We start from the raw sequence: 56,700 nt of genomic DNA on the forward strand, positions 1-56,700 counted from the left end.
CCGGACGGCAGCACCGAGATCAGCATGGTGGAGGGCGGACCGCCGCTCGGCGTCGTCATGCGGGCCGACTTCCCGATGAGCCCGCTGCGCCTGGTCCCCGGCACGCTGCTGGCCCTCACCACGGACGGCCTGGTCGAGTCCGCCGACGTCGATGTCGAGGACGGCCTCGACCACCTCGCCGCCGAACTGTCCGCCGCCGACCCCGCCCACCTCGGCACGGTCGCCGACACCCTGCTGGGCGGCGCCAACCGCGACGACGACGTGGCCCTGCTGCTCGTGCGCTACGACGGCATGGCCCTGCGCCCCCAGCGCGAGAACTGGAGCGTGTGGCGCGTCCCGCAGGCGGTCGGACAGGCCCGCCGCTACACCCGGCGCGTCCTGCGCCGCTGGGGCGTCGAGTCCATGGCCGACACCGTGCTCCTCGTCGTCTCCGAACTCGTCACCAACGCCCTCGTCCACACCGACGGCCGGGTCCGCCTCGACCTCACCCTGCTGGCGGACCGCCTGCGCGTCGCGGTGGCCGACTCCTCACCCCGTACGCCGATGAAACCCACCGTCATCGGCTGGGAGGCCACCGGCGGCCGCGGCATCCTCCTCGTCGAGGCCGTGTCCTCCGCGTGGGGCAGCGTCCCGGTCAGCGGCGGCAAACAGGTGTGGGCGGAGATCCCGATCGAGTGAGCCGACGGGCCGGGGCGAGCTGTCCGCCTGCCGCGGATGGCCGCGAGGCCGGCGGTTCAGCGTGTTTGCGGGTGTGTTTGCGGGTGCGGGTGCGGTGCGGGTGGTGCGTGGTTGCTCGCGCGGTTCCCCGCGCCCCTGGAGCCCGCGCCCCTGAAACCCACGCTTCTGCGGGCCGGTGGAAGAGCAGGGGCGCGGCCCCTGCTCTTCCAGGGGCGCGGGGAACCGCGCGGCCCGCCCCCGCCCCCGCTCACCCCCACCCCGTGGGTCGTCGTACGGCCGCGTCCTCCGGCAGGCGTGGCGCCGTACCTCCCCCGCGTGCGGCGCTTCGCCGGATGGGACCCTGGTCCCGTGCGCCTGCTTCTCATGTCCGACACCCACCTGCCCAAGCGCGCGAAGGCGCTCCCCGAGCCGCTCCTCGCCGAGGTCGCGGAGGCCGACGTGGTCGTCCACGCCGGCGACTGGGTCGACGAGGCCACCCTCGACCTCCTCGAAGCCCGGTCCCGCCGGCTGATCGCCGTGTACGGCAACAACGACGGCCCCGCCCTGCGCACCCGACTCCCCGAGGTGGCCCACGCCGAACTGGCCGGCCTGCGCCTGGCCGTCGTCCACGAGACCGGCCCCGCCCGGGGCCGCGAGCCCCGCTGCGCCGCCCGCTTCCCCGACACCGACGTCCTCGTCTTCGGCCACAGCCACATCCCCTGGGACACGACCACGGCCACCGGCCTGCGCCTGCTCAACCCCGGCTCCCCGACCGACCGCCGCCGCCAGCCGCACTGCACCTACATGACCGCGACGGTGGCGGACGAGCGGCTCACGGACGTACGCCTGCACCGCCTGCCGCCCCGGACCTGAGCCCGGACCTGAGCCCGGCCCTCGCCCACCCGGTCACCGGGACGGGTCCGGCGGATGGATCACCCCGGTCGTCGCCGTCAGCGGCACCCCGCTGCCGCCCCACCTGAGCGCGACGATCTCCGCCGCGACCGACACGGCCACCTCCTCCGGCGTACGGGCGCCGAGGTCCAGGCCGACCGGGGAGCGCAGCCGGGACAGCTCGGCCGCGTCGAGCCCGGCTTCCCGCAGCCGCCGCAGCCGCTCGTCGTGCGTAAGGCGGCTGCCCATCGCCCCGATGTACGCGGCCGGGCGGCGCAACGCCTCCTCCAGGAGCGGCACGTCGAACTTGGGGTCGTGGGTGAGGACGCAGAGGACCGTGCGGTCGTCGGTGGGGGTGTCGCGCAGATATCGGTGCGGCCAGTCGACGATCACCTCGACGGCGGCGGGAAAGCGTTTCGGGGTGGCGAAGACCGGGCGGGCGTCGCACACCGTGACGCGGTAGCCGAGGAAGTCACCGATACGGGCCACCGCCGCCGCGTAGTCGATCGCGCCGAACACCAGCATGCGGGGCGGCGGCGCGAAGGAGTGCAGGAAGACGGTGACCGCGTCCTCGCGCCGCTCGCCGTCCGGCCCGTAGTGCCGCTGCCCGGTGGCGCCCTGCGCCGGCTCCCCGCGCGCGTCGGCGGCGACCGCCGCGTCCAGCCCGGTCGAGCCGAGCGTGCCGGACGCCGTGTCCGGCCACACGGCGAGCGTGGCGCCGCGCGGTGCCGGGCCGTCGATCACGGTCGCCGAGGTCACCGGGCGCCCGGCACCCACCGACTCCACGACCGGCCCGAACGACGGGTCCTCGGCCGCCGTCACCCGCCGTACGAGCAGAGTGATCTCACCCCCGCAGGTGAGCCCCACGGCGAACGCGTCCTCGTCGCTGTACCCGAAGGTCGCGAGCCGCGCCTCGCCGGACGCCACGACCTCCTGGGCCAGCTCGAACACCGCGCCCTCCACACAGCCGCCGGACACACTGCCCACGACTTCGTCACCGGGCCCGACCGCCAGGGCGGCCCCGGGCCCGCGCGGCGCACTGCGGCTGACCGCGACGACGGTGGCGAGTCCGAAGGGGGCGCCCGCCGCGTACCACTCGCCGAGCGCCGGGAGGATCTCACGCATGCCTTCCGCTCCTCTCACCACCACCGCCCCCACCCGTCCCATCCTGCGGCTCCGCCCCGGACCCCGCGCGGCAGCGACGCCCGGCCCGTCCGGCGTCCGGGGACCACGGTTAATCCCGTTGCGGCCGCTCACCGCCCTCTGATGCACTGCGGGAGAAGCCCCACCGAGCGACCAAGGAGCCCCGATGCGCGCCGCGTTCATGTCCACCCAGGAAGGAACCACCCCCATCTCGAAGGACATGACGCTTGTCACGCACACTCAACCTGGGCATCCTCGCGCACGTCGACGCAGGTAAGACCAGCCTCACCGAACGCCTGCTGCACACCGTCGGAGTCATCGACGAGATCGGCAGCGTCGACGACGGCAGCACGCGTACGGACTCCCTCGCGCTGGAACGACAGCGCGGCATCACCATCAAGTCCGCCGTCGTCTCGTTCGAGATCGACGACATCACCGTCAACCTCATCGACACGCCCGGCCACCCCGACTTCATCGCCGAGGTGGAGCGCGTCCTGAACGTGCTCGACGGGGCCGTTCTCGTCGTCTCGGCCGTCGAAGGCGTCCAGGCACAGACCCGCGTCCTCATGCGCGCCCTGCGACGCCTGCGCATCCCCACGCTGATCTTCGTGAACAAGATCGACCGCCGGGGCGCGCGCCACGAGGACCTGCTGAAGAGCGTCGCGGCACGTCTCACCCCGGCGATCGTGCCCATGGGTGAGGTCGGTGAACTCGGCACACCGCGGGCTCACTTCACCCCGTACGACCCCCTTCCGTCCCGGCTCCTCGAACTCCTCGCCGAGCACGACGACGGTCTGCTCGCCGCCTACGTCGACGACGGGACGGCCGTCCCCGTCGCCCGGCTGCGCGCGGCACTCGCCGCCCAGACCGGCGGGGCCCTGGTCCACCCGGTCCTCCACGGTTCCGCGATCACCGGCGCGGGCATCGGCGAACTCATCGACGGCATCCGGGAGTTGCTGCCCGCGACGGACGCAGAAGCCGACGCCCCGGTATCCGGCACGGTCTTCAAGGTCGAACGAGGCCCGGCGGGCGAGAAGATCGCCTACGTGCGCATGTTCGACGGGACGGTGCGCACCCGGGACCGGCTGACCTTCCGTGACGGCGGGCGCGAGGGCAAGGTCACCGCGATCAGCGTCTTCGAAGGCGGAACGGCCGTTCGCGGGGCGGCCGTCCCGGCCGGCCGGATCGCACAGCTGTGGGGCCTCGCCGACATCCGGATCGGCGACACCGTCGGCGTACCGCGCGAGCAGGCGCCGGCCGGGCACCACTTCGCTCCGCCCACCCTCGAAACGGTCGTCCTCCCCGCCCGCGCCGAGGACAGGGGAGCCCTCCACCTCGCCCTCACCCAACTCGCCGAGCAGGACCCGCTGATCGGCCTCCGGCACGACGACCTCCGGCAGGAGACGTCCGTGTCGCTGTACGGGGAGGTGCAGAAGGAGGTCGTGCAGGCGACGCTCGCCGACGAGTACGGCATCGACGTCGCCTTCCGCGAGACGACGACGATCTGCGTCGAGCGCCTCGTCGGCGCCGGCGCGGCCGTCGAGTTCAACAAGAAGGACGGCAACCCGTTCCTCGCGACGGTCGGGCTGCGGGTGGACCCGGCGCCGGTCGGCTCCGGAGTCGACTTCCGGCTGGAGGTGGAGCTCGGATCCATGCCGTACGCGTTCTTCAAGGCCGTCGAGGACACCGTGCGGGAGGGCCTGGAGCAGGGCGTCCACGGCTGGCGGGTCCCCGACTGCGCGGTGGCGATGACGCACTCCGGTTACTCGCCCCGGCAGAGCCACGCCCACCAGGGCTTCGACAAGAGCATGTCGAGCACGGGCGCGGACTTCCGCGGACTGACCCCGCTGGTGCTGATGGACGCGCTGCGGCGGGCCGGTACCCGCGTGCACGAGCCGATGCACCGCTTCCGTCTCGACGCCCCGGCGGACACCCTGGGCGCCGTCCTGCCGGTGCTGGCCGCGCTGCGCGCCGTACCGCAGGACACGCGGACGACCGGGACGGCCGTACGGCTGGAGGGACTGGTGCCGGCCGCCCGGGTGCACGCGCTGGAGCAGCGGCTGCCCGGAGTGACCGGGGGCGAGGGCGAGTTGGAGACCGCCTTCGACCACTACGCGCCGGTCGGCGGCCCGACGGTCCCCGAACGGCCGCGCACCGACCACAATCCCCTCGACCGCAAGGAGTACCTGCTGCACCTGACCCGGCGGGTGGGCGCCTGAGGGGCGCCGGAGGATCACGAGGGGCCTTTATCGGGTCCGCGCGCGGGCGTGCAAGGCCCCACCGGGTCGCGCAGAGCAAAGAATCGGCCGTGACAGGTGAACTCTCTTGCTAAAACGGGTACTTACTCGTGCGTCAGTTGCTATTGACGGCCAGCCTGCCTATTGGGACGGTAGTGCACATGTCGAATGTGGCGGACATGTCAAGATTGCGCACTCGTCTGCTCGGTGTCCTGGTACTCGTCACCGGCTTCCTGACCACGGCGGGCCCCACCCAGCCCGCCTCCGCTCTCACGGACGAACTCTGGTTCGACTCGCAGGCCGCGGCCACCCTCACCGTCGAGGGCGGCCGCTTCAAGGACGGACTCGGCCGCGAGGTCGTCCTGCGCGGCTACAACGTCTCGGGGGAGACGAAACTCAAGGAGAACAACGGTCTGCCCTTCGCCTCGGTCGCCGACGCGAAGAAGTCGGCGACCGCGCTCAGGGCGCTCGGCGGCGGCAACTCCGTCCGCTTCCTGCTGTCCTGGGCGTACGCCGAACCGGTGCGCGGGCAGGTGAGCACCTCCTACCTGGCGGCGGCCACCGCGCAGATGGGAGCGTTCCTGGACGCCGGGATCCGTGTCTACCCCGACTTCCACCAGGACCTCTACTCCCGCTGGCTGTTCGACTCCGACAGCTGGTACACCGGCGACGGCGCCCCCAAGTGGGCCGTCGACCTCGGCGACTATCCCGACGAGTACTGCGGGATCTGCCCGTTCTGGGGCCAGAACATCACGTCCAACGCGGCCGTGACGGAGTCCACGTACGACTTCTGGCACAACGCCTACGGGCTCCAGGACTCCTTCCTGGACACCGCCCAGAAGACGATGACGTACGTGAAGTCCAACCTCACGTCCGCCCAGTTCCAGGGCGTCGTCGGCTTCGACCCGTGGAACGAGCCGCATCCCGGCATCCTCGACTCGGGACAGACCAGCAGGACGTGGGAGAAGGACGTCCTGTGGCCGTTCTACGTCAAGTTCCGCTCCCGGATGGACGCGGCGGGCTGGCAGTCCAAGCCGGCCTTCGTCGAGCCGAACCTCTTCTGGAACGCCAACATCGACTTCCAGAAGCAGGAGGGCGGACTCCTCGACGCGGGCACGATCGGACCGCGCTACGTCTTCAACACCCACTTCTACGACCAGAAGGCGATCTCCGGTGTCTTCATGTGGGGCAAGGCGGAGAACGGCCAGTACGTGAACGACTTCGGTACCGTGCGTGACCGGGCCACCGCCGGCGGCACCACGGCGATCATCAGCGAGTTCGGCCACCCGCTCAGCGGCTCGGTCTCCGACAAGGCGCCCACGGTCTACAAGGCCATGTACCAGGCGCTGGACTCCCGGGTGAAGGGCGTCAACTGGTGGTCGGACCCGGCCTCCTCGGGCCCGGTCCTCTCCGGCTCCCAGTGGCAGTGGGACATCTACTGGGGCCGCCACCACGAGCTGATGAACGACAACCCCGACGAGGTGAAGGTCGAGGGAGACGCCTGGAACGACGAGGACCTCTCCGCCGTACGTCTCGACGACTCCGGTACGGCCGTGCTCCGCCAGGACGCCCGGATGCTGGACCGGATCTACCCGAGCGCCACGGCGGGCAGCACGGTCGCCTTCACCTACGAGGACCGCTCGCGCGACGGCTCCACGACGCTGACGTGGAACCCGGTGCCCAGCTCCCTGCCGAACGTCTCCTCGCTCGTCGGCTCCGGCCAGTACTCCCTGCTGGTCTGGCGCTCGGACGGCAGCACCGAACCGACCGAGCTGCACCTCCCGGCGTCCTTCCCCACCGCGTCCACCACGGTGGTGTCCGACCTGGGGGTGACCGCCGCGCCCCCGGCGTACACCACGTCCACACCGATCGCCGCCGCCAAGGAGCCGGGCGGCACCGGCAGTCGCCGTCTGCTCCTCACCGCCGCCGACACGGGCAAGCTCCACTACGCCCTGGTCACCAACGGCGCGACAGCCCCGTCCGCCACGCAACTGAGCGCGGCACGGACGGAGCTGTCGAACTGGCTGACCTCTGAGTTCAGTTAGCCGAGGGTCCGGTCCAGTTGGCGGGCACCTGCGCGAGACGCACTCGCTGCGGGTGGTCGCCGACTGCGACGGACACGGTCTTCCTCCCGGTGGCGAAGTCGATCACCGTGACCTGGTCGGCACCGCTCTCGGAGACCACACAGGACTTGCCGTCACCGCTGACGGTGGACCAGTACGGCTTGGAGACGGGGACGAGCGGTCCCTCCTGGAGGGTCGCGCGGTCCACGACGGTCGCGTAGTCGTCCATGGTGCCGGCGATGCACAGCTTGGTGCCGTCCGGCTTCATCGTGAGGCCATGGTGGCGCGAGTCGTTGACGAAGGTGGTGCGGTCGTCGCTGACCCCCGCGGACTTCGGCAGGGTCTTGGTGCGGGTGATCTTGTCGGTGGCGATGTCGTACTCGAAGAAGCCGTTGAAGAACGACACCTGGAAGTACAGCTTCGTCTCGTCGGGCGAGAACGCGGCGGGCCGGACCGCGTCCGAGTAGTCGGACAGCCCGATGGCGTTGAGCCGCTCCCGCATGTCGATCACCTTGACCTGCTGGAAGGTGCTCGTGTCGACGACCGTGATCTTCCGGTCACCCTTCGTCCAGTCCAGCCAGGGCGCGTCGGTCTGGGTGTTCACATCGCCGATCGCCATGTTCCAGATGTACTTGCCGTCGCTGGTGAAGATGTTCTCGTGCGGCTTGTCGCCGGTCTTGAACGAACCGAGCTGCTTGCCGGTGACGATGTCCAGCACATGCACCGTGTTCGACGTCGAGGCGGAGACGGCGACCCGCTTGCCGTCGGGGGAGACCGCCATATGGTCCGAGCGGTAACCCGCCACCGGGAAGCGCCAGTTGATGGCGCCGGTCGTGAGGTTGATGGAGACCACGTCGGCGAAGCTCGGGCGGGAGACGACCATCGACGCGCCGTCCGGGGTGGAGTACATGTCGTCCACGAACTGGTCGTGGCCCTCGCCGACGCTGTTCCGGATCGTCATGAAGGCGATCCACCGGATCGGATCGGCGTTGATCTCCGCCATCCGCGCGTCCTTGTCGGGGATGACGTTGACCCGGCCGACCTTCGCGAAGTCGCCGGAGGACTTGATGACGTCGGCGGTGCCCTCCCAGTTGTTGCCCACGAACATCACCTCCCGCAGATCGGCCGCGGCACTCGCCGGGGTGGCGGTCACGGCGGCTGAGGCCGTCAGGGCGAGTGCGGCGGCGACGGCGCCGAGGTGGCGGTTTCCGCGGCGGCGGGGAGTGCGGGTGTCGGACATGGTCGGTTCCTCCTGCTTGCTCAGGGCATGACAACGAGCTCAAGGGGCGTGGGGGAAGAAAAGGGAAGCGGGAAGTCTGAATACCTTGGCTTTCAAATGTACTTACTGGAAAGTAAGGAACGGTCCCGCTTCACCACAAGACCAGGGACACGACAAAATCGGGCGACGGCCGATCCGGCCGTCGCGTCGAGTGGCGATCCGTCGGGAGGAGAAGCGTGTCGGGCAGGCTCAAACAGCCCACCGGCCGTTACGGGGGCAGGTCCGCGGCGGAGCGCCGTGCCGAGCGCCGAGGCCGCTTCCTCGACGCGGGCCTCCAGCTCTTCGGCGACAGCCCCGGCTTCCGGGGCACCACGATCGCCGCGCTGAGCGAGGCCGCCGGACTGTCGACCCGTCAGTTCTACGAGGAGTTCCACACCCTGGAGGACGTGCTGGCCGCCCTCCACCTCCAGGTCAACGACTGGGCCGAGGAGGCCGCGCTCACGGGTCTCGCCACGGCGGACGGCCGGCCGGTCGCCGAGCGCGCCACCGCCGCGTTCCGCGCCTACGCCGCCAATGTCACCGGCGACCCGCGCCGACTGCGCATCACCTTCACCGAGATCATCGGCGTCAGCCCCCGCATGGAGCGCCAGCGCCTCGAACGCCGCTCCCGCTGGATCGACTTCATCTGCGCCGAGGCCACCGCGGCCGCCGAGCGCGGCGAGGCCGCCCACCGCGACTACCGCATCGCCGCCGCAGCCTTCATCGGCGGCGTCAACGGTCTCCTCCACGACTGGCAGGCCGGCTGGGTCGACGCCCCCCTCGACGAGGTCGTCGACGAACTGGTCCGACTGCTGCTGGGGATACTGCGGCCGGCGGAGTGGCGCCCGGAGGAGGGCTGAGGCGGAAGACCGGCGCTTTTCGGGGAGCCGGTCACCGGTCCCACGCGAGCCGGTTCACCGCCGCCAGGACCGGCTGCACCCCGTCCTCCGCGCGCAGTTCCCCGGCCAGGGCCCGGGCGCGACGGCCGTACGACGGGTCGCCGGTCGCCCGTCGCAGCGCGGCCTCCAGCGCGGTGGCCGTGAAGCCGCGCAGGGGTACGGCCGCGGGGGACACCCCGAGGGCGACGAGGCGGGCGGCCCAGAAGCCCTCGTCGAACTGGACGGGCACCGGCACCGCCGGGACCCCGGCGCGCAGGCCGGCCGCCGTGGTGCCCGCGCCCGCGTGGTGGACGACGGCCGCCGTCCTCGGGAAGAGCAGGGAGTGCGGCACCTCGCCCACGGTGACCATGTCGTCGCCCTCGCCCCGCAGTCCGCCCCAGCCGCGCTGGATCACCCCGCGCAGCCCGGCCGCCCGCAGGGCCCGCACGACCTCGTCGCTCATCCGCTCGGGATCGGGCACGGTCGCGCTGCCCAGGCCGACGAAGACCGGGGGCGGCCCGGCGTCGAGGAAGTCCAGCAGCGGGGCGGGCAGCCGGTCCTCGCGGTCGTACGGCCACCAGTAACCGGTGACGTCCAACCCCGCCCGCCAGTCCCCGGGGCGGGGCACCACCCGGGGGCTGAAGCCGTGGAACACCGGCCGGCCCGGCCGGTCCCGGGTGCGCCGCGCGGCCACCCGGCCGGTGTGTGGCAGCCCGTACTCGGTGCGCAGCCTGCGCACCTCCTCCGCGAAGATCCACTCGACGGCGGCGTTCACCGCGTGCCCGGCCGCCCGGTTGACGACCGGGCCCCAGGAGCGGACCCCGGTCATCGGCGGGGCGAACTCCCGTGTGGGCGCCAGGGGTTGGAGGTTCACGCCGAGGCTCGGGAGCGACAGCCCCTGGCCGATGGTGTGGCCGAGGGGCGCGAGGGTGCCGGCCAGCAGCAGGACGTCACTGCCACGGGCGGCGGCCACCAGATCGCCGGCCATCCGCCCCACCACGCTCCGGGCCATCTCCACCGCCCGGTACAGCTTCCCGGCCCCGGTGGAACTCCGGTGCAGCCCCTGCCCGCGCTCCGACTCCAGCTCCTCCCGCGGATCCACGGGCATGGAGTGGAAGGCGACCCCCGAACCCGCCACCAGCGGCTCGAACCGGGCATGCGTCACCAGCGTGACCTCGTGCCCGGCCCGCACCAGCCCGTGTCCCAGCCCGGTGTAGGGGGCCACGTCACCCCGGGAACCCGCCGTCATGATCGCTACACGCACGCCCGTCAGTATGGCGTCGCGACCCCGTCGAGACAGGGGGACCGTACCGCGATGACCCGAAAGCGCCCCTGACGGAGAGCGCCCCTGACCGAAAGTGCCCCTACCGGCCGGGGGAGCCGATCGGCGGCCCTCACCACCCCGGTCGGTGCTCCGCCGCGGTCACCGTCCGCTCCGGCGAGCGCGGTGATCGTCGGGTACGACGGTCGCCCGGGCGCGCGGCAGTGCGGCGGGTACGGCGGGCCGCTCGCCGGTGGCCCCGCGCGCCTGTGTGGCCTCCGCCCACCGCCGACTGCGCCGGAGCGCCGCCACCCACCCGGCGCTCCCGGCCGACTCGTCGAACTGCTCGCTCAGGACGAGGACTTCGTGGTCCGGCTGATGATCTGCGAGAACCAGCCGGACGCACCGGCGGACACGCTGCCGCGGACGGTCCTGGAGTGGCACGGCTACTCCACCTACGACATGGTGCGCATGCCGCGGTTCCCGAGGAAGGGCCTCGCCCGGTACGCGGACGACCCGACCCGGCCCTACGACGGCTCGCCGTGCACGACCCCGACGCCGCGGCGGAGTTGATCGAACGCCACTGCCATGACGAGGCCCCTGGGTACAGAAGGCCGCGGTGGTGGATCCCCGGCTCCCGGCCGCCCGGATCGACGAGTTGCCGCGGCAGTGGGACACGGCCCAACAGGCGGCGTCCGACCCCGCGCTCCCGTGGCGGAGATGCACCGGCTCCTGGACGAACTGGGCATCCCCACCTGACCGGTGACTCGTCCTACTCGTCCCAGGCCTGGATCATGGTGTGGTCGATGATCTTGCCGTCGCGCAGGGAGATCATCGAGCTCGCCAGGACCCGCACCCCGTCGGGGTACTCGCAGGACTCGGTGAAGGCGACCTGATCGCCCTGGACGACACACTGCTCGACCTTGTGCGTCATCTCCCGGCTGCACACGTCGTCGTACATCGCGCCGATCTCGGACCGGCCGTGCATGACCTTGGGGTGGCTGGGCTGGGTGTTGCGGTCCACGACGCGCAGTTCGGCGTCGTCCGCGTAGAGCGACGTCAGTGTCGCCGCGTTCGCTTCCTCCGTGCCCCGGCGCAGCGCCTCGGTGTCGAAGGCGGGGCTTGTCGAGGTGCCCATGGGTGACCTCCTTCGAAGGCCGTGGCCCGGCAGGGGGGAGCGGGCCGAGAAAGGCCTCTCCCTGAAAGGCTCCTCCGTCGCGCGGCACCCGGCAAGCGCAGCCGGGGACGTGCGCCTCGCAGTCGGGGTGTGCGCCGCGCGGCCGGAGGCATGCGCCTCACGGGTGAGCGGCCGTGACCGTCCGGGGCCGGCGGCCGTTGCTGAGGGCATGATCTCAACTCGACGTATCGTCGCCGCCGTGGGTCTCGCCGTCGGTGTCACGGGCCTGGCCGCACCGATGGCGAACGCGGACGCCACCGCGGACGCGACCACGTTCAGCCCGATGGCCGCGCTGGACTCGCTCGCCGCCAGTGATCTCCCGGAGGAGCAGAAGGAGACCCTGCCGCGTCCCTCGCAGCAGCTCAAGAGCCTCAACCAGGTCCACGAGCTGAACCGGCTGAACGAGCTGCACCAGGTCACCGACATGGCCGCGCCCGCCCTCGGCCTGCTGGGCGCCATCGAGTAGCGAAGCCGGTCGTACCGGACCGGGAGCCCCGCCGCGTGGACACCGCGGTGGGGCTCTTGACATTCCCGGGGGCCGGGCAGAGCATCACGGAAAAGTAAAGTAATTGAATTTCGCACTACGAGCGGTCATGAGCGATCATGCTCGATCGCGTACCGTCGTCGCTACGTACCCCGAGGAAGCCGCACCATGGCCATGACCCGTGACCTGTTGATCGGCGGCAAGGACGTGCCCGCCACGTCCGGCCGCACCGCCGAGGACCTCGACCCGTACACCGGGGAGGTGTACGCGACCGTCGCGGCGGCCGGGCCGGAGGACGTCCGGCGGGCCGTGGACGCCGCCGACGCCGCGTTCGAGGACTGGGCCGCGCTCACCCCCTTCGCCCGGCGGGCCATCTTCTTCAAGGCCGCCGATCTGCTGGAGGGCCGGGGCGACCAGGTCGCCGACATCATGGCCCGGGAGGCGGGCGGCACCCGGCCGTGGGCGTACTTCAACGTGGCACTCGCGGCGAGCATCCTGCGCGAGGCGGCGGCCGCGATCACCGCTCCGCGCGGCGAGGTCCTCAGCAGCCAGAAGGAGGGCGCGCTCAGCCTCGCGGTACGCGAACCCCTGGGCGTGGTGGCCGCGTTCGCGCCGTGGAACGCGCCGGTCATCCTCGGCGTACGGGCCGTGGCGGCACCGCTGGCCGCCGGCAACACCGTCGTCGTCAAGCCCAGCGAGGACGCGCCGATCGCCTGCGGGCTGCTGGTCGCGGACGTGTTCCGGGAGGCGGGGCTGCCCGACGGCGTGCTGAACGTCGTCACCAACGCGCCCGAGGACGCCGCGGAGATCGCCGAGGCCCTGATCTCCGACGAGCGGGTGCGCGCGGTGAACTTCACCGGCTCCACCGGCGTCGGCCGCATCATCGGCGAGCACGCGGCCCGTCATCTCAAGCCCGCCGTACTGGAACTGGGCGGCAAGAACTCCGTCATCGTGCTCGACGACGCCGACGTGGACTACGCGGTCGACGCCGTCACCTTCAGCGTCTTCATGAACGCCGGGCAGATCTGCATGTCCGGTGACCGCATCCTCGTCCACGAGTCGCTGGCCGAGGAGTTCGCGCAGAAATTCACCGCCAAGGTCGGCACCCTCCAGGCCGGTGACCCGAACCACCCCCACACGGTGGTCGGTCCGCTGGTCAGCGCCGACGCCGCCCAGCGGATCGCGGCGCTGGTGAAGGACGCCGTCGCCAAGGGCGCCACGGTGCTCACCGGGGGCGGGCAGCCGGAGGGCGCGGTGCACCCGGCGACCGTGCTCACCGACGTCCCCAAGGACGCCGACCTCTACTACCAGGAGTCCTTCGGCCCGCTCTGCGTGCTGGAGACGTTCGCCTCCGACGCCGCCGCCGTGGCCGTCGCCAACGACACCGACAACGGCCTCAGCTGCGGCATCATCACCGAGAACGCCACCCACGGACTGGCCGTCGCGCGCCGGATCCGCACCGGCATCGTGCACGTCAACGACCAGTCGGTGGCCGACGAGCCGATGGCCCCCTTCGGCGGTGTGAAGGCCTCCGGCTACGGGCGCTTCGGCGGCCGCTGGGGCATCGAGGCGTTCTCCAACACCCGCTGGGTGACCATCGCCACCCAGCAGGCGCACTTCCCCTTCTGAGCCGTCTTCTGAGCCGTCCGGCGCCCCGGCTACCCGGCCGTCGCGAGGAACTGAGTGGCCGCCAACTCCGCGTACAGCGGGTCGGCGGCCACGAGTTCCCGGTGGGTGCCGACCGCGCGGACCCGGCCCGCGTCCATGACCACGATGCGGTCGGCCATCGTCACCGTCGACAGCCGGTGGGCCACGACCAGCACCGTCGTCGTACGGGCCACATCGGCGACCGTGTCGCGCAGCGCCGCCTCGTTCACCGCGTCCAGCTGGCTCGTCGCCTCGTCGAGCAGCAGCAGCCGGGGGCGGCGCAGCAGGGCCCGGGCGATGGCGACCCGCTGGCGCTCACCGCCGGACAGCTTGGTGCCCCGGTGGCCGACCAGGGTCTCCAGGCCCTGCGGGAGCCCCGCGACCAGACCGTCCAGCCGGGTCGTCTTCAGCACCCGCCGGAGGGCCGCCTCGTCGGCCTGCGGATTGCCGAGCAGCAGGTTGTCCCGCAGGGTCCCGGACAGCACGGGCGCGTCCTGCTCGACGTAACCGATCGCTGACCGCAGCCGGGACAGCTCCCACTCGGCGACATCGCGGCCGTCGACCGTGATGAGGCCCGCCTCGGGGTCGTAGAACCGCTCGATGAGCGAGAAGACCGTCGTCTTGCCCGCGCCCGACGGGCCCACGAACGCCGTCATGCCCTGCGCCGGGACCTCGAAGGTCACCCCGTGGTGGACGTACGGCAGATCGTCGGCGTACCGGAAACGGACCTCGTCGAAGGCGAGCGCGGCGGGTGCCGCGTCCGGGGCCGGCAGCGGTGCCGGACGGGCGGCCGGTTCGGCGGGCAGCCGCAGCGCCTCCTGGATGCGGGAGAGCGCGGCGGCACCGGTCTGGTACTGGGTGATCGCGCCCACGACCTGCTGTATCGGCGACATCAGATAGAACACGTACAGCAGGAACGCCACCAGGGTGCCCACGTCGATGGCGCCGGTGGCGACCCGGGCGCCGCCCACCGCCAGTACGGTGATGAAGGCGATCTGCATGGCCAGCCCGGCCGTGTTCCCGGCGGCGGCAGACCACTTGGCGGCCCGGACGCTCTGCCGCCACGACTCCTCGGCCGCCGCGTGGATCGTCTCCTCCTCGCGGTGCTCGGCACCGGACGCCTTCACCGTGCGCAGCGCGCCGAGAATCCGCTCCAGGGACGCGCCCATGGCACCGACCGCGTCCTGCGCAGCCCGGCTGGCCTTGTTGATGCGCGGCACGATCACCCCGAACACCAGGCCCGCGCCCACGATCACGCCCAGGGTCACGGCCAGCAGCACCGGGTCCACCAGACCCATCAGCACCACCGTCGCGACCAGCGTCAGCCCGCCCGTGCCCAGGCCCACCAGGGTGTCGGTGGTCACCTCGCGCAGCAGGGTGGTGTCGGAGGTGATCCGCGCCATCAGATCGCCCGGCTCGCTGCGGTCCACCGCGGTGATCCGCAGCCGCAGCAGATACGACGACAGGGCGCGCCGCGCGCCGAGCACCACGGACTCGGCGGTGCGCCGCAGGACGTACGAACCGACCGCGCCCACCGCCGCGTTGGTGACCACCAGCACGGACATCAGGACCAGCGCCCAGGTGATGGTCCGGTCGTGCGACAGGTCGTCGATCAGCTCCCGGGCCACCAGCGGCAGGGCGAGGCCGGTGGCGCCGGTGACGAGGGACAGCAGCGCGCCCAGCAGCAGCGCCCAACGGTGGGGCCTTACATAGCCGAGCAGCAGCCGCCAGGTGGGCGGCTGCCGCTCGGCCGTGGTCTCAGGGGTGCTCACAGGGCTCCTCGGCAGGTCGGTCGGGGAGTGGGGACGGGGCGCGGAGCTTCAGCCTACGTCGGTGGCGTGAGGCACCGGGAACGACTTTCGACCGCCCGGCGGTGCCCCCCGGTCCCGGGCCCGGCGCGTACGGCCGGCGCCTCGTCGCCGCCGTCGTCGACGGGCGGCCCGCTCGCCGATCATCCGCGCCGAGACCTCGCCCGGCCCGGTTCGAGGTACGTCCCCACCCCGGCCCGGCGGAACCGGCCGACCGCGCCCGCGAAGCGCGCGGGATCACGCGACGGGTCCTCGCCGTGGGCGCCGCCCCGGACCCCGTGCTGCGCGCCACCGCCGGACCGGACAGCCTGCCGGCCGTGGGCAGACGCGGACGGCCTGGACGAGAGCGGGATCGCCCAGGCCGTACGGGACCTCATGCGCTGACGGGGCCGGCTATCGCCCCCCGGGCGCGGCGAGCGCGGTGAGCGTGGCGGCGAGATCCGCGGGGCGCGGGCGGTTGTGCGGCAGCTTGCTCAGGAGCGACGCCATGCCGCAGGTGTCGGTGAGCGCCGAGACGACGAGGCCGCCCGCGACCCCGGCCGACAGCGACAGCCAGGCCGGGTGCAGCAGTCCGAGGCCCAGCCCGGCGAGGACGAGCGCACCGGCGGTGAACCGCACCTGACGCTCCATGGCCCAGGAGGCTCGCGCTCCGCCGGACGGGCGGTGCAGCGCGTGGCCTCCGGCTGCCCAGGCGTTCGTACCGCCGGTGAGATCGGCGGCCGTGACGCCGTGTTCGGCGAGGAGGGCGCACGGGTGTCGCGGGCCACCTTTTCGGCCACGGCTCCGCCCGCCCCGGAGGCCCTACTCGCTGGTCAGTCCGTAGGGTGACCATGGGCGGGCGACCGCCCGATCTCGGAACGACGGAAGGGTTCACCATGGCGCAGGAAGTACGCGGCGTGATCGCACCGGGCAAGAACGAACCGGTGCGGATCGAGACGATCGTCGTGCCCGACCCGGGGCCGGGGGAGGCCGTGGTGAAGGTGCAGGCGTGCGGGGTGTGCCACACCGACCTGCACTACAAGCAGGGCGGCATCAACGACGACTTCCCCTTCCTGCTCGGCCATGAGGCCGCCGGTGTGGTGGAGTCGGTCGGAGCGGGTGTCACCGATGTCGCCCCCGGTGACTTCGTCATCCTCAACTGGCGTGCGGTGTGCGGCAATTGCCGGGCCTGTCGGCGCGGGCGCCCCTGGTACTGCTTCAACACCCACAACGCCACCCAGAAGATGACCCTCGCCTCGACCGGCCAGGAACTGTCGCCCGCGCTCGGTATCGGCGCCTTCGCGGACAAGACGCTCGTCGCCGCCGGGCAGTGCACCAAGGTCGACCCGGCCGCCGCACCGGCGGTCGCCGGACTGCTGGGCTGCGGTGTGATGGCCGGCATCGGCGCCGCGATCAACACCGGCAACGTCGGCCGGGGCGACACGGTCGCCGTCATCGGCTGCGGCGGCGTCGGGGACGCGGCCATCGCCGGGTCCCGGCTGGCCGGCGCCGAGAAGATCATCGCCGTCGACATCGACGACCGGAAGCTGACCACCGCCAAGAGCATCGGCGCCACCCACACGGTCAACTCCAAGGACACCGACCCCATCGAGGCGATCCGCGAGCTGACCGGCGGCTTCGGCGCCGACGTCGTCATCGAGGCGGTCGGCCGCCCGGAGACGTACAAGCAGGCGTTCTACGCCCGCGACCTGGCCGGCACGGTCGTCCTCGTCGGCGTCCCGACCCCGGAGATGAAGCTCGAACTCCCGCTCCTCGACGTCTTCGGCCGCGGCGGCGCCCTGAAGTCCTCCTGGTACGGCGACTGCCTGCCCGACCGCGACTTCCCCATGCTGATCAACCTCTACCTCCAGGGCCGCCTGGACCTGGAGGCGTTCGTCACCGAGACCATCGGACTCGACGACGTGGAGAAGGCCTTCGAGCGGATGCACGGCGGCGACGTCCTGCGCTCGGTGGTGACGCTCTGATGGCCGCCCGTATCGAACACCTCGTCACCTCGGGGACGTTCTCGCTGGACGGCGGCACCTGGGACGTCGACAACAACGTGTGGATCGTCGGCGACGACCACGAGGTCGTCGTGATCGACGCCGCCCACGACGCCGACGCCATCGCCGAGGCGATCGGCGACCGAAGGCTGTCGGCCATCATCTGCACCCACGCCCACAACGACCACATCGACGCCGCCCCCGCCCTCGCCGAGCGCACCGGCGCGCAGATCTGGCTCCACCCGGACGACCTGCCGCTCTGGAAGCAGACCCACCCCGACCGGCTGCCCGACCACTGGCTGGCCGACGGCCAGGTCATCGAGGCCGCCGGCGCCGACCTGACCGTCCTGCACACCCCCGGCCACGCACCGGGCGCCGTCTGCCTGTACGACCCGGGCCTCGGCACCGTCTTCACCGGCGACACCCTCTTCGCCGGCGGCCCGGGCGCCACCGGCCGCTCCTACTCCCACTTCCCGACGATCATCGACTCCCTCCGCGGCCGTCTCCTGGCCCTCCCGCCCGACACGGTCGTCCACACCGGCCACGGCGACAGCACGACGATCGGGGCCGAGGCCCCGCATCTGGAGGAGTGGATCGCGCGCGGTCACTGACCGCTGACGACCTCGTCGGGGCCCGGCTGCCGGGAAGGCATGGCAGCCGGGCCCCGACCCTCAAGGGGTCCGGGGAACGGCGCGACGGCCACGGACAAACCCGCAGTCGCCCGACGACCCGTGCGACCGATTTCCCGGGCGCCCACCGGAAAACCCGACAGAGGATGTCCGGCTTCCACGACACCCTCGTGTCCGGGGACGCCGAAACACCCCCGGCGTCCGCCGAGGTGGCGCCCGTACGCACAGGAGGTCGGACATGTCGAAGCCGCTGGACGGCAAGGTCGCACTGGTCGCGGGAGCCTCCCGCGGGGCCGGGCGCGGCATCGCCGTGGAGCTGGGGGCGGCCGGTGCCACGGTGTACGTGACCGGGCGCTCCACGCGCGAGCGGCGCTCGGAGTACGACCGCCCGGAAACCCTGGAGGACACCGCCGACCTGGTCACCGAGGCGGGCGGCCGGGGCATCGCCGTACCCACCGACCATCTCGAACCGGCACAGGTCAGGACCCTGGTGGACCGGATCGCCGAGGAGCGGGGCCGACTCGACGTCCTCGTCAACGACGTCTGGGGCGGCGAGAAGCTCTTCGAGTGGGACACCCCGGTCTGGGAGCACGACCTCGACAACGGCCTGCGGCTCCTGCGCCTCGCCGTCGAGACCCACGCCATCACCAACCACCTCGCACTGCCCCTGCTGCTGCGCCACCCCGGCGGCCTGGTGGTGGAGATGACCGACGGCACGGCCGACTACAACGGCACCCACTACCGGAACTCCTTCTTCTACGACCTCGCCAAGGCCTCCGTCCTGCGGATGGCCTTCTCCCTCGGCCACGAACTCGGCCCGCGGGGCGCCACCGCCGTCGCCCTCACACCGGGCTGGATGCGCTCGGAGATCATGCTCGACACCTTCGGCGTCACCGAGGACAACTGGCGCGACGCCCTCGACCGCGTCCCCCACTTCGCCATCTCCGAGACACCCCGTTACGTGGGCCGGGCCGTCGTCGCGCTCGCCGCCGACCCCGAGGTCGCCCGCTTCAACGGCGACTCCCTCTCCAGCGGCTCCCTCGCCCAGACCTACGGCTTCACCGACCTCGACGGCAGCCGCCCGGACTCCTGGCGCTATCTCGTCGAGGTCCAGGAGACGGGCAAACCGGCGGACACGACCGGCTACCGCTGAGCCGCGCTCACGTGTGATGCGCCGGAGTCGACGGCGTGGGCGTCGGGGCCGGCGACAGCCGCCAGCGTGCCGAGTGGCCGGGCGGGAGCGCCAGGTCCTCCCGTACCGCGGTGTAGTAACCGTCCCGGCAGGCCCGCTGCCGCTCCAGCAGAGCCTGCCAGGCCTGAGGGTCCCGGGTCCCGGCGCGCAGGAACCCCTCCATCTCCATCACCGTGACGACCCATGCCCGGGCCTTCGCCACCACCTCGGGGCTGCCGAGGAGCAGGAGCGCCTCACCGGAGGGGTCCCGGGCGACCGTCGCCTCCGCCAGAAGGGGCGCGGCCTCCTCCGGTGACAGCGGGTGGGGGTGCGGGTCGTTGCCGAGGTGGGAGGAGACCCGGTAGCTCAGGGTGACGGATTGCTTCAGGGCCCGCGCCCAGTCGGCGTACACCGTGAGCCGCCGCTCCTCCCAACGGGCGGCCTGCTCGCGCCGGAACCGGACCTGCTCGCCCCGCATCACCACCAGATACGAGCCGAGCGCGCCTATCACCACGCCGAGCAGGGCCGGGAGTTGCTGAACGAAGGTTGACATGCCCGCACGGTAACTCGGACGAAGATCGCGTCGCAGCTGTCCCGGTGATCGGTCGCGCAGTACGTTCTGCCCGTACGTTCTGCCGGTACGTTCTGCCCTATGCATGCGACGGGACGCTTCGAGGGGTACGGGGTTCTCATCACGGGCGCGGCGCGCGGGATCGGCGCGGCGACGGCCCGGCGGCTGGCCGAGGAGGGCGCCCAAGTGCTCGTCACCGACGTGGACTTGGCGGCGGCCGAACAGACCGCGACGGAGCTGCGGGGGCAGGGGCTGGCGGCCGAGGCGTACCGGTGCGACGTCGGGGACCGGGAGTCCGTCGAGGCGGCGGTCGCGCACGCGGTGGCGGCCTTCGGCTCGCTCGACGTCCTGGTCAACAACGCCTTCGGCTGCACCCCGGACGTGCCGCTCTTCGAGGACACCCCGGACGAGACCTGGGCCCGCGACCTCGACCTCACCCTGACCAGCGCGTTCCGCTGCTCCCGCGCGGCCCTGCCGCACCTGGTGGCGTCGGGACGCGGCGCCATCGTCAACATCGGCTCCGTCAACGGCCTCCAGCACTTCGGCAACCACGCCTACAGCGCCGCCAAAGCGGGCCTCATCTCACTCACCCGCACCCTCGCGGGCGACGCCGCGCCCCGCGGCGTCCGCGTCAACCTGGTGGCCCCCGGCACGGTCCGCACCCCCGGCTGGGCGGGCCGTGAGTCCCACCTCGACGACCTCGCCGAGATCTATCCCCTGGGCCGCGTCGGCGAGCCGGCCGACATCGCGGCGGCCGTGGCCTTCCTCGCCTCCCGGGACGCCCCCTGGATCACCGGCACGACCCTCCGCGTCGACGGCGGCCTGCTCGCCGTCAACACCTCCTTCGAGCGGGCCGCACGAGCCTGGCGGGAGCAGGATCAGGGGTAGGGCAGCTCATGGCCCGGCGACAGCCGCGGTGGCCGCCGTCGCCGCGAGCACGGCTTCGAGGACCCGCTCCGTGTCCGCCTCCGTCGTACGCCAGTTGCTGAACGCGGCGCGCAGCGCGTGTGTGCCGCCGAAGACGGTCGGTGTCACGAAGGCCTCGCCGGAGGCGGCGATCGCGTCGGCCAGGGCGTGTACCCGTTCCCGGGTGGGCCGTTCGGCGAGGGTGAAGCAGACGACGTTCAGCCGGACCGGTGCCGACAGGGTCAACTCCGGTGCCTTCGCGAGGCGTTCACCGAGGGAGCGGGCCAGCGCGATGTTGCGCTCGACGATCTCGCGGTGCCCCGCGCGGCCGTACGCCATGAGGGAGAACCATGCCGGGAGGGCGCGCAGCCGACGGGAGTTCTCCGGTGTGAGGTGCAGGAAGTCCGGGTCGCCGGTGGGCAGGCCGAGGTACGGGGAGGCGTTGTGGAAGACGCGTACCTGGAGGTCCTGGCGGCGGGTGAACTGGACGGCGGCGTCATAGGGCACGTTCAGCCACTTGTGGAGGTCGACGCAGATCGAGTCGGCGGCGTCGAGACCGTCGGCGAGATGCGCGTACGTCGGCGACAGTGCGGCGAAGCCGCCGAACGCCGCGTCCACGTGGAGCCAGAAGTCGTACCGCTCCTTCAGCGCGGCGATGGCACGGAGATCGTCGAAGTCGACCGTGTTGACGGTCCCGGCGTTGGCCACGACGATCGCCGGGCGCCCGTCGAGCGCGTCCAGGTCGGCGGCGAGGGCGTCCACGTCCACGGCCTCACGGCCGCCGGGGAGGAGGGGGACCGTACGCAGCCGGTCGCGGCCGATGCCGAGCACGGAGAGCGCCTTGCCGATGCTGGAGTGCGGGCTGCCGGACAGCACGTCCACCGGGCCGAGGGCGGCCATGCCCTCCCGGGACACGTCGACGCCCAGCCGCTCGCCGAGCCACTCGCGGGCGACGGCCAGACCCACGGTGTTGGAGACGGTCGCGCCGGTCACGAAAGCGCCGCCGTATTCCTCGCCCAGCCCGAACAACTCGCGCAGCCACCCCAGGGTCTCCCGCTCCAGGGCGGTCGCGGAGGAGCCCGCGGCACCGGAGACGTTCTGGTCGTACGCGCTGGTCAGCCAGTCCCCCGCCACGGCCGCCGGGGTGGCCCCACCGGTGACGAAACCGAGGTACCGGGGCCCGGCCGATCCGGAGAAGCCGCCGGCCCACCGCTCGGCGAACCCCGCCAGCGCCCCTTGCGCCCCGACGCCCTCGACGGGGAGCGGCACGGCCTCGGCCCGGTCGCCGATTTCGGCGACGGGCCGGTCCACGACTCCCGCCACCTCCCGGGCGGCGACATCACGGGCGGCCTGCAACAGTTCGGGAAACCGGGAGAGATCGCCGGCGAGTACGGAGTCCATGATCGGGAGCGTAGGACGGGAGGACGGCCGTGGTCCCGGTCCACTTGGGGGGAACTGGACTTGGAGCGGAGTCGACCTCGACCGCGCTCTACCCCATCGCCGCGACGATCCCGTCCCAGAAGCGTGACCTGGCCTCCAACGCCAGCGTCGCCGTCTCCACGGCCTCCTGCCACCGCGCGTCCTCGCCCCCGCACAGATCCGCCACCATGGCCATCGCCATCGGCGTGTGCTCCTCCCCGTCCACCTCGATGTGCCGCGCGAGATAGTCGCAGAACAACGGGAACCGCTCCGTGCCCTCCTTCTTGATCACCTGGTCGAACATGTCCGGGATCAGGTCCTCCCGGGAGAACGCGAAGGCGGCGGCCCGGCAGTGCAGCGGCCGTTCCCCGATGATCTCGAAGGTCGTACGGACGAACTCGGCGGCGGGACCGGGCACCTGGGCGACGCGCAGCGCCGCCGGCACCTCGTGTCCTTCGCCGATGAGCCCGAGGAACGTGTCGAGCCGGGAGGTGTCCGCCCCGGCCTCGCCCATGCCCGACCGGTACAGCTCGAAGTGACTGGTGAACCCGCCGTTGAGCTCGTCGCTCTCCTCGACCAGCACGATGTCGTTGATGAGCCGTCGGCTGACCTCGGACCCGCGCGGCACCCAGGGGACGTCCACACAGGTCAGGTCCCGCTGGAGGGACTTGAGGAGGGACATGAAGTCCCACACCGCGAATACGTGGTGCTCCATGAACACCGCCATATCGGCGCGGCTTTCGATGCGCTGGTAGATCGGGTGTGCGGTGACTTCTTTCCGTGCGGGTTCGATCGCGGAGCGCGCCCGGTCGATTCCCTCGTGGTTCATATCCCAGTCGTACCTGGACATGAGTATCCTTCACTTTCATGCCAATTCCCCCGGACCCTGTAGGTGATGGTGCGCCTGTTTCGCGTGCCCGGGCAAGCGCTTCCGGGAATTACCGGAAGTTACTCCGGCGTACTCCTCGACAGAGTCGACCAAGGCGGCCGAAAGGTCGCCATAGGTGTACGATCCGGACACCTTGAAAAACTTCGTTGAAGGTTTGAACGGGGCCCGGTGCCTTCGCGTATTCGACGGTGTGAGCAGGAATCCCGTTACCGTCACCGTCGCGTACCACGTGGTGCCGGGGCGTGAGGCCGACTTCCATTCCTGGGGGTGGGCCGCGCTGCGTACGAGTGCGCAGCAGCCGGGTTTTCTGGGGGGTGGCGTACTCGTCGACGGAGAGGCGGAGTGGCATGTGGTCTACCGCTTCGACAGCGAGGATTCGGCTCGGACCTGGGAGAACTCCGTGGTCTGGGCCCAGTGGTCGGCCCGTGTCGATGGACTGGCCCGGGAGACCGGCCGCCGGAGCATCGTGGGGTCCAGGGCCTGGTTCGACTCCCAGACCTCCCGGGCCCCGGCGCCGGCCGCCCCGCCGGGGCCACCCCCGAAATGGAAACTGTGGTTGGTGAATATGAGTGCGGTCTTCCCGCCCGTGCTCTTATTCAACCTTGCGATACTTCCCTATCTCAACGACCTGAATCCGCTTTTCCGTACACTTCTGCTGTGTCTGTCCGTGACAGCCATCGTCACCTGGATTCTCATGCCGAGACTCCAGCGATTCCTGAAGAAATGGCTGTACCCGCCGCTGCAGGCGCTGCGCGGCCGGCACAAACGACGGACCGCCTAGGTCCGAGAACGATCAGAGGGGGGTGGGCGGGTGAAGACCCTGCTCATCGACAATTATGATTCGTACACGTACAACCTGTTCCAGCTGATCGCCGAGGTCAACGGCGAGGAGCCGGTGGTGGTGCTGAACGACGCTCCGGTCGGCGACATTCCGGAGCTGCGGGAATTCGACAACGTGGTGGTGTCGCCGGGGCCCGGCCACCCCTCGGAACCGCGTGACTTCGGAATCGCCGCCCGGGTGATCGCCGAGGCGGAGATCCCCGTACTGGGTGTCTGCCTGGGCCATCAGGGCATCGCCGTGGGGGAGCGGGCCGATGTCGAGCCCGCCCCATGGCCGCGCCACGGGCACCTGTCCACGGTCCGGCACGACGGGCGCGACCTGTTCCACGGCCTGCCGCAGAACTTCACGGTCGTCCGCTACCACTCGTTGTCCGTGCGCGAGCCGCTGCCGCCGACCCTGGAGGCCACCGCCTGGTCCGAGGACGGCGTCCTGATGGGCCTGCGCCACCGCGAACGGCCGCTGTGGGGCGTCCAGTTCCACCCCGAGTCGATCCTCACCGACCACGGCCACCGGCTGCTGATCAACTTCCGCAACCTCACGGCGGAACGGGCCGGCAGCCCGCGGACCAAGAACACCGCGGTCGCCCCCGTCGCCGGTACGAACCACACCGCGGCAACCCCTCTGGCCGGCGCGATCCCCCGCCCCCGGCGGGCCCCCGGGTCCGCCTACCGGCTGCACACCCGCCGGATCGCCGGCGCCGTCGACGCCGAGGCCGCCTTCACGCGCATGTACGCCGACGCGCCGCACGCGTTCTGGCTGGACAGCTCCCGCGTCGAGCCCGGCCTGTCACGGTTCTCGTTCTTCGGCGACGGCAGCGGTCCGCTCGCCGAGGTCGTCCGCTACGACGTCGACAGCGGCCTGTGCGAGATCGAACGGGCGGGGCGGCCCACCCGCCGGGTCCAGGCGAGCGTCTTCGACTATCTGAAGCGTCAGCTGGCCAGCCGCAAGGTCGACGCGACGGGCCTGCCCTTCGACTTCACCGGCGGCTACGTCGGCTACTTCGGCTACGAGCTCAAGGCCGACACCGGCTCCCCGAACCGGCACCAGGCCGAAACCCCGGACGCCACCTGGCTGTTCGCGGACCGGCTGATCGCCGTGGACCACGAGGAGGGCCTCACCTACGCGGTCTGCCTGTCCGAGGACACCCCCGCGGCGTCCCGCGAGGCCGGCGACTGGCTCGACACCGCGCTGGCCCAGCTGACCTTCGTCGCCTCGGACGCCACGGTCCCCCTGCGGCCGGCCACCCCGCCCTACCCGCGTGCCGCCGAGCCCTGGCTCGTCCGCGACCGCGCCACCTACCTCGCCGACATCGAGGCCTGCAAGGCGGAGCTGAACGCGGGCACGAGCTACGAGGTCTGTCTGACCAACGCGGCCCGGTTACCCGCGCCGTACGACCCGTACGACTTCTACCGGGTGCTGCGCCGCATCAACCCGGCCCCGTACGCCGCCTTCCTCAGGTTCGGCGACCTCGACATCGCGAGCTCGTCCCCCGAGCGCTTCCTGCGGATCACCCGCGACGGCGTCGCCGAGGCGAAGCCCATCAAGGGCACCGCACCCCGGGGGAGCACCCCGGAGGAGGACGACCGGCTGCGGGACGAACTGGCGGCGGACGCCAAGACCCGCGCCGAGAACCTGATGATCGTCGACCTGCTCCGCAACGACCTCGGCCGGGTCTCCCGGACCGGCTCCGTCAAGGTCACGCGTCTGATGGCCACCGAGACCTACGCCACCGTGCACCAACTGGTCTCCACCGTCGAGGGCAGACTGCGCGAGGGCACCGACGCCGTCGACTGCGTCCGGGCCTGCTTCCCCGGCGGGTCGATGACCGGGGCGCCCAAGATCCGCACGATGGAGATCATCGACTCGCTGGAGACCGAGGCGCGGGGCGTGTACTCGGGGGCCCTCGGCTACCTCGGGTGCAGCGGCGGCGCGGACCTGAACATCGTCATCCGTACCGCCGTGTTCCAGGGCGGCCGTATGCATCTGGGCGCGGGCGGCGCGATCGTCCTCGACTCCGATCCGGCCGCCGAGTACGACGAGATGCTGCTGAAGACCGCGGCACTGATGCGGGCCCACCGGGAACACGCCTCCGCCCCGGCCGTCACCGAGGAGCCGACGCGATGACGATCACGACGACATTCCAGCCCACCCGGCTCCACGCCGACGCCGGCGCCCCGGGCAACCTCGCGGCCCATCTCGTGGCCCTCGTCGAGCGGCGCGGCTGGGCCGACCGGCCGGCCTTCCACCAGGGCCACCGGGCCTACTCCCACGGCGAGGTCCACGACCTCGCGGCCCGCGCCGCCACCGTCCTCACCGACCACGGCGTCCGCCCCGGCGACCGCGTCCTGCTCGCCCTCCCGGACTCCGTCACCTGGGTCACCACCTTCCTCGCCCTCGCCCGCCTGGGCGCGGTGGCGGTCCTGGTCAACCCCGAACTCACCCCACCCGAACTCCAGTTCATGGCGGAGGACACGGAGGCGGTCCTGTGGGTGACGGGACCGGGGCTGGACAACTACATCCCGTCGCCCCGCAAGGGACGCGAGGAACTCCGCGACCGGCCACGCCCGGCCCGCGGCGGTGCCACGGCCCCGACCCGGCGCCTCGGGTCCGACCAGCTGATCGCCCTGAGCACCACGGCGGCCCCCACCACGCACGCCCACCCGGTCGACGCCCACAGCCCCCTGTACATCCAGTACACCTCGGGAACGACCGGCCGCCCCAAGGGCGTCGTGCACGTCCACGGCGACCCCAAGACGTACCACGACCTCATCGGCCGCCGACTGCTCCGCGTCACCCCGGACGACGTCACGCTGTCCGTCTCCCGGCTGTACTTCGCCTACGGCTTCGGCAACGCCCTCGTCTTCCCGCTCTTCTCCGGCTCCTCCGCCGTCCTCGCCGACCGCCGTCCCACCCCCGCGGCGGTCGACGAGCTCGTCGCCCGCCACCGCGTGACCCTCCTCTACTCGGTGCCGTCGGCGTACGCCGCCCTCGTCGCCGACCGGGCAGGCGGCCACGAGGGCTGCTTCGCCTCGGTGCGCGCGGCCGTGTCCGCCGGCGAGGGCATGCCCGCCGGACTCGGCGAGCAGGTCACCGAACTGCTCGGCGCCCCCGTCCTCGAACAGATCGGCTCCACCGAGGCCGGCCACGCCTTCTGCGCCAACGGCTTCGACCACAACCACCCCGGCACGGTCGGCCGCCCCGTCCCCGGCTTCGAGGTCGAACTCCGCGACCGCTCGGGCGCGCAGGTCGCGGACGGCGAGGCGGGCGAACTCTGGGTGCGCGGCCCGACGGTGACCCCCGGCTACCTCAACCGGCCCGAGGAGACCGAGCGCACCCTCGTCGGCGGCTGGCTCAACACCCGGGACCGGGCCGTCCGCGAACCCGACGGCACCTACCGGCATCTGGGCCGGGCCGACGACATGGAGATGGTCGGCGGCATCACCGTCTCCCCGCTGGAGGTGGAGGCGCTGCTGCGCACCCACCCCGGGGTCCGGGACGTCGCCGTCGCCGCCGTCACCGACGAGCGCGGCGCCAGCAGGCTACGGGCCTTCGTCATCCCCGTCCCGCCCATCGGGGTGGGCCTGGAGGCCGAACTGATCTGCATGGCCCGCGGCAGGCTCGCCGCCTTCAAGGTCCCCCGCAGCGTCAGCTTCGTGCCCACGCTGCCCCGCACCGCGACCGGCAAGCTCCGCCGGCACCTCGTCCGCCAAGGGGCGTGGTGAGCCATGGCCGACACCCTCACCCCCGCAGAAAGGTCCGGTCCCATGCGAGACCAGCTCCAGGCCGATCGGCAGCCCGCCCTCGCCGGCCGTGGGTTCTACCTGGGTTCGATGTTCACCGAGGCCGCCCGGCGTCACGGCCATGTCTTCGTCACCCTGGACCGGCCGCTCGACGTCGACCCCGGCCTCGGGACCGACCTCTCCTACACCACCCTCGCCGACGTGGTCGACGAACTCTCCGGCCGCCTCTGGGAAGCGGGCGTCCGCCCCTCCGAGGAAGTGGTCGTCCACAAGACGGACAACGTCGACATCGTGCTGCTGACCTGCGCGGTCTCCCGTATCGGCGCCGTCCCCGTCCTGCTGTCGCCCGGACTCGCGGGCCCGGTGGTCGGACAGCTCCTCGAACGCCTCCACCGGCCCTGGCTGATCACCGACCGGGCGAAGCTCGAAGGCCCCCTGAAGGACGTCGAACTCACCGGCCTCGTACGGAGCACGCTCTCGGTCGACGACGCCCCCGGCGCCGAACCGCTGCAGAAGTACGCGGGCGCCCCGACCCCGGCCGCCGTCCGCCTCCACCCCCGCGACCCCTCCCTCATCACCCACAGCTCGGGCACCACCGGCCTCCCCAAGCTGGCCGTGCACTGCCCGAACACCATGTGGAACCGGCTCGTCCCGCAGAAGGCCATGGGCTGGCCCACCCGCGGCGAGACGGCCGCCCTGCACATGTCGTTCGTGCACTCGCGCTTCTACCACCTGCTCGGTGTCCTGCTGCACTTCGGCAGCCCGCTGGTCCTGATCACCGACCCGGAACCGTCGAACGTGGGCCCGCTGCTGGCGCGCCACCGCCCCGGCATCGTCGAGACCCACCCCAACACCTTCGTCCTGTGGGAGGAGTTGGCCGACGCGCCGGGAGCCCCCCTGTCCCGCGTCCGCTCGTACGGGTCCACCTTCGACGCCATCCACCCGCGCACCGTGCAGCGGCTCCTCGACGCGTCCGAGCGGCGCTCACCGTGGCTCATCCAGTTGTACGGGCAGAGCGAGACGGGGCCGGTCGCCTTCCAGTGGTTCACCCGTCGCAGCGCCGCCCGCGCGGACGGCCGCCGGGTCGGCATCGGCATCCCCGGCTTCACCCGCGTCCGGGTGGTCGACGACGCCGGGCGACGGGTCGCCCCCGGCACCGCCGGCCGGATCGAGGCCCGCACCCGGGGCCGCATCCTCACCTACCTCGGCGCCCGGGAGCGCTATCTGCGCCAACTCGACGGCGGCTGGTGGCAGATGGGCGACATGGGCTACCAGAGCCGCTGGGGGGCGCTGTACCTCATCGACCGGGAGATCGACCAGATCGACTCCGTGCACAGCAACCTTGAGGTCGAGGACACCCTGATGTCCCGCCTGGAGGAGCTGCGCGAGGTCGTCATCGTGCCCGGCGTCGACCGCGAACCCGTCCCCGTGGTGTGCGTACGCGGCGAACGGCCCCTGGACCTGCGGCGCTGGCACGAGGCCACGGCCGACCTGCCCACCATGGCCGAGCCCCGGCAGTGGCGGTTCGAGGAACTGCCGATGACCTCCACCTGGAAGGTCAAGCGCGTCGAGATCACCCGCATGCTCACCGAAAGCACCCGCGCATGACGACCCCCGTCCCCGTCCCCGTCCTCGTCGTGGGCGCCGGCCCCGTGGGCCTCTCCGCCGCCCTCGCCCTGCGCGCCCACGACCTCCGCGTCACCCTGCTCGAAGCCGATCCCGAGGGCCGCGAACGCCCCGGCAGCCGCGCCCTGTTCGTGCATCGCGAGACCCTGGAGCTCCTGGAGGGGATCCGCCCGGGGCTCGCGGGCGAGATCTCCGCGTACGGCCGGACCTGGCACACCAAACGCACCCTGTACCGGGGCCGCGAGGTCTACGCCCGCACCTTCCCGCCGCCCACCGGCACCCCGCCCTTCACCAGCCTCCGCCAGGTCGACACCGAGCGCTTCCTGCTCGCCGCCTGCCGGGACGCCGGCGTGGAGTTCGTGTGGGACGCGCGCATCACCGGCGTACGGACCGACCCGGACGGAGTGACCCTCACCGGCGAGGGCGGCCGTACCTGGACGGGCCCCCACGTGGTGGCCGCCGACGGCGCCCGCTCGGCCGTACGGCGCGAACTGGGCATCCCGCTGGAGGGCACCCACGGCGAGGGCTTCCACGTCGTCGCGGACATCGCCGACATCCCCGGCGCCGAACTGCCCCTGGAGCGGGTCTTCCACTACGAACATCCGGGCCTCGGCGGCCGCAGCGTCATGCGGGTGCCCTTCACCGGCGGCTTCCAGCTCGACCTGCAGTGCCGGGACGACGACGCGACGGAGGAGTTCGGCACCCGGGAGGCCGTACGGCGCTGGCTGCCGGAGGTCGTCGGCGACGGGTACGCCGAGCGCGTCCTGTGGGTCTCCACCTACCGCTTCCTGCGCAAGGTCGCCGCCGTGTTCACCGACCCACACCGCCGGGTGCTGCTGGCCGGCGAGGCGGCCCATCTCTTCCCGCCGTTCGGGGCGCGCGGGATGAACAGCGGCATCGCGGACGCGGTCGCCGCGGCCCGCGCGATCGCCGACGGCACGCCCGAGGCGGCCGACTCCTTCGCCGAGGTCCGGCGCTCGGCGGGCCTGTTCAACAGCGCCGCCGCCGGCACGGCCCTGGACCATCTGCGGCCCCGGCGCCGTATCGTCCGCGTCAAGCAGCGGGCGGCGGCGGCCCTCGCTCCCGTGGTGCCGCGCTGCGGCGCCTGGCTGGAGCACGCGCCCTACGGGCCCCGGCACGGCTCCCCGGCCGTCGCGGGCCGCAAGTACTGACCCGAAGACCGACAGGAGCACCGAGTGACACAACCCGCCATCGCGGAAGGTCTGCTGACCTGGTCACCCGAACACGGCCTCGTCCCCGGCCAGGCACAGGGCGGACGCCTCCTCGTCGCGGACTCGTGGCTGCTGCGCGAGGGACGGGTGCGCGGTTTCGACCGGCACCGCGAACGGTTCCTGCGGTCCTGCGGCGAGTGCGGCGCACCACCCCTGGCACAGGTCGTCGACTTCTGGCAGGACATGACCCGCGCCCTGCCGCGCACGGGAGAGTGGTTCCCCCGGGTCGAACTCGCCTCCGGGTCACTGGAGCTGAGGCTCCTGCTGCGCCCCGCGCCGCCCCGCACGGCCGAGGTCCGGGTGTGGGCGGCCGGCCAGCCCGATCCGCGTACCGTTCCCCGTCGCAAGGGGCCGGACCTGGACGCCCTGGCCCGCGTACGCAGACGGGCGTCCGGCGCCGACGCCGACGAGGCCGTGCTCATCGCGCCCTCCGGCCTGGTGCTGGAGGCCGCCAACTCCAGCCTGTTGTGGTGGGAGGACGACACCCTCTGCCTGCCACCGCCCCGCCTGCCCCTCCTCGCCGGAGTGACCATGGCGCTCGTCCAGGAGCGGGCCGCCCGCACCGGCGTCCGGGTGGCCCATCGCGAACGCTCCCTCGCGGAGCTGGACGGCCGCGAGGTGTGGCTGATCAACGCCCTCCACGGCATCCGCCCGGTCGTCGCCTGGACCGGCCGCCCGATGAGCGCGGGTCCGGCCGTCCACGCCCCGGAATGGCGGAAATGGCTGGACGGGCTCATGGAGCCACTGCCGGACCACTGAATTCACCATGATACAAGGGCGCGCAGAAGCGCCGGGCCGAAAGGATTTCGGCCCGGCGCCAAAAGTCGTTCTTGAATTACCGGAGAAGGCGGCTCTGGGAGTTCCGGACTACTTCTGGACGGGCTGATAGGCGCCTGGGACCATCCGGGTCGCGATGGCGATCCGGTTGTACGCGTTGATCACGGTGGCCGCCCAGATCAGCGCCGCGACCTGCTCCTCGTCGAACACCTCGGCGGCCGCCGCGTAGACGTCGTCGGGCACGTGGCCGTCGTGGACCAGGGTCACGGCCTCGGTCAACGCCAGGGCGGCGCGCTCGCGGGCGGTGAAGAAGGGGGTCTCGCGCCAGGCGCTGAGCGCGTAGATCCGCTGCTCGGTCTCGCCCTGCGCGCGGGCGTCCTTGGTGTGCATGTCCAGACAGAACGCGCAGCCGTTGATCTGCGAGGCGCGAATTCTGATCAGTTCGAGGATCTCGGGCTCGACCTTCGCGTCCCGGGCCGCGGAAACGGCGGCGCCGTGCAGGGAGCCCATCGCTCCGGACACATCGGGGGTGATTTTCTTGAGGGCCACACGAGATATGGAATCGCTGTTGCTCATGGGGAGAACTCTATATCCGAATTCCCGGCTGTGTAACTGTTTCGTCTCGACGCGAGCTTTCCCACAACCGTTGTCCCCCTATCGGCTGTCTAGGCAGGCAGGACCAGCGGAGCGCGCGAAAGGGAAGGCCCGCCATGGGGGACATAGGCAGAAGAGGCGCAGTCGCACTCACCATCACCGGACTGCTGACACCGCTCACGCTCGCGTGGGGCACCGCGCCCGCGCAGGCGGCGAGTTGTACGACGTCGACGGGGCCGTACCAGAAGCAGGTGGAGAAGTTCCTCGGCCGGCCGGTCGACGGCAAGCAGTCCACCGCCGACTGCAAGGCCATCAGGGCCTTCCAGACCAAGCACGGCATCACGCCGAACATCGGCTACGCGGGATCCGTCACCTGGGGCGTGATGGACCTGATGAACAAGCAGAAGGCCGTCGGCAAGAACCCCAACAAGGCCGGCAAGTGCCCGACCAACAAGGGCCGCATCGCCTGTGTGAACCTGACCCTCCAGCTGACCTGGATCCAGGACGGCAAGAAGCTCGTCTACGGGCCCGTGCCGGTCCGCACCGGCCGCGACGGCTACGAGACCCGCACCGGACTGAAGCAGATCTACTGGCGGAACATCGACCACGTCTCGTCGATCTACCACGTGCCGATGCCCTACAGCCAGTTCTTCGACGGCGGCCAGGCCTTCCACTCCGTCGGCGTCAGCATGTGGAACCCGCCCGGCTCCCACGGCTGCGTCAACATGACCAGGACCGACGCCAAGAAGTACTGGTCGCTGCTGAAGAAGGGCGACGACGTCTACGTGTACGGCCGCAAGCCGGGCACCTGACAGGCGGTCGGGAGCCCGGCCCGGCGACGACGGTGAAACGTCACGCCTCGGGCGCGTCCCCGAAGTCCGGGATCTCCAGCCGCACCCCACCCTGCCGCGCCGACTCGTGCGCGACGATGCCCGGCAGGGTGTAGCGGGCCGCCACCCAGGCGTTCACCGACGGCAGCGTCCGGGTGTTGACGGCGGTCACGAAGTCGTCCACCAGGAAGTGGTGGCTGCCCTCGTGCCCGTTGTGCAGCTCGTCGAACTCCCGCGGCAGCCGCGACCGGTCGTGCACCGGCGCCGACCCGGAGGTGAAGGCGGCCCGCAGATCCGGCGCGATGTGCTGGAGCGAGGGATCGTCCGGGGACAGGGTGGGCTTGGGCTCAAGGAGTTCGCTGATGTCCTCGACCCCCTTCTTGTCCTGCCAGAACGCCACGGTGGCGAGCTGTTCCATGCTGGCGTCCGTGCCGAAGAACCGGAAACGCGACTCCCGGATCTGCGAGGGGTAGCCGACCCGCCGGAACTCGTTCGTACGGAACGAACCGCCGCCCGCGACCTCGAAGAGCGCGGTCGCGTTGGAGAAGTCGTTGCCGAACTGGCTGACGTCCTTGTCGAACACGCCGTCCCCGCGCCCGTCCACGACCCCGATCGCCGACACGCTCACCGCGTGCGTCTGCCAGGCGCCCAGCACCCCGCCCACCGAGTGCGTCGGATACAGCAGCGGGGGATAGCTGGCGGTCTGCTTCCAGTTCTCGCCGCCGCTGTACTGGTAGGCCTCGTAGAACCCGAGGTCCATGTCGTGGACGTAGTCGCCCTCGGCGTAGAAGATCCGCCCGAACGCGCCCTTGGCGATCTGGTTGCGGGCGTGCACGGTCGCCGGGTTGTACTGGCTGGTCTCACCCATCATGTACGTCAGCCCGGTCGCCCTGACCGCGTCGATGATCGCCGCTATCTCGTCGGCGGTGATCGCCATGGGGACCGCGGAGTACACGTGCTTGCCGGCGCCCAGGCCCTGGAGCACCAGCGGCCCGTGGGTCCATCGCTGGGTGAAGATCGCGACCGCGTCGACCGCCGGCGACTCCAGCATCGCCTCGTACGACGGGAAGGTGCCGGCCAGCCCCTGGGCGGCCGCGAGTTCTTCGGCCCGCTCGGGCAGCAGGTCCGTGACATAGACGTCGCCGACGCCTGGGTGGGCCTGGAACAGCGTGGCGAACTGGCCGGAGAACTGGCCGGCGCCGACGATGCCGAGGGAGAACGTCATGGAGGGAATGTCCTTCGCTGGTCGAGTGACGGGTCGAGTGACGGGTCGGGGTCCGGCCGCGGTCACTGGTCGAGAATGAGGTTGATCTGGTCGTTGGTGTCGTCGAGGCCGCTCACCGGAGCGCCGTTGCCGTAGATGTCCTCCATCGCGGGCTGCATGAGCGCGGTGACGTCCGCGGCGTAGTTGGTGATCGGGTAGGAGAAGGTCCGGAAGTTCTCCTTGTCGGCCACCGGTTCGGTGAAGGCCGAGACGTCGAGGCCCTTCTTCTCGTACGCGGCGACGGCGGCCTCGGTGCCGGCCGGGGTGGCCGGGAAGACGACCCCGTACCGGCCCACGACGGTCTGGCAGGCGTCGGAGGCCAGATACGCCACCCACTTCCGGGCGCCCGGCTTGTTCTCGGAGGCCTTGGTGATGGAGTCGGCGAGGCCGTTCATCATGGTGGCGCGCTCGCCGGTGGGGCCGGCCGGGGTGACGGCCGTGCCGATGTCCCTGCCCTTGAAGCCGTCGTAGGTGGAGATCATCCAGGCGCCGTCGAAGGTGACGGCGGCCTTGCCCGCGGCGATCTGGGTGTTGGCCTGGTTGGACTGGACGTTGTAGTCGGCGAAGGGAACCATGTAACCCTTCTCCGCCAGCCCGAAGTACCACTTGACCACGGACTGGAAGGTCTCGCTGTCGTACTGGTACTGCGTGCCCCAGCGCGCCTTGTCCGTGTAGCTCCACCCGGCCGAGCCGGTGAAGGGGCTCCACTGGGTCTGCCCGTCGGCGTACCCGCCGCCGTTGCTGGCCAGGCCGTACACCTTGACGTCGTGCTTGTCGAAGCCGGGCTCGTCGCCCCGCCTGCCTCTGCCGTCGACGGTGAGATGGGCGATGGCCTTCTCGAAGCTGCCGCCGTCCTCCGGGTTCCAGGAGAGGTCGTTGAGTTCGTCGGCGCTCAGACCGGCCTCCTTCACCCTCTCCTTGTCGTAGAAGAGCGCGACGGTGTCCCAGTCCTTCGGGGCGCCGTAGCGGTGCCCGTCCTGGCCGATCCAGTTGGCGGCGAGCCCCGGCTGGTAGTCGGAGTCCTCGATGCCCAGGTCGTCGAGCGGTTCGAGTACCCGCAGATCGGCGAACTGGCCGAACTTCTGGATGTGGTCGGTGAACACGTCCGGCTGGGTGCCCGCGATGAACCCGGCGGTGAGCTTGGTCCAGTAGTCGCTCCACCCCAACTGGGTGATCTTCACCTTCAGTCCGGGGTTCTCCTGCTCGAACCCCTTCGCGCAGGCCTGGTAGGCGGGCAGTTGGTTGGCGTCCCACAGCCAGTACGTCACCGTGTTCGAGGAGGCCCCGGTGCCGTCGCCCTGGGCGCAGCCGGTGACCAGGGACAGCGTCAGCGCTCCGGCCCATGCGGTCAGCGTACGAAGTCGCATCAGAGTTTCCTCACTTGATCCCGGTGAAGCCGATGGAGCTGACGATGCGGCGGGCGGAAGCGGCGAAGAGCACCAGCATCGGCAGCGCGGCGATCAGCGTCGCCGCCGTGAGCCCCGACCAGTCCACGCCGGTCGCCGGGGTCTGTGCCCGGAAGATCGCCAGCGCCACCGTCAGCACCCGGGAGCCGTCGCTGTAACTGACCATCAGCGGCCAGAAGTAGTCGTTCCAGGAGGTGATGTACGTCAGCACGGAGAGGGTGAGGATGGGGGTGGACGCCATCGGCAGGATCACCCGGAAGAAGATCCTTACCTTCCCGGCCCCGTCGAGCAGCGCCGCCTCCTCGACCTCGTGGGGGATGTTCATGAAGAACTGCCGGAGGAAGAAGACCGCGAACGGCGTCATGAAGAGGCTGGGCAGCGCGATGCCGAGCAGCGAGTCCACCAGGTGCAGTTGCTTGATGAGCACGAAGTTCGGCAGCAGGGTGAAGATGGTCGGCACCATCAGCCCGGCCAGGAACAGCCCGAACACCTGGTCCCGGCCCCGCCAGCGCAGCCGTGCGAAGGCGTACGCGGCCATCGCGGAGAAGAAGATCTGACAGCCGGTGATCAGCGTCGACACGATCACCGAGTTGAGCAGATACCGCCAGAAGTCCAGCCCGCCGCCGGCCCCGCCCTGTGCGATCGCCTCCTCGGCGGACTGCAGACCGAGGGCCCGTTCGAAGCCGCTGCCGGTGAGATCGACGGGCAGCGGGTTCGCGGGGTCCGCGTTGAGCCCGGCGTTGGAGGAGAGCGCGGTGCGCAGGATCCAGTAGAACGGCAGCAGGGTGATGAGCACGATCAGACCCATCACGGTCCAGGCGGCGGCCCGCCCGACGGAGAACCCGCGCCTCACCGGCCGAACGGCCGGAGTCGGTGTCGGTGTCGAAGCCGGTGGCGTCGAAGTGGTCGTCACGGCAGCCATGTCGGTGTCTCCCTTCCGTCAGCCGAGGTCGCTCTGGCCGGCCCTGGTGAGCCGGTACTGCAGGACGGTGATCGCGCTGAGCACGACCAGCAGGGCGACGGACATCGCCGAGGCGTAGCCGAACTGGAAGCGGCCGAAGGCGGAGCCGTAGATGTAGAACTGCAGGACGTTCGTGGCGTTCGCGGGACCGCCCGCCGTGGTCACCGCCACGGTGTCGAACACCTGGAACGAGCCGATCACCGTCATGATCAGCACCACCGCCAGCACCGGACGCAGCAGGGGCATGGTGACCCGCCAGAACATCCGCCACTCGCTCGCGCCGTCCACCCGGGCCGCCTCGTACACGTCGTTCGGTATCGCCTGGAGCCCGGCGAAGAGGAGCAGCGCGGTGTAGCCGACGTGCCGCCACACGTTGATCAGGGCGATCGTGGGGATGGCCCAGGTCTCGTCGGCGAGGAAGGGGACGCGGTCCACACCGAGGGCGCCGATGATCTCGTTGCCGATGCCGAGCTGGGTGTCGAGGATCCACAGCCAGACCAGACCGGCGACCACGTTCGACATCAGATAGGGCGTGAGGACGATGCCGCGCAGCAGTGCCGACTGGGTCAGCCGCTGGAGGAGCACGGCGATGGCGAGCGCGGCGACCGTCTGCACACCGATGTTGAGAACCACGTACTCGACCGTGACCGTCAACGAGTCCCAGAAAATGGGGTCGTTGACCATCCGGACGTAGTTGTCGAGGCCCACCCACTCGGCCGGGGTGAGCAGGTTGAAGCGGGTGAAGCTCAGATAGATGCCGCGCAGCGTCGGCCAGAGCAGGAACACCAGGAAGCCGAGCATCGCCGGGGCGATGAAGACGGCGGCCAGGACGCCGTCGCCTCGCCTGCGGAACGGTGGACTGCTGGAGGCGATGGTCATCGGTGCTCCCTCATCGGCGGCGGTGCCTCAGACTCAGGCCACTTACTTTTGTCGCGAAAGAATTGTGGCGTCAAGAGGCGTGCGGACATCTTTTTGGGGAGCGTCGATGGGGCTAGAGTGAGCTTGTTGTTTCCGTGACGGAAGAAACATGGTGTGGGAGTCTGAGCCTTATGACCGCACTCGCTGCCAGCTGGCTGCCGCTCAGTCCCGGGGAACGCGCGGTGGCGATCGAGGTGTTGGTGCACGGCCCGCTCTCGCGCACGGACCTCGCCCGGCGGCTCGGCCTGTCCGCGGGCAGCCTCACCCGGCTGACCAAACCGCTGATCGAGTCGGGGCTGCTGATCGAGACCGCCGAGGGAGCCGCGCTCCCCGAGGTCCGTCAGGGGCGCCCCTCGCAGCCGCTGGACATCGTCGCCGAGTCCCGTTCCTTCATCGGCTTCAAGATCACCGACGACATGGTGTACGGCGTGGTCACCACGCTCCGGAGCGAGATCGTCACCCGTTACGACCGCCCGCTCACCACGCACGAGCCGGAGCGGGTCGCCGATCTGCTCGCCGAGATGGCCGCCGAGCTCGCGCGCTCGCACCCCTCCCTCGCCGGTATCGGCATCGGGGTCGGCGGTCTGGTCCGGCGCCGCGCGGTGGTCGGGGAGTCACCCTTCCTGTCGTGGCGTGACGTCCCGCTGGCCGAACTCGTCGAGGAGCGCACCGGGTTGCCGGTGATCGTCGAGAACGACGTCGCCGCGCTCGTCGAGGCCGAGACCTGGTTCGGCGCGGGGCGCGGCCTCGACCGGTTCGTCGTCCTCACCATCGGCGCGGGCGTCGGCTACGGGCTCGTCCTGGGCGGCGAGCGGGTGGCGTACGCGGAGGAGGACCGGGGGTTCGGCCGCCACTGGATCGTGGACCCCGCCGGCCCGCTCACCCCCGACGGGGAGCGCGGCAGCGCCGTCTCGCTGTTGAGCATCCCCAGCATCCGGTACCAGGTCCAGGCGGCGACCGGCCGCGAGGTGACGTACGAGGAGATCCTGGCCGGTGCGGCCGAGGGGGAGCCGATGTGTGCGCGGGTCGTCGGGGAGGCGGGGCGGGCACTGGGGACGCTGGTGGCCCAGATCGCCAACTTCGTGATGCCGCAGAAGATCCTGCTCGCGGGGGAGGGGGTGGGGCTGATGGGAGTGGCGGGGGAGGCCGTGGACGCGGCCGTCCGGGCTCATCGGCATCCGCTGGCCGCGCCCGTCCCGCTGGAGACGAAGGTGTCCGACTTCCATGACTGGGCGCGCGGGGCGGCCGTGCTGGCCATTCAGATCCTCGTGCTCGGAACCGTGGAGCCGTAAACGCAGAGTGATCAGCTTCACGGTCCGTAATGTCGGAAGTGGCACCTTTACTCACATCGGCTTCACGTTCGAGGACATATGGTTTACACCATGTCCACTCCCCCTGATGTCGTCCTGGAAAGATCGGAAGTACCGACGAGAACGGCCGCCGAGGTCAACGAGGAGATCCGGGCGCTCTGGTTCCGGAGCGGTGGGACGTTGAACAGGGAGCAGCGGAGCGAGTACGAGCGCCTCGTCCTCGAGTGGGCCGCCGCCTCGTAGCCTTATCGGTATCGGTATCGGTATCGGCTGCGGGCCGGTGGACCCCGGGCCGGTGCGGAACGCTCGCGCGGCTCTCCGCGCCCCTTCGTGGGCGCGCCCGGCGGGCGCGCCCGATCATGGGTCCCTCTCAGCTCCAGGTCTGTGAGTACTGGCGGCGGTATGCCTGCCTGTCCTGTTCCGTGCGGATGAAGCGGGTGGCCGCCAGGGCGACCATGCTGCCCGCGATGACCAGAAGGCCCGGGCCGACGTTGCGGGGGTCGGCGAGGCGGTCGAGGAGGTCGGAGGCGACACCGATGGACTCGACGGGCTCCACGGAGCCCGGTTCGACCGAGCCGGGGGCGGCGCCCTGGGCGTCCTCGTCCTCGGAGCCGTCCGCCGCGGCGGACGGCTGGGCGGCGGACTGGGGCACGCCGTTCAGCTGGACACCGAGGTCGTCGAGGGCGTCGGACAGCGGCTGGAAGAACGTCGTACCGCCCTCGTCGCAGTCGCCGTTGCCGCCCGAGGTCACCCCCAGGGCCACGCCCTCCGAGAACATCGGGCCGCCGCTGTCGCCCGGCTCGGCGCAGACCGTGGTCTCGATGAGGCCGCTGACCGTGCCCTCGGGGTAGTTGACCGTGGCGTCGAGGCCGGTCACCTCGCCGTTGCGGAAGCCGCTGGTGCTGCCGCTGCGGAAGACCCGCTGGCCGACCGCCGCCTCGCCGACCGAGGTGATGCGCACCCCGCGGCCGTCGCCGACCGAGACGACGTTGGTCTTGTTGCTCGGCGCGTCCTGGAGGTACTGGACGAGCGAGTAGTCACCGCCGGGGAAGTTCGACTCGGTCGTCCGGCCGATCTCCTGCTGCCCCTGGTTGTCCGCGAACCAGACGGAACCGGTGGGACCGCAGTGCCCGGCGGTCAGCATGAAGTCGTTCTCGCCGTCGGTCACGTTGAAGCCGATCGAACAGCGGCCGCCCGTGCCGAAGATGGGCTGGGCGCCGTTGAGCCGCATCGTGTACGTGCCCTCGGTGCGCTCCATCCGCACGGACCCGCCGATCTCCTCGGCGAGGTCGGTCAGGCTCGCCCAGTCCTTCTTGGAGACCGTGCTGTCGGCCCGCACCACGACCTCGTTCGAGGCGGGATCGACGGCCCAGGAGGTGCCCGACACCCGGGGCGCCGAACGCAGCGCCTCCGTGGCGGACTTCAGGTCCTCGCCGCTGTACTCGACCATCTTGGGGCGGGCACCCGCTTGCTTGACCTCGGCCGCCGCCTTCTCGTCGGTGACCGCGACGACCGGGCTGCCGTCATCGGCTATCCAGGTGCCCGCCGTGCGCTCGGAGCCGAGCTCGGTCACCAGACCGTTCCCGGTGCCCGATGCGGCCAGCACCGCACTGCGGGTCGCGGGCGGGGTGACGGCGGGTTCGGTCGCCATCGCCGCCTGGGTGACCATCAGGGCTCCGCAGATCAGTCCACCGGCGGCCGTCAGCCGCGCCACCCGCTTCACGACTCGTCGTCGTGCGTGCCTCATTACCTGGCTCCCGAACCCCGTCCGACACGGTGTCAACACCGCCAGGGCGTCCGGTCCTTGAGCGCCCTCCTTCCATACGTGCCGCGGTCGGCACATGTTCACCAGAGCGCGTCGACGTATCCCAACGTCCGGTTCATGGCGATCGCACGTGTGTTGGCCGGATGGTGGACCGTGCGGACGGTGCTCACCCCGCAGATGCCGGCGAACCCGATGCCGAACGTCTTCATGGCCACCGAGATGCCCCGGCCCCGGTGAGCGGCCCGTACCCCGGTCATCTCGTTGAACACGAACCCGGACCGCCGTCGGTCCGAAGTGGCCGCCATACCGATCCACCTGTCGCCGTCGAGGGCCAGCACCACACCGCGCGGATCGTAGGCGGGCACCTCGAAGCGGAGCCGGTGGTACTCGTCGTACTCGAAGAAGGCGCCGCGCCCCGGGATGTCCGCCGAGCACTCCTTGTTGAGTTCATACAACGCCCGGCGGTGCTCCGGGGTGTCTCCGAGCTCGGAGAGGGTCGTCAGCCGGACGCCGGAGGTACGGCACTTGTCGACGTACGGCTGGAAACGTGCCAGGTCGAAGTCGGTGACGTCCAGTTGGAGCCGGACCCAGTCGATCGCCATCAGCGCTTGCCTCCCACTCCGCAGTACATGGCCACTTCCGCCGGTTCCCCGGAGGGGCACCCGTCGGCGAGGTCCGGGCGCCAGCGGGAGCACGAGACGACACCGGGGTCCAGCAGGTCCAGCCCGTCGAAGAACCGGGCGACCGCCTCCGGCGTGCGCTGGGTGAGCCGAGGGGTGCCGTGCGCGTTCCACCACTCGACGGCGGCGTCCACCTCGGGCAGGTCCGGACCGGTGATCGTGTGCGAGAGCACCAGATGGCTGCCGGCGGGCAGCGCGTCGACGAGCCGGCGCACGATGCCGTACGGGTCCTCGTCGTCCCCGATGAAGATCACCACGCCGAGCAGCATCACCGCGACCGGCCGGGTCAGGTCGAGGGTCCTGGCGGCGTGTTCGAGGATCGAGTCGACGTTGCGCAGATCCTCGTCGACGTGGTCCGTACGCCCCTCGGACGTGCTCGTCAGCAGGGCGCGGGCGTGCGCCAGGACCAGCGGGTCGTTGTCGACGTAGACGATCCGGGACTCCGGCGCGATCCGCTGCGCCACCTCGTGGGTGTTCTCCGCCGTCGGCAGCCCCGTGCCGATGTCCAGGAACTGCCGGATACCCACGTCGGTGACCAGATGCCGGACGGCCCGCCCGAGGAACAGCCGGTCCGCGCGGGCGTAGTCCCCGATGCTCGGATGCAGTCGGCGTATCTCGTCCCCGGCCTGCCGGTCGACCTCGTAGTAGTCCCCGCCGCCCAGCCAGTAGTTCCAGATCCGCGCCGCCGCCGGCCGTGTGGTGACGATGCGGCCGCTCAGCGACGAGGAGGGGAAGTCCGAGGCTGCCGGGTTGTCCGTCACGGCATCAACTCCTGGATCTTCTGTGAAGGTGTTGTCGTCCAACGGGCAATGTAGACCCGCCGGTTGGCCTTTGCCGACACTTCGGCGATCTTCACAGGGCTCAGGTTCGATCCAGGTTTCCCGGGCGCCGGACAGCGATCGTCAAGACCTCTCTACCAATCAGTAACTCGGAGGTGGTCTTTCGGCCATCAATGGGCATGACCATGACGAGTGCGGCGAAGGTTCCAGTGACCTCGCCGCTTTGACATGAGAAAAAAGGGGACGAACATGACAGCAAGCGGTGTGGGACGCCGCATCACGACGGTCACCGCGGTGGCCGTGCTGGGCCTGGGTGCGTCGATGACCGCGGCGGTTCCGGCCGCCGCGGCGCCGAGCGAGGCCGCGGTCGCGGCCGCCGCCGAGGTGGACTACGCGACCTGGCAGACGGACGTGAAGGCCGTCGTCGACACGGCCACGCCCTACATACAGCAGCGCACCGCGAACTCCGCGGGGAAGAAGCTCGCCATCGTCTTCGACATCGACAACACGACGCTGGAGTCGCACTACACGCCCTGGTACCAGCTGCCGACCCCCGCGCTGAAGCCCTCCCTGGCGCTGGCCAAGTACGCCAAGTCCCGTGGGGTCGCCGTCTTCTTCGTCACCGCCCGGCCGGGCATCATCGAGAGCGTCACCGAGTGGAACCTGGAGACCGTCGGCTACCCCGTCGACGGCCTCTACGTGCGTGACCTGCCCGACCTGTTCGCCGAGGTCTCCGCCTACAAGACCGCCTCGCGCGCGGACATCGAGTCCGACGGCTACACGATCATCGCCAACGTCGGCAACAACACCACCGACCTCGTCGGCGGCCACGCCGAGCGCACCTACAAGCTGCCCGACTACGACGGGCTGCTCGACTGACGCCGCTCCACCGTTCGGTCCTGTGTGCACGGCCGCCGGTCCCCGCCGACGGCCGTACACCTAGACTCCCGCCATGGCCGACGACACCTCGCTCGACGCGCTCGGCGCGGGCAAGTACCTGCTGATCACCACCTACCGCAAGAACGGCACCACCGTCCCGACACCGGTGTGGGTGGTGCGGGACGGGGACGCGCTCGGCATCTGGACGGTCGCGGACTCCTGGAAGGTCAAGCGCATCCGGAACCGCGCCGACGTCCTCGTCGGCCCCTGCGATGTGCGCGGAAACCCCACTGGCGACTCGGTTCCCGGTCGCGCCGAGATCCTCGACGCGTCCGGCTCCGCCGCCTACCGCCGCCTCATCGCCCGCAAGTACGGCGTCCTCGGCCGCCTCACCCTCCTCGGCAGCCGCCTGCGCCGGGGCGCTGACGGCACGATCGGCATCCGCGTCACATTGACGAAGTGAGCGCCCGTCAGGCGTAGAACGGCCCCGGTGTCGTCCAGGTCGTCCTGCCGAAGACATTCGGGTCGTCGATGCTGATCTTCACGTCGGTGACCTTCAGGCCGTACTGGGTCGCCGTCGTACCCTCCGGGCAATTCACTTCCACCGGCGGGAAGTTGACGAAGAAGGGCGGGCCGAAGTCCTGGTCGGGATAGCTCCTGAACTGGGTCAGGAGCCAGTTGCTGTCCGGCTGGTAGTACACCGGCGACAAGGGCTGCTGTTCCGTGCGGACGACGAAGCTCGTGCTGTGGTCGAAGGTGCCGTCGGGCAGCAGACAGCCGAAGGTGCGGGCCGTGTCCGCGTGCGCGCCGAAGTAGCCGCCGGCGCTGCTCAGCCCGGCGAGATAGCCGGGCTGGTCGCGGACGTTGTGCAGGGTGACGCCGAGCGCGAAGCCGCCGCAGCCCGGCGTCGCGTAGTACTCGTGGTACCGCAACAGGCACTGGCGGTCGCCGTAGGAGGCGGTGGGGTCCGGGTTGTAGGGCTGGGGCACGACGGTCCGGTGGAACACGACGGTGGCCGAGATGCCGCCCTGGGAGGGTGCCGGGATCTCGACCGTGGTGTCGGCCTGTGCCGACCCCGGCCCGGCGAGGACCAGGCCGGCCCCCGCGAGCAAGGCGACGGCCAGTCGCGCCAGCAGTGCGCGCACGCTTCTCATATGTCGGATGTCCCCCCTCGTGCACCGGGTGCACGCTCACTCGAACAGTGACATGGGCACGCTACCGGCACAGAGGGAGCTCACCCGGCAAACACCCCAACCCTTACAAACGGAACGCGGGTCCCTTGGCACTCCGGGCGGACCGTCGTCAACGGTCGCCCGTGTGCCCCGTTCGCCACGCCCATGCCGCGATCTCCACCCGGTTCCGGGCGGCGAGCTTCAGCTGGATGCTGCCGAGGTGGGTCTTGACCGTGGAGAGGGAGACGAACATCGCGGCGGCGATCTCGGCGTTGGTGCGGCCCAGCGCGACCAGACGGACGACGTCGAGTTCCCGGTCGGTCAGCGGCTCCTGGGGGCGCGCGGCCTCGGGGCCGGGGGCGGCCTCCTTCTCCGCCGTGACGTGCTTGAGGAGCCGGACCGTCACCGACGGCGACACCAGGGAGTCGCCCACCGCCGCCGCCCGTACGGCCTCGGCCAGCAGGGTCGGCCCGGAGTCCTTGAGCAGGAACCCGCAGGCACCGCCGCGCAACGCCCCGTAGACGTACTCGTCGAGGTCGAACGTGGTCACCACGACCACCCGCAGCGGATCGGCCACCCCCGGACCGGCCAGCAGCCGGGTCGCCTCCAGGCCGTCCAGCCTCGGCATGCGGATGTCCAGCAGACACACGTCGGGCCGCACCTCGCGGGCCAGCCGCACGGCCGTCTCGCCGTCGGCGGCCTCGGCGACCACGGTGATGTCCGGCTGCGCGTCGAGGAAGAAGCGGAAGCCGGTGCGGACCATGTCCTGGTCGTCGGCGATCAGGACCCGGATCGGGCGGCGGTCGTTCATGGGCGCATCATGCCTGAGGAAGAAGGAGGAAGAAGGAGGAAGAAGGAGGAAGAAGGAGGAAGAAGGAGGGAGGAGGCGGGAGGAGGCGGGGTGGCTCGATGAGGGTGTGTCAGTCGGGGTCCTGCGCGCGCTCCGCCGTCACCTTCCGCAGCAGCGGCCTGCTCCCGGCGAGCGCCGCGAACATGGTGACCGCGCCGAGGCCGACACAGAGGGCGAGCCGCACGGCCCCCGACGCGTCCGGCTCCAGGTGGAACATCTCGTTGACCTTCGTCGCGGCGTAGACCCCGGTCGCCGTCGTACCGCCGGCGAGGACCACCAGGGGCAGCGCGGTCTCCCGCATCCGCGCCCGGTCCAGCACCTTCAGCGGCGTACCGGCCAGCCGCAGCAGCCCGTACACCCGGCGCCGGTCGAGCACAGTGGCCGCCGCGGTGAGCCCGGCGGAGGCGGCGGCGACCAGGAAGCCCAGGGCCAGGACCGCGAGCCCCATCTCGCCGATGAGCCGGGTCGTCGTGTCGCCCTCGGCGTTGACGTAGTCCTGGGTGAACGGCAGGTTCCCGGGGGAGAGGGAGGACAGCGCGGTCGACGCGGTGTCCACCTGCTCCTGGCCGCCGCGCACCCGGACCACGACGCCCTGGTCACCGTTCAGGATCCCGTCCCACGCGTCGGTGTCCGCCGTCCGCACAGTCGCGCGCACCTGGGCCTCGTCGAGCAACCGCCGTGCCTGTACGGCGAGTTCACGCGGGTTCCCGTGATCCGCGCGCACCGCCACCTGCCCCGGATAGGCATAGCCGACGATCCCGACCTGTCCGACGGTGAAGAACCCGGCGACGAGCCCCGCGAGGACCAGACCGCTGACCGTGCGCCAGGCGCCGCGCGGATCGTCACTGAGCCGGCGCGCGGCCAGCAGCGTCGCCGGGCGGCGCGCGAAGCGGCTCAGCAGCCGGCCCAGCATGTCGACGACCCAGGGACCGAGGGTCCAGAACGCCCCGTACACCAGGACGATCAGCGCGAGCGACTGACCTGTGCTCAGCCCGCCGCCATGGGCGGTCGTCGCCACGTACAGCCCGATGGCGACGAACAGCACCAGCCGGATCAGCTTCGTCCGGCGCGGATCGGCCTGCTGGGCCACGCCCAGCGGCGAGCGGGCCACCCCGCGCAGCGTCGTCATGGCACTGACCGAGGTGAGCACGGCCACGAGCGCCACCACCGCGAGCAGCCGGGTCGGGCCGACCCACAGCTGTCCGGCGTACCAGGTGCCGATGCCGTACGGCACCCGCGCGAGGACCGGCACCAGCAGGATGTGGGCGACGGCGCCCAGGAAGCCGCCGGCCAGCCCCACCGCCGCCGACTCGACGCCGGTCATGGCCAGGATCTGCCGCGGGGTCGCTCCGGCCAGCCGCAGGGCCGCGAGCCGCTGCTCCCGGCGTGCGGCACCGAGGCGCCCGGCGGCCGAGGCCAGCACGACCACGGGAACGACGAGGAGTGCGCCGCCGAGCACCGATGCCTGCTGGTCGAAGGAGGTGAACACGCTCGGCCTGGTGCCGCTGAAGCCGTCCACGCCGGCGCGGGCGGCGAGGGTGTCCAGGGCGCTGCCCCGCGCCGCGTGGGTGATCGCGGGGTCGGTGGGGGTGCGGCCGACGACCGCGACCAGTTCCTCGGGGGCGGCGAGACCGGCTTCGCCGATCGTGCCGTAGCCGGTCTCGCCGGGGAAGCGGTCGGCGAGTCGCTCGGCGGGCAGCTCGCGCATCAGCTTCGCCAGGGCGGGGGAGAGGGAGGTGCGGCCCGGGGCCGGGAATCGGTCCAGGCCGGGTGGGGCGGGGGTGGTCGGTCGGTTCGGGAGCTGGGCCAGGGAGACGACGGTGACGGGGCGGTGGCCCACATACGTCGTGCCGAGGGTCTGGACGGCGGTGGCCCGCTGGGCCGGTACGGCGTCGGGGGTGCGCCAGGCCGTGCGGTCGGCTCGGGCGCCGGAGCCCAGGTAGGCGGCGAGGAGCGTCAGCAGGACCAGGGCGCCGGCCGCTGCCGCGCCGACGGACAGGAGGTGGCTCTGCAGACCACGCCGTCCGGAGGAGCGGGCCAGGTGCCAGGTCAAGGGGAGGACGGGGGAACGCATGCGTGTCTCCGGGGAACGGTCGGTGCCTGAGAGCTCGGTGGGATCGGTGGGAGGGCGGGTGTGGGCCGTTCGCGGCCGGTCGCGCGGGTCCCCGCGCACCTGTGCGGGCCGGGGCCACATGCCAGGTGTCAGGCGACCGTGTGCCGGCTGTGGCCGATCACCCGGCCGTCCCTCATCTGGAGGACGCGGTCGCAGTGGGCGGCCACGCCGGCGTCGTGGGTGACCATGACCAGACAGGCGCCCTGGTCGCGGGTGACCGAGGTGAGGAGGCGGATGACCTCCTCGCCGGTCGACTGGTCGAGGGCGCCGGTGGGCTCGTCGGCGAAGACGACGTCGGGTTCCACGGCGAGGGCGCGGGCGATGGCGACGCGCTGGGCCTGGCCGCCGGAGAGCTGGCCGGGGCGGCGCTGCTCCAGGCCCGCGAGGCCGAGCGGGGCGAACCAGTGGCGGGCCCGTCGCACGGCCTGGCGGCGGGGCACGCCCTCCAGCATCAGGGGGAGGGCGACGTTCTCCTCGGCGGGCAGTTCGGGCAGCAACTGGCCGAACTGGAAGACGAATCCGAAGCGCCTGCGGCGCAGGGCGCTGAGCTTGTTCTCGCCCCAGTGGTCGATGCGCTCCCGGCCTTCGGCCGGGGGGACCCCTTTCTCGCCTCGCTCGCCGCGCAGCAGCACCTGGCCGCCGTCGGGCCGGATGATGCCGGCGAGGGTGTGCAGGAGGGTCGACTTGCCCGAGCCGGACGGGCCCATGACGGCGAGGGACTCGCGCTCGGCGACCGCCACGTCCACGCCGGCCAGAGCCGTGATGGGGCCGTACTTCTTGATCAGGCCGTTGCCGGCCAGGACGGTGCTCATGAGGTGGTGACGGGTCCTTTCCGGTCGGACTAGGCGCGCTCGAACTTCCAGGTGACGCTGGAGGCGTCGGCCCTGACGACGGTGACGGGGATGGAGAGGTCCCTGCCGTCGCCGTCCTTCGCCGTGCACGTCACCTCGGTGCCGGCCACCGCCTTGAGGTCGGGGCACTTCAGGTCGGACGTCTCGCCGCCGATCCAGGGCAGCGGGCTGTACTTGGACGCGATGCGGCCGGCCGCGATGGTGCCGCTCAGCCCTTTCTCGCCGTCCACGGTCACGGCGCTGTACCGGTCGAGCCCGGTGGTCGACTCCGTACCGCTCATCGCGTAGGTGAGGGCTCCGCCGCCGGCGGCCACGGCCGCCAGCGCGACGCCGGTGATGAGGAGGGGTCTGCGTTCCATGAGGTGCTCCTGGCGCGAAGGGGTGGGGTTGCGGCACCCAACCTCTCCCGGCGGCGGGAGTGCCCGCCTCGGCCGAACGGCCAGGCTTACGGGTCGCCGGACGCGCTCCCTCAGCCGTACGGCCGATACGGGACCCACCGGGGCTGCCTACTGTGATCTGCGTGAAGCTCGTGCTCGACACCAAGGAACCCGCGGGCGGCGCCACCGGACGGCCGGTGCGCCCCGCCAAGCCGGGCTGCGTACGCGTCGGCGGCATCGTGGCCCTGTTGCTGGCCTGCGGGTCCGACGTCCTCCTCCTGGGGGCGGAGGGGGTCGCCTTCCTGTGGCTGCACCTGCTCGCGCTGGCGGTCGGCCTCGCGGCGCTGCTGTGGCCCGAGCGCCGCCGGCCCGCCTGGCTCACTCCCCAGGTGCGCACGGGTGCCCCCGCCCTCGCCGCCGCCGCGAACGTGGTGACCCTGCTCGCGGCCCGGGAGAAGGGCGGCTTCGGCCCGGGCCTGGCGGCCGTACTGCTGTGCCTGCTGGTCGTCGCCGTCCGCACCTGCCCGCCCGGCTGGGCGCTGGCCTGCGGACTCCTCGACGGTCTCGTGCTGCTCGCGCTGCCGCTGCCGTACTACGCCGTCGAACCGGACGCCAGCCTCGCCGGCGTGACCGCGCTGCTGCTGCTGTTCGGCGGGGTCACGGCAGCCCTCGCGGCCTATCTCCGCACCCTGGACCACCGCCGGACCCAGATCGTCACCGAGACCCGCCGGGCGGAACGCCTCGCCATGGCCGCCGACCTGCACGACTTCGTCGCCCACCATGTCACCGGGATCCTGGTGCAGACCCAGGTCGCGCGGATGATGGCCGGCACCGAACCCGACCGTCTCGACCCCGTCCTCGCGGGCATCGAGCGGGCCGCGACCGAGGCGCTGGCCTCGATGCGCCGCACGGTCGGTGTGCTGCGCGACGACGACGACGGGGCCGGGACCGGGACCGCCGACCGGCGCCCGGTGGGCGATCTGGCGGGCATCGACGAACTGGTGCGCGGCTTCGACGGTGTCGGCGGCGTCGACGGCCACGCGGCCGTGCTGCGCCACGACCCCGCCGTCCCCGACGACCTGCCGCACGAGGTGCAGGCCGCCGCCTTCCGCGTGGTGCAGGAGGCCCTGACGAACGTCCGGCGGCACGCCGCCGACGCCACCGAGGTCACCGTCGACCTGCGCTACGCCCGCGGTGACCTGGAGGTCTCGGTGCGCGACGACGGCCGCGGCGGTGCCCGGCTGCCGGAGGCGGCCCGGGGCGGCGGCTTCGGGCTCGTCGGCCTCACCGAACGGGTCACCGCGCTCGGCGGCCGGCTCCGGGCCCGCCCGCGCGAGGACGGACCCGGCTGGGAGGTGGTCGCCGTGCTCCCGGCCGCCCCCGTGGCCGCCGGATGAGCTGAACCTCCCGGCCCGGCTTCCCGTATCTCCTCTCGGGGATGGCGGGAGACCGCGTGCACGGAAGGAGAACAGCGTGTCGAAACCGCCCGAACCGGGCCGGACGACGAAGCGTCCCACGATCGAGCCCACCTACGTCATGCGCCGACGCAGGACCGAGGCCCTGGCCGAGCTGCTGCGCGAGTTCGAGCAGTACAAGGGGACGACAGCCCCGAACGACGAGTACGAGACCGTCGCCGTACCACCGACACCGACACCGAGGCCCGCACCCGCACCCGCACCCGAGCCGAAACCCGCTCCCGAGCGGATCCTGCCACGGACGGAGTACGAGACCGAGGAACTGCCCCCGGTCATGGCCGGCGAGGACTTCGGCTCCGACACGGTCCCGAGCGGCGAGCGGCGGCGGCGTCCGGCGCCCGGCGGCGGATCCGGTCTGAAGCGCGCCGCGGTCGTCGTCGGCGTCGGCGCGGCCGCCCTCCTCGGCTTCGGCGCCGCGCTCCTGCTGCCCGGCGGCGGCACGGAGAAGGAGGCGCGCACCGTCACCCCGACACCCGCCCCGTCGGCACCCGCGACCTCCGCCCCCGCCCAGAACGACGGCACCGACCCCGACGGCCCCGGAACCCTCCGCGAGGGCGACAGCGGCCCCGAGGTCTCCGAACTCCAGCAACGGCTGCTCCGCATCCCGAACGTGTACGACAACGGCTCCACCTCGGGCCGGTACGACGGCGTACTGAAGGAGGCGGTGGCGCGCTTCCAGCTCTGGTACGGCATCCGGGGTGACGAAACGGGCGTCTACGGCAACGACACCCGCCAGGACCTCGAATCCCGCACCGCGCTGTAGTTCTAGTCGCACGGCGGGGCCGCGCATCCGGTGCGCCACGGGCGCATCCGGGTTGTTGCCCCGCCTCGAACGGACCATCCTGGCCATATGGTGACAAAGGCGTCCGGCGCGTCGCGGGCTGCCACGGCCGGTGAGGCGATGGCGGTGGTCGACGCGCGCGGCCTGGTCACGGGGTGGAGCGAGGGGGCCAGGCGACTCACCGGGCACACCGCCGGGGACGTGACCGGGCGGCCGGCGGCGGACCTCGTCGACGGGGACGCGGCGACGGTGTGGCGGACGCTGCTGACGCACGGCGACACGGTCGTGGACCTGCGCTACCGGGACGGGCGGCGGCAGAAGGTGGCTCTGCGGATGTGCCCGCTGCGGGGTGCGCGGGGCGAGGGGCGGAGGTTCGCCGTCACCGCGACACCGGACCGGGCCGAGCGGGGGCTGGGTGAGCTGGCCTTCGCGCAGGCCTCGATGTCCATGTCCGTCTTCGACACCGAGCAGCGGTATCTGCGGATGAACGACTGGGCGTGCCAGGTCATGGGACAGCCCGAGGAGGAGTTCCGGCACCAGTACTTCCTCGACACCGTGGAGGACGCCGAGCACAGCCGGGGCTTCCTGCGTCATCTGGAGATGGTCGTGGAGACCGGACAGCCGGTCCGCTACGAGAGCTGGACCCGTTCGCCCTCCGGCCGGCGCATGCACGCCTGGACCTCCGAGATGTGGCCACTGCGCGGCCACTCGGGAGAGCTGATCGGCACCGCGCTCGCCGCGTTCGACAGCAGCGAGCAGTTCTGGGCACGCCAGCGCCTGGCCCTGCTGAACGAGGCGGCCGGTTCCATCGGCACCAGACTCGACGTCGTCCAGACCGCCCGCGAACTCGCCGAACTGGTCGTACCCCGGCTCGCCGACTTCGCCAGCGTCGACCTCCTGGAGTCCGTGCTCCAGGGCGAGGAACCCGAGATGGGCCCCGTGGACGGCGGTGTGGAACTGCGCCGGGCCGCGCATCACTCCCGTACGCCGGGTGTCCCGGAGGCGGCGATCGGCCTGGGCTCCGCCGATGTCTACCCGCCCACCTCGCCGCCCGCCCGGGCCCTGTTCACCGGGTCCCCCGTGCTCGCCCGCACCGGCGACGACGCCCTCGACTCCTGGTTCGCGCGGCACGGCGCCCGCTCCACCAAGCTCCAGGAGGCTGAGGACCACGACCTGTCCCTGATGGCCGTACCCCTGGTCGCACGCGGTACGACCCTCGGCGTGGCCGTCCTCGTGCGCATCCTGACCCCCGAGCATCCCGACGCCTTCGACCAGGACGACGTGTCGCTCGCCGAGGAACTCGCCAGCCGGGCGGCCGTCTGCGTCGACAACGCCCGCCGCTACACGAAGGAAAGGACTACGGCGCTGGCGCTCCAGCGCAGCCTGCTGCCGAAGACGGTCGCCGGACAGGCGGCCGTCGAGTTCGCCTCCCGCTATCTGCCGGCGCTGTCGCAGGCCGGGGTGGGCGGCGACTGGTTCGACGTGATCCCGCTGTCCGGGACCCGGGTGGCGCTGGTCGTCGGGGACGTCGTGGGCCACGGCATCCACGCCTCCGTCACCATGGGCCGGCTGCGCACGGCCGTGTGGGCGCTGGCCGACGTCGACCTGCCGCCCGACGAGTTGCTCACCCACCTGGACGACCTCGTCGAGCACCTCGCGGCCGGTGACGGCACGGGAGACGGGGAGATCGGCGCGACCTGTCTGTACGCGGTGTACGACCCGGTGGACCGCAGCTGCTCGATCGCCTCGGCCGGGCATGTGCCGCCCGTGATGGTGCGGCCCGACGGCAGTGTGGATGTGGTGGAGGTGGTGGCCGGACCGATGCTCGGCGTCGGCGGACTCCCGTTCGAGGCCAGGGATCTGGAGGTGCCCGAGGGCTCGGTCCTCGCGCTCTACACCGACGGCCTGGTGGAGGCCCGCGACCGTGACGTCGACACGGGCACCGCCGCCCTCTGCGCAGCGCTGGGAGGGCCGGTGGGCAGCCTGGAGAGCGCCTGCGACACCGTGCTGACGTCACTCCTGCCCGACACCCCGGCCGACGACGTGGCCCTGCTGCTCGCCCGCACCCGCGCCCTCGACGCGGAACAGGTGGCCGTCTGGAACCTCTCCGACGACCCGGCGCTGGTGGCCAACGCGCGCCACCTCGCCACCGAACAGCTCACCCGCTGGGGCCTGGAGGAGGCCGTCTTCGTCACCGAACTCGTGGTCAGCGAACTCGTCACCAACGCCATCCGCTACGGCGGCGCCCCCATCCAGCTGCGCCTGATCCGCGACCGCACCCTCATCTGCGAGGTCTCCGACGCCAGCAGCACCTCCCCCCATCTGCGCCGGGCCCGCAGCTTCGACGAGGGGGGCCGCGGCCTGCTCCTGGTCGCCCAGCTCACCGACCGCTGGGGCAGCCGCCCGAGCGGCGCGGGCAAGACCATCTGGGCCGAGCAGGCCCTGCCACCGGTCCCGTGAACGCGTGTTGGGGGCGGCTCACGCCACCCCCAACAGCCTTACCGGAGAAGGAAGGTCACTTCTTCCGCAGCCGCACCGACACACCGTGCGCCGTGAAGACCTGCTCGGCCGTCCAGCCCTCGACGGCCACGGAGACCTCGGCGAACCGGCCCTGCAGGGACCGCGCCCCGATGACCGCCACCGTGCTGCCGGACCGCGGCGCCTGCTCGGCGTCGAAGCGGACCACCAGCTCGCTGCCCCGCTCCAGGACCGCGCGCCCGTCCACCACGAGGGCCGGGTCGGTGCCCCGGTCCAGCGTCACGTCGAGCACGCCGGCCTGGACATAGCCGCCGCGCACCCGGACGGAGTGGTCGCCCGTGGCCAGCGTGCCGCCCTCGACCCGGACGTCACCGCGGCCGAACGCCTCCTTCGAGCCCGCCGCGAGGACACCGGCCTCCACGACGGTGCCGCCCGTGTACCGGTTGGCGCCCGCCAGCGTCAGCGAACCGCCGCCCCGCTTGACGAGGCCGCCCCGGCCGTCGATGTCGTTGCGCCAGGTGTCGGCCGCGTGGAAGCCGCCGAGCGCGGCGTCCAGCGTGACGGTGACCTCCGCGTCGAAGGCGCCGTAACCGTCCGCCGCCTCGAACAGGTTGAGCCGGCCCCACTGCTCCCAGCCGTCCAGCAGGACGTACCCGGACGGCAGCGCGGTCGTGCGCAGCACCTCGCGCCGCTGCGCCGCGTCGAGGTAGGGCAGCCGCGTCTCCAGCAGGACCTCGGCGCCCTTAGGCACGGTCAGGTCCTCGGAAGGGCCGCGCCGGGTCAGCACGTATGTCAGCTTCGGCTCGACCAGGCGGGCGTTGGCCCGGCGGTCGGCGTACGGGTCGGTGTCCGTCCCCGCCGAGTGCGCGTAGGCGAACAGCGTGTCGGCCGTCGTGCCCGTCTTCGCCTGGAAGTACTCGGCGGCCTGCTTGCGCGCGGCGGCCTTCAGAGCGGCGTTCTTCGGGTCGGCGAGCGCGGCGGCGGCCAGCGCGGTGGCCATGACCCGGCCGCCGAGGACGTCGACCGCGGAGTGCATGCCCGAGATGATCCGGTCGTGGCTCGCTTCGAAGGCGCGGGTCACCATCTCCTGGAAGCGCTCCGGGACGGCGTACGCGTAGGCCAGGGCCGCCAGGTGGAGGGCGTTGGTGTGGCCGCTGGGGAAACCGCCGTCCTCGGCGGGGTTCTCGCCGCGCTGGCGCAGCAGCTGCGGGACGACGATCACGTCGGAGTCGTACACCGGAAACCCGAACGCGTCGGTCCTGCCGGTGTCGGCGACCTCGCTGTTCTCGTTCATCCGCCAGGGGCGCGGGTACTGGTACGAGAACTTGGAGGGGTTGCCCGACGCGAACGGCCCGCGCACGGTGTTGACGAGCTCGGCCACCTTCCCGAGCTCGGAGGTGGTGGACCCGGCGCCGTTCGCGGATCCGGCGGGGGCGTCGGCGGGGACGGAGTCGCTGATCTTGCCCGCCGGGGTGCCCTCCGGGGCGGAGGTGATCGCCGTGACCGCCATGGCGCCCGCCTTGTACAGCTCCGCGAGCGGGCCGAGGCCGGTGATCACCGAGTAGCTCTGGTGCTGCCGGTCGGTGATGAACGCCTGGCGCGCCTGCGCCTCGGTGCGCCGGGAGGTGACACGCGCGCAGTAGCGCATGTTGGCGCGCAGGATCTCCGGCAGCAGCGGGGTGCCGGTGTTCCAGGCGCTTCCCGTCTTCCAGATCTCGGCGAAGCCGCCCAGGGCGCGGACCACGGCGTTGGTCTCGGGGGTGAGGTTCGCCGTGGTGTTGGTGGTGTAGTCGTCGACGAACGGGGCGAACGCGGTGGCGGCCTTGCTCTCGGCCGCGGAGGCATGCCAGACGGGAGCGAGAGCCGGAGCGGCGATCAGGCCGGCCGAGACGCCGAGGGAGTTCCTGAGGAAGACGCGGCGGTTGAGTCTGTGGTGCCCGGCAGATGACGGCATGGAGCGCCGCTCCTTTCGCGAGGTGATGATCGGGTGCGGGCTGAGCGTGGAGTTGACGGGTGACCGGTCGATGTCCGGTCGGCGACCGGACGGTGGTCAGCGGGTGACCGGTCGGAGGAGAGTACGTGAGAGCGCCAACGCCCCTTCGACCGGAGGCACTTGAAGCACTTGCGGTCGCGCGGACGGTACAGCCTCCACGAGCGCTTCGGCGAATGCCGCGTACAGGGCGGGCCGGGAGAGGATCGTCCCGCCGGCCACCACCACGTCGTCCACGGCGACGCCACGGGCGGCGAGCCGCGTCACGAGCGAGGCGAGCGCGCGGCCCCCTTCGGCGATCACTCGGCGGGCCGGGGCGGAGCCCTCCTCGGCGGCCTCGAACACCACGGGCGCGTGTCTGCCCCAGTCGGCGGACACGTCCGTGGCGGCCTCCAGCGCCCCGCCGAGCGCCGGGACTTCGCTCACCCCGAAGGCGGCGACGAGACGGTCGGCGAGCGGGTCGGGCGCCTCGCCCCGGTCGTGCGCCGCCCATACGGCACGGGCCGCCTCACGGACCAGGCCGGCGGCACCGCCCTCGTCGCCGAGGACCGCGCCCCAGCCGCCGACCTGCACCGAAGTGCCGTCGGCGGACCGGCCGACGGCCACCGAACCGGTGCCGGCGACCAGGCCCACCCCCCTGTCCAAACAGGCGGCGGGCACCAGTAGCTCGGCGTCGCCCACCACCAGGCACGGCACCTGAAGCCGTTCCTGGAGGGCGAGACGTATCCCCTCGCACTGCCGGGGCGTCTCGCAGGCGTGAGCACCGACGGCCACGGCGGACGGGAGGGTGTGCGCGGGCAGCGCCTCCCCGACCAGCGTGGCCAGCCATGCGGTCGCGGCAGCCGGGTCGTGCGGCCGCCAGCCACGGCTCGTACGGACGTGATCGGCGACGCGGTCCGTCCCCGTGACAGCACGGAGATGGGTCTTGGTGCCGCCCACGTCGATACCGACCGCGACGGGCCCGGAGTCCTGCACGAAAGGCCTCTTTCGTCGTTGCGTTGCGATGGCGCAGCGACGGCTGGGCGAAGCCGTTCCTGGACACACAGGGTCTGTGGGGGGTGCTAGGGAAGCCCCGGGACGGGCCTCTGCGGGTGCGGTAGGCGAGTACCGCTTGACTTCGTTAGGAAATTAACTAACGAATAAGAGTGCGTCAAGGGTTCGGACCCGGATACCGCACGACCGTGCGGCCGGATGATCGCGGCACGACTGGGGAGAGCATGCAACTGAGCGAGAGCGCCCGCGCTGTCTTCGCAGTACTGGCCGCGTCGAGGACCGCCACCCGCCCCCAACTGGCCACCGGGGCACGGCTTTCCAAGCCGACCGTCTCCACCGCCGTGGCGGAACTGGAGGCCGCCGGTCTCGCCGCCCGCTCAGGCACGATTTCCGGCGGAACCGGCAGGTCGGCGGCCGTATACGACCTCGGGCTCGCCGCCGGTGCCGTACTCGCCGTCGACCTCGGCCCCAGCGTCACCCGGGTGCGGGTCTGCGCCCTGGACGGCACCCTGCTCGCCGAGGGCACCGGCCTGCGGGCGGACACCGTCGACGTGGTCACGGAGGCCCTCGCGCGGCTGTCGGCCGGCGCGCCGCTGCGCGCCATCGTCGTCGCCGTCGGCGACGTCACCATCCAGAGCCGGGAGGGCACGGCCGTGCGCCCCGCCACCGCCAAGGCGGGTCCCATCTTCGACGCCCTGGCCGTCGCGCTCCCGCCCGGTGTGCCCGTCCACGTCGAGAACAACGTGAACTGCGCCGCACTGGCCGAGCTGCACGAGGGCGCCGCCCGGGGCCGGGACACCTTCGGCTATCTGCGGATCGGTGTCGGCATCGGTCTCGGTGTCGTCATCGGCGGCCAGGTGCTGCGCGGCGCGAACGGCGCCGCCGGTGAGGTGGCCCGGCTGCCCTACCCGTGGGACGCGGACCGGGAACCGCGCCACGAGGGCCTG

General features: G+C 71.8%; 50 protein-coding genes and 1 pseudogene (2 of these 51 cut by a window edge). 27 read left to right on the forward strand and 24 right to left on the reverse strand.

The genetic code is table 11. The features are described 5' to 3' along the window. Both OG272_RS44235 and OG272_RS44240 read left to right on the forward strand, forming a co-directional pair. Positions 1 to 678, forward strand: partial view of a SpoIIE family protein phosphatase gene (locus tag OG272_RS44235; RefSeq protein WP_326574107.1) — the 3' portion only. The gene continues 1,746 nt to the left of window position 1, outside the view; only the last 678 of its 2,424 coding nucleotides appear in the window; its start codon lies off the left edge, out of view; the stop codon is at positions 676 to 678. 348 nt (positions 679 to 1,026) lie between these two features. After that, positions 1,027 to 1,530: a metallophosphoesterase gene (locus OG272_RS44240; RefSeq protein ID WP_327726463.1), complete on the forward strand. Its 504-nt coding sequence runs from the start codon at positions 1,027 to 1,029 to the stop codon at positions 1,528 to 1,530. Between the two features lie 33 nt (positions 1,531 to 1,563). Here the strand turns inward: OG272_RS44240 and OG272_RS44245 are convergent, their stop codons facing one another. After that, positions 1,564 to 2,673 carry an XdhC family protein gene (locus OG272_RS44245; protein WP_405895874.1) on the reverse strand — a complete coding sequence of 370 codons (1,110 nt, stop codon included), beginning with the start codon at positions 2,671 to 2,673 and terminating at the stop codon, positions 1,564 to 1,566. Positions 2,674 to 2,918: 245 nt separating this feature from the next. Between OG272_RS44245 and OG272_RS44250 the strand changes: the two genes are divergently transcribed. Together OG272_RS44250 and OG272_RS44255 are read left to right on the forward strand one after the other, a co-directional pair. Next, entirely contained in the window at positions 2,919 to 4,910 is a 1,992-nt protein-coding gene (locus tag OG272_RS44250; RefSeq protein ID WP_405895875.1) for a GTP-binding protein, read from the forward strand. A 179-nt stretch (positions 4,911 to 5,089) separates the two neighbouring features. After that, positions 5,090 to 6,973 carry an endoglycosylceramidase gene (locus OG272_RS44255; protein WP_405895876.1) on the forward strand — a complete coding sequence of 628 codons (1,884 nt, stop codon included), beginning with the start codon at positions 5,090 to 5,092 and terminating at the stop codon, positions 6,971 to 6,973. Here OG272_RS44255 and OG272_RS44260 read toward each other — a convergent pair. Beyond that, the gene (locus tag OG272_RS44260) at positions 6,966 to 8,231 is read right to left on the reverse strand and encodes a YncE family protein (RefSeq protein ID WP_326574103.1); all 1,266 of its coding nucleotides are present in this window, start codon (positions 8,229 to 8,231) and stop codon (positions 6,966 to 6,968) included. The genes OG272_RS44255 and OG272_RS44260 overlap by 8 nt on opposite strands. Before the next feature lie 215 nt (positions 8,232 to 8,446). On the opposite strand from OG272_RS44260, the gene OG272_RS44265 reads away from it, so the two are divergent. Further along, a complete protein-coding gene (locus OG272_RS44265) occupies positions 8,447 to 9,109 on the forward strand; it encodes a TetR/AcrR family transcriptional regulator (RefSeq protein ID WP_326574102.1) in 663 nt (220 codons plus the stop codon). Positions 9,110 to 9,140: 31 nt separating this feature from the next. On the opposite strand, the gene OG272_RS44270 is transcribed toward OG272_RS44265, so the two are convergent. Further along, entirely contained in the window at positions 9,141 to 10,376 is a 1,236-nt protein-coding gene (locus OG272_RS44270) for a glycosyltransferase (protein WP_405896136.1), read from the reverse strand. A gap of 198 nt (positions 10,377 to 10,574) precedes the next feature. Between OG272_RS44270 and OG272_RS44275 the strand changes: the two genes are divergently transcribed. Beyond that, the gene (locus OG272_RS44275; protein ID WP_405895877.1) at positions 10,575 to 10,961 is read left to right on the forward strand and encodes a hypothetical protein; all 387 of its coding nucleotides are present in this window, start codon (positions 10,575 to 10,577) and stop codon (positions 10,959 to 10,961) included. Positions 10,962 to 11,160: 199 nt separating this feature from the next. Here OG272_RS44275 and OG272_RS44280 read toward each other — a convergent pair whose 3' ends face one another. Further along, positions 11,161 to 11,526, reverse strand: a complete 366-nt coding sequence (locus OG272_RS44280; protein ID WP_326574100.1) for a nuclear transport factor 2 family protein — start codon at positions 11,524 to 11,526, stop codon at positions 11,161 to 11,163. Positions 11,527 to 11,734: 208 nt separating this feature from the next. Here OG272_RS44280 and OG272_RS44285 point away from each other — a divergent pair, with 208 nt between their 5' ends. Both OG272_RS44285 and OG272_RS44290 read left to right on the forward strand, forming a co-directional pair. After that, a complete protein-coding gene (locus OG272_RS44285) occupies positions 11,735 to 12,031 on the forward strand; it encodes a hypothetical protein (RefSeq protein WP_326574099.1) in 297 nt (98 codons plus the stop codon). A gap of 186 nt (positions 12,032 to 12,217) precedes the next feature. Continuing rightward, on the forward strand, positions 12,218 to 13,678 hold the full coding sequence (locus OG272_RS44290; RefSeq protein ID WP_327726458.1) for an aldehyde dehydrogenase family protein: 1,461 nt from the start codon (positions 12,218 to 12,220) through the stop codon (positions 13,676 to 13,678). Between the two features lie 29 nt (positions 13,679 to 13,707). Here the strand turns inward: OG272_RS44290 and OG272_RS44295 are convergent, their stop codons facing one another. Together OG272_RS44295 and OG272_RS44300 are read right to left on the reverse strand one after the other, a co-directional pair. Then, positions 13,708 to 15,468 carry an ABC transporter ATP-binding protein gene (locus tag OG272_RS44295; protein ID WP_326574097.1) on the reverse strand — a complete coding sequence of 587 codons (1,761 nt, stop codon included), beginning with the start codon at positions 15,466 to 15,468 and terminating at the stop codon, positions 13,708 to 13,710. A gap of 429 nt (positions 15,469 to 15,897) precedes the next feature. Further along, positions 15,898 to 16,254 (reverse strand): annotated as a pseudogene (locus OG272_RS44300) (YgaP-like transmembrane domain); the annotation flags it as partial. A gap of 125 nt (positions 16,255 to 16,379) precedes the next feature. Here OG272_RS44300 and OG272_RS44305 point away from each other — a divergent pair. The 3 genes from OG272_RS44305 to OG272_RS44315 all read left to right on the forward strand — a co-directional run bounded on the left by OG272_RS44305 (position 16,380) and on the right by OG272_RS44315 (position 19,268). Next, positions 16,380 to 17,468 (forward strand): S-(hydroxymethyl)mycothiol dehydrogenase, encoded by a 1,089-nt coding sequence (locus OG272_RS44305; protein ID WP_326574096.1) that lies wholly within the window; start codon positions 16,380 to 16,382, stop codon positions 17,466 to 17,468. Then, positions 17,468 to 18,097, forward strand: a complete 630-nt coding sequence (locus OG272_RS44310; RefSeq protein ID WP_326574095.1) for an MBL fold metallo-hydrolase — start codon at positions 17,468 to 17,470, stop codon at positions 18,095 to 18,097. The genes OG272_RS44305 and OG272_RS44310 overlap by 1 nt, the downstream gene beginning before the upstream one ends. Positions 18,098 to 18,353: 256 nt before the next feature. Further along, positions 18,354 to 19,268, forward strand: coding sequence for an SDR family oxidoreductase (locus OG272_RS44315; RefSeq protein WP_326574094.1), 915 nt, complete (start codon positions 18,354 to 18,356; stop codon positions 19,266 to 19,268). 7 nt (positions 19,269 to 19,275) lie between these two features. Here OG272_RS44315 and OG272_RS44320 read toward each other — a convergent pair whose 3' ends face one another. Beyond that, positions 19,276 to 19,839, reverse strand: coding sequence for a hypothetical protein (locus OG272_RS44320; RefSeq protein WP_327726456.1), 564 nt, complete (start codon positions 19,837 to 19,839; stop codon positions 19,276 to 19,278). Between the two features lie 99 nt (positions 19,840 to 19,938). On the opposite strand from OG272_RS44320, the gene OG272_RS44325 reads away from it, so the two are divergent. After that, positions 19,939 to 20,745, forward strand: coding sequence for an SDR family NAD(P)-dependent oxidoreductase (locus OG272_RS44325; RefSeq protein WP_405895878.1), 807 nt, complete (start codon positions 19,939 to 19,941; stop codon positions 20,743 to 20,745). A gap of 6 nt (positions 20,746 to 20,751) precedes the next feature. On the opposite strand, the gene OG272_RS44330 is transcribed toward OG272_RS44325, so the two are convergent. Both OG272_RS44330 and OG272_RS44335 read right to left on the reverse strand, forming a co-directional pair. Continuing rightward, positions 20,752 to 22,164 (reverse strand): pyridoxal-dependent decarboxylase, encoded by a 1,413-nt coding sequence (locus OG272_RS44330; RefSeq protein WP_327726454.1) that lies wholly within the window; start codon positions 22,162 to 22,164, stop codon positions 20,752 to 20,754. An 88-nt stretch (positions 22,165 to 22,252) separates the two neighbouring features. Next, positions 22,253 to 23,032: a DUF3050 domain-containing protein gene (locus tag OG272_RS44335; protein WP_327726453.1), complete on the reverse strand. Its 780-nt coding sequence runs from the start codon at positions 23,030 to 23,032 to the stop codon at positions 22,253 to 22,255. A gap of 193 nt (positions 23,033 to 23,225) precedes the next feature. Here OG272_RS44335 and OG272_RS44340 point away from each other — a divergent pair, with 193 nt between their 5' ends. From OG272_RS44340 to OG272_RS44365, 6 genes are read left to right on the forward strand one after another with little or no spacing between them, the layout of a single operon-like run. Beyond that, on the forward strand, positions 23,226 to 23,852 hold the full coding sequence (locus tag OG272_RS44340; RefSeq protein WP_326585494.1) for an antibiotic biosynthesis monooxygenase: 627 nt from the start codon (positions 23,226 to 23,228) through the stop codon (positions 23,850 to 23,852). 30 nt (positions 23,853 to 23,882) lie between these two features. After that, a complete protein-coding gene (pabB, locus tag OG272_RS44345; protein WP_327726452.1) occupies positions 23,883 to 26,036 on the forward strand; it encodes an aminodeoxychorismate synthase component I in 2,154 nt (717 codons plus the stop codon). Next, the gene (locus tag OG272_RS44350) at positions 26,033 to 27,634 is read left to right on the forward strand and encodes a benzoate-CoA ligase family protein (protein ID WP_327726451.1); all 1,602 of its coding nucleotides are present in this window, start codon (positions 26,033 to 26,035) and stop codon (positions 27,632 to 27,634) included. Before pabB ends, OG272_RS44350 begins: the two co-directional genes overlap by 4 nt. 42 nt (positions 27,635 to 27,676) lie before the next feature. Continuing rightward, a complete protein-coding gene (locus OG272_RS44355) occupies positions 27,677 to 29,260 on the forward strand; it encodes a class I adenylate-forming enzyme family protein (protein ID WP_405895879.1) in 1,584 nt (527 codons plus the stop codon). Then, positions 29,257 to 30,450: an FAD-dependent monooxygenase gene (locus OG272_RS44360; RefSeq protein ID WP_327726449.1), complete on the forward strand. Its 1,194-nt coding sequence runs from the start codon at positions 29,257 to 29,259 to the stop codon at positions 30,448 to 30,450. The genes OG272_RS44355 and OG272_RS44360 overlap by 4 nt, the downstream gene beginning before the upstream one ends. Before the next feature lie 24 nt (positions 30,451 to 30,474). Next, entirely contained in the window at positions 30,475 to 31,269 is a 795-nt protein-coding gene (locus tag OG272_RS44365) for an aminotransferase class IV (RefSeq protein WP_327726448.1), read from the forward strand. Between the two features lie 108 nt (positions 31,270 to 31,377). Here OG272_RS44365 and OG272_RS44370 read toward each other — a convergent pair whose 3' ends face one another. Next, on the reverse strand, positions 31,378 to 31,863 hold the full coding sequence (locus tag OG272_RS44370) for a carboxymuconolactone decarboxylase family protein (protein WP_327726447.1): 486 nt from the start codon (positions 31,861 to 31,863) through the stop codon (positions 31,378 to 31,380). Between the two features lie 134 nt (positions 31,864 to 31,997). On the opposite strand from OG272_RS44370, the gene OG272_RS44375 reads away from it, so the two are divergent. Further along, complete coding sequence (locus tag OG272_RS44375; protein ID WP_326574078.1) at positions 31,998 to 32,693, forward strand: L,D-transpeptidase family protein; 696 nt, start codon at positions 31,998 to 32,000, stop codon at positions 32,691 to 32,693. A gap of 40 nt (positions 32,694 to 32,733) precedes the next feature. Here OG272_RS44375 and OG272_RS44380 read toward each other — a convergent pair whose 3' ends face one another. The 4 genes from OG272_RS44380 to OG272_RS44395 form a co-directional block, all read right to left on the reverse strand. After that, a complete protein-coding gene (locus tag OG272_RS44380) occupies positions 32,734 to 33,936 on the reverse strand; it encodes a Gfo/Idh/MocA family oxidoreductase (protein WP_327726446.1) in 1,203 nt (400 codons plus the stop codon). A gap of 62 nt (positions 33,937 to 33,998) precedes the next feature. After that, the gene (locus tag OG272_RS44385) at positions 33,999 to 35,342 is read right to left on the reverse strand and encodes a sugar ABC transporter substrate-binding protein (protein WP_328224556.1); all 1,344 of its coding nucleotides are present in this window, start codon (positions 35,340 to 35,342) and stop codon (positions 33,999 to 34,001) included. 10 nt (positions 35,343 to 35,352) lie between these two features. Beyond that, complete coding sequence (locus tag OG272_RS44390) at positions 35,353 to 36,303, reverse strand: carbohydrate ABC transporter permease (protein ID WP_327726444.1); 951 nt, start codon at positions 36,301 to 36,303, stop codon at positions 35,353 to 35,355. Between the two features lie 18 nt (positions 36,304 to 36,321). Continuing rightward, positions 36,322 to 37,221: a sugar ABC transporter permease gene (locus OG272_RS44395; RefSeq protein WP_327726443.1), complete on the reverse strand. Its 900-nt coding sequence runs from the start codon at positions 37,219 to 37,221 to the stop codon at positions 36,322 to 36,324. A 170-nt stretch (positions 37,222 to 37,391) separates the two neighbouring features. Between OG272_RS44395 and OG272_RS44400 the strand changes: the two genes are divergently transcribed. Then, the gene (locus tag OG272_RS44400) at positions 37,392 to 38,552 is read left to right on the forward strand and encodes an ROK family protein (RefSeq protein WP_405895880.1); all 1,161 of its coding nucleotides are present in this window, start codon (positions 37,392 to 37,394) and stop codon (positions 38,550 to 38,552) included. A gap of 78 nt (positions 38,553 to 38,630) precedes the next feature. Beyond that, positions 38,631 to 38,813 (forward strand): hypothetical protein, encoded by a 183-nt coding sequence (locus OG272_RS44405; protein WP_326574069.1) that lies wholly within the window; start codon positions 38,631 to 38,633, stop codon positions 38,811 to 38,813. Between the two features lie 127 nt (positions 38,814 to 38,940). Here the strand turns inward: OG272_RS44405 and OG272_RS44410 are convergent, their stop codons facing one another. The 3 genes from OG272_RS44410 to OG272_RS44420 all read right to left on the reverse strand — a co-directional run bounded on the left by OG272_RS44410 (position 38,941) and on the right by OG272_RS44420 (position 41,776). Continuing rightward, a complete protein-coding gene (locus tag OG272_RS44410) occupies positions 38,941 to 40,317 on the reverse strand; it encodes a S1 family peptidase (protein ID WP_405895881.1) in 1,377 nt (458 codons plus the stop codon). 98 nt (positions 40,318 to 40,415) lie between these two features. Continuing rightward, positions 40,416 to 40,937, reverse strand: coding sequence for a GNAT family N-acetyltransferase (locus OG272_RS44415; RefSeq protein WP_327726441.1), 522 nt, complete (start codon positions 40,935 to 40,937; stop codon positions 40,416 to 40,418). Next, positions 40,937 to 41,776: an SAM-dependent methyltransferase gene (locus tag OG272_RS44420; protein WP_327726440.1), complete on the reverse strand. Its 840-nt coding sequence runs from the start codon at positions 41,774 to 41,776 to the stop codon at positions 40,937 to 40,939. The genes OG272_RS44415 and OG272_RS44420 overlap by 1 nt, the downstream gene beginning before the upstream one ends. A 267-nt stretch (positions 41,777 to 42,043) precedes the next feature. On the opposite strand from OG272_RS44420, the gene OG272_RS44425 reads away from it, so the two are divergent. Both OG272_RS44425 and OG272_RS44430 read left to right on the forward strand, forming a co-directional pair. Beyond that, the gene (locus tag OG272_RS44425) at positions 42,044 to 42,673 is read left to right on the forward strand and encodes an HAD family acid phosphatase (protein ID WP_327726439.1); all 630 of its coding nucleotides are present in this window, start codon (positions 42,044 to 42,046) and stop codon (positions 42,671 to 42,673) included. A 73-nt stretch (positions 42,674 to 42,746) separates the two neighbouring features. After that, complete coding sequence (locus OG272_RS44430) at positions 42,747 to 43,136, forward strand: PPOX class F420-dependent oxidoreductase (protein WP_405895882.1); 390 nt, start codon at positions 42,747 to 42,749, stop codon at positions 43,134 to 43,136. Positions 43,137 to 43,143: 7 nt separating this feature from the next. On the opposite strand, the gene OG272_RS44435 is transcribed toward OG272_RS44430, so the two are convergent. The 5 genes from OG272_RS44435 to OG272_RS44455 all read right to left on the reverse strand — a co-directional run bounded on the left by OG272_RS44435 (position 43,144) and on the right by OG272_RS44455 (position 48,018). After that, positions 43,144 to 43,827, reverse strand: coding sequence for a hypothetical protein (locus tag OG272_RS44435; protein ID WP_327726438.1), 684 nt, complete (start codon positions 43,825 to 43,827; stop codon positions 43,144 to 43,146). Positions 43,828 to 43,975: 148 nt separating this feature from the next. Next, a complete protein-coding gene (locus tag OG272_RS44440; protein ID WP_327726437.1) occupies positions 43,976 to 44,656 on the reverse strand; it encodes a response regulator transcription factor in 681 nt (226 codons plus the stop codon). 109 nt (positions 44,657 to 44,765) lie between these two features. Next, entirely contained in the window at positions 44,766 to 46,769 is a 2,004-nt protein-coding gene (locus OG272_RS44445; protein ID WP_405895883.1) for an FtsX-like permease family protein, read from the reverse strand. A gap of 128 nt (positions 46,770 to 46,897) precedes the next feature. After that, positions 46,898 to 47,620, reverse strand: a complete 723-nt coding sequence (locus OG272_RS44450; protein WP_327726435.1) for an ABC transporter ATP-binding protein — start codon at positions 47,618 to 47,620, stop codon at positions 46,898 to 46,900. 29 nt (positions 47,621 to 47,649) lie between these two features. After that, positions 47,650 to 48,018: a hypothetical protein gene (locus tag OG272_RS44455; protein ID WP_326574052.1), complete on the reverse strand. Its 369-nt coding sequence runs from the start codon at positions 48,016 to 48,018 to the stop codon at positions 47,650 to 47,652. 161 nt (positions 48,019 to 48,179) lie between these two features. Between OG272_RS44455 and OG272_RS44460 the strand changes: the two genes are divergently transcribed. The 3 genes from OG272_RS44460 (at position 48,180) to OG272_RS44470 (ending at position 52,752) form a co-directional block, all read left to right on the forward strand. Then, positions 48,180 to 49,433, forward strand: coding sequence for a sensor histidine kinase (locus tag OG272_RS44460; protein WP_405895884.1), 1,254 nt, complete (start codon positions 48,180 to 48,182; stop codon positions 49,431 to 49,433). 76 nt (positions 49,434 to 49,509) lie between these two features. Next, positions 49,510 to 50,274 carry a peptidoglycan-binding domain-containing protein gene (locus tag OG272_RS44465; protein ID WP_327726433.1) on the forward strand — a complete coding sequence of 255 codons (765 nt, stop codon included), beginning with the start codon at positions 49,510 to 49,512 and terminating at the stop codon, positions 50,272 to 50,274. An 87-nt stretch (positions 50,275 to 50,361) separates the two neighbouring features. Next, entirely contained in the window at positions 50,362 to 52,752 is a 2,391-nt protein-coding gene (locus tag OG272_RS44470) for a SpoIIE family protein phosphatase (protein ID WP_326574046.1), read from the forward strand. A gap of 55 nt (positions 52,753 to 52,807) precedes the next feature. On the opposite strand, the gene OG272_RS44475 is transcribed toward OG272_RS44470, so the two are convergent. Both OG272_RS44475 and OG272_RS44480 read right to left on the reverse strand, forming a co-directional pair. Beyond that, positions 52,808 to 54,724, reverse strand: a complete 1,917-nt coding sequence (locus OG272_RS44475; RefSeq protein WP_405895885.1) for a phosphatase PAP2 family protein — start codon at positions 54,722 to 54,724, stop codon at positions 52,808 to 52,810. A gap of 96 nt (positions 54,725 to 54,820) precedes the next feature. Continuing rightward, entirely contained in the window at positions 54,821 to 55,735 is a 915-nt protein-coding gene (locus tag OG272_RS44480) for a BadF/BadG/BcrA/BcrD ATPase family protein (protein ID WP_405895886.1), read from the reverse strand. A 242-nt stretch (positions 55,736 to 55,977) separates the two neighbouring features. Here OG272_RS44480 and OG272_RS44485 point away from each other — a divergent pair, with 242 nt between their 5' ends. Then, positions 55,978 to 56,700, forward strand: partial view of an ROK family protein gene (locus tag OG272_RS44485; protein WP_326574040.1) — the 5' portion only. Its footprint extends 399 nt past the window's final position; the window shows 723 of its 1,122 coding nt (coding positions 1–723); the start codon lies at positions 55,978 to 55,980; its stop codon lies beyond the right edge, outside the window.

Source organism: Streptomyces sp. NBC_00104, from assembly GCF_045160825.1.
Taxonomy (GTDB): Bacteria; Actinomycetota; Actinomycetes; order Streptomycetales; family Streptomycetaceae; genus Streptomyces.

Excerpts from the sequence above, each read along its gene's own strand:
- OG272_RS44245 (WP_405895874.1), bottom strand. The coding sequence starts at position 2,673 with ATGCGTGAGATCCTCCCGGCGCTCGGCGAGTGGTACGCGGCGGGCGCC.
- OG272_RS44255 (WP_405895876.1), top strand. The coding sequence starts at position 5,090 with ATGTCGAATGTGGCGGACATGTCAAGATTGCGCACTCGTCTGCTCGGT.
- OG272_RS44260 (WP_326574103.1), bottom strand. The coding sequence starts at position 8,231 with ATGTCCGACACCCGCACTCCCCGCCGCCGCGGAAACCGCCACCTCGGC.
- OG272_RS44270 (WP_405896136.1), bottom strand. The coding sequence starts at position 10,376 with ATGACGGCGGGTTCCCGGGGTGACGTGGCCCCCTACACCGGGCTGGGA.
- OG272_RS44280 (WP_326574100.1), bottom strand. The coding sequence starts at position 11,526 with ATGGGCACCTCGACAAGCCCCGCCTTCGACACCGAGGCGCTGCGCCGG.
- OG272_RS44285 (WP_326574099.1), top strand. The coding sequence starts at position 11,735 with ATGATCTCAACTCGACGTATCGTCGCCGCCGTGGGTCTCGCCGTCGGT.
- OG272_RS44290 (WP_327726458.1), top strand. The coding sequence starts at position 12,218 with ATGGCCATGACCCGTGACCTGTTGATCGGCGGCAAGGACGTGCCCGCC.
- OG272_RS44305 (WP_326574096.1), top strand. The coding sequence starts at position 16,380 with ATGGCGCAGGAAGTACGCGGCGTGATCGCACCGGGCAAGAACGAACCG.
- OG272_RS44310 (WP_326574095.1), top strand. The coding sequence starts at position 17,468 with ATGGCCGCCCGTATCGAACACCTCGTCACCTCGGGGACGTTCTCGCTG.
- OG272_RS44315 (WP_326574094.1), top strand. The coding sequence starts at position 18,354 with ATGTCGAAGCCGCTGGACGGCAAGGTCGCACTGGTCGCGGGAGCCTCC.
- OG272_RS44320 (WP_327726456.1), bottom strand. The coding sequence starts at position 19,839 with ATGTCAACCTTCGTTCAGCAACTCCCGGCCCTGCTCGGCGTGGTGATA.
- OG272_RS44325 (WP_405895878.1), top strand. The coding sequence starts at position 19,939 with ATGCATGCGACGGGACGCTTCGAGGGGTACGGGGTTCTCATCACGGGC.
- OG272_RS44330 (WP_327726454.1), bottom strand. The coding sequence starts at position 22,164 with ATGGACTCCGTACTCGCCGGCGATCTCTCCCGGTTTCCCGAACTGTTG.
- OG272_RS44335 (WP_327726453.1), bottom strand. The coding sequence starts at position 23,032 with ATGTCCAGGTACGACTGGGATATGAACCACGAGGGAATCGACCGGGCG.
- OG272_RS44350 (WP_327726451.1), top strand. The coding sequence starts at position 26,033 with ATGACGATCACGACGACATTCCAGCCCACCCGGCTCCACGCCGACGCC.
- OG272_RS44355 (WP_405895879.1), top strand. The coding sequence starts at position 27,677 with ATGCGAGACCAGCTCCAGGCCGATCGGCAGCCCGCCCTCGCCGGCCGT.
- OG272_RS44360 (WP_327726449.1), top strand. The coding sequence starts at position 29,257 with ATGACGACCCCCGTCCCCGTCCCCGTCCTCGTCGTGGGCGCCGGCCCC.
- OG272_RS44370 (WP_327726447.1), bottom strand. The coding sequence starts at position 31,863 with ATGAGCAACAGCGATTCCATATCTCGTGTGGCCCTCAAGAAAATCACC.
- OG272_RS44375 (WP_326574078.1), top strand. The coding sequence starts at position 31,998 with ATGGGGGACATAGGCAGAAGAGGCGCAGTCGCACTCACCATCACCGGA.
- OG272_RS44380 (WP_327726446.1), bottom strand. The coding sequence starts at position 33,936 with ATGACGTTCTCCCTCGGCATCGTCGGCGCCGGCCAGTTCTCCGGCCAG.
- OG272_RS44385 (WP_328224556.1), bottom strand. The coding sequence starts at position 35,342 with ATGCGACTTCGTACGCTGACCGCATGGGCCGGAGCGCTGACGCTGTCC.
- OG272_RS44390 (WP_327726444.1), bottom strand. The coding sequence starts at position 36,303 with ATGGCTGCCGTGACGACCACTTCGACGCCACCGGCTTCGACACCGACA.
- OG272_RS44395 (WP_327726443.1), bottom strand. The coding sequence starts at position 37,221 with ATGACCATCGCCTCCAGCAGTCCACCGTTCCGCAGGCGAGGCGACGGC.
- OG272_RS44400 (WP_405895880.1), top strand. The coding sequence starts at position 37,392 with ATGACCGCACTCGCTGCCAGCTGGCTGCCGCTCAGTCCCGGGGAACGC.
- OG272_RS44405 (WP_326574069.1), top strand. The coding sequence starts at position 38,631 with ATGGTTTACACCATGTCCACTCCCCCTGATGTCGTCCTGGAAAGATCG.
- OG272_RS44410 (WP_405895881.1), bottom strand. The coding sequence starts at position 40,317 with ATGAGGCACGCACGACGACGAGTCGTGAAGCGGGTGGCGCGGCTGACG.
- OG272_RS44415 (WP_327726441.1), bottom strand. The coding sequence starts at position 40,937 with ATGGCGATCGACTGGGTCCGGCTCCAACTGGACGTCACCGACTTCGAC.
- OG272_RS44425 (WP_327726439.1), top strand. The coding sequence starts at position 42,044 with ATGACAGCAAGCGGTGTGGGACGCCGCATCACGACGGTCACCGCGGTG.
- OG272_RS44430 (WP_405895882.1), top strand. The coding sequence starts at position 42,747 with ATGGCCGACGACACCTCGCTCGACGCGCTCGGCGCGGGCAAGTACCTG.
- OG272_RS44435 (WP_327726438.1), bottom strand. The coding sequence starts at position 43,827 with ATGAGAAGCGTGCGCGCACTGCTGGCGCGACTGGCCGTCGCCTTGCTC.
- OG272_RS44440 (WP_327726437.1), bottom strand. The coding sequence starts at position 44,656 with ATGAACGACCGCCGCCCGATCCGGGTCCTGATCGCCGACGACCAGGAC.
- OG272_RS44445 (WP_405895883.1), bottom strand. The coding sequence starts at position 46,769 with ATGCGTTCCCCCGTCCTCCCCTTGACCTGGCACCTGGCCCGCTCCTCC.
- OG272_RS44450 (WP_327726435.1), bottom strand. The coding sequence starts at position 47,620 with ATGAGCACCGTCCTGGCCGGCAACGGCCTGATCAAGAAGTACGGCCCC.
- OG272_RS44455 (WP_326574052.1), bottom strand. The coding sequence starts at position 48,018 with ATGGAACGCAGACCCCTCCTCATCACCGGCGTCGCGCTGGCGGCCGTG.
- OG272_RS44470 (WP_326574046.1), top strand. The coding sequence starts at position 50,362 with ATGGTGACAAAGGCGTCCGGCGCGTCGCGGGCTGCCACGGCCGGTGAG.
- OG272_RS44475 (WP_405895885.1), bottom strand. The coding sequence starts at position 54,724 with ATGCCGTCATCTGCCGGGCACCACAGACTCAACCGCCGCGTCTTCCTC.